51 protein-coding genes (2 of these 51 running past the window's edge) are annotated in these 56,027 nt (G+C 65.6%); 20 read left to right on the top strand and 31 right to left on the bottom strand.

The window, feature by feature from the left end:
- Both AC1DOQ_RS11095 and AC1DOQ_RS11090 read left to right on the top strand, forming a co-directional pair.
- On the top strand, positions 1–27 hold the 3' portion of the coding sequence (locus AC1DOQ_RS11095) for an HAD family hydrolase (RefSeq protein ID WP_477363322.1). 666 nt of this gene lie to the left of the window's left edge; 27 of the gene's 693 nt are visible here — the last part of the coding sequence; its start codon lies off the left edge, out of view; the stop codon is at positions 25–27.
- Positions 24–542 carry a YbaK/prolyl-tRNA synthetase associated domain-containing protein gene (locus tag AC1DOQ_RS11090; RefSeq protein WP_477363318.1) on the top strand — a complete coding sequence of 173 codons (519 nt, stop codon included), beginning with the start codon at positions 24–26 and terminating at the stop codon, positions 540–542. Before AC1DOQ_RS11095 ends, AC1DOQ_RS11090 begins: the two co-directional genes overlap by 4 nt.
- 188 nt (positions 543–730) lie before the next feature.
- Here the strand turns inward: AC1DOQ_RS11090 and AC1DOQ_RS11085 are convergent, their stop codons facing one another.
- The 7 genes from AC1DOQ_RS11085 to cyoA are packed head-to-tail and all read right to left on the bottom strand — an operon-like array spanning position 731 to position 7,534.
- Positions 731–1,300 carry a response regulator transcription factor gene (locus AC1DOQ_RS11085; protein ID WP_477363315.1) on the bottom strand — a complete coding sequence of 190 codons (570 nt, stop codon included), beginning with the start codon at positions 1,298–1,300 and terminating at the stop codon, positions 731–733.
- A gap of 19 nt (positions 1,301–1,319) precedes the next feature.
- Positions 1,320–2,627 carry an ATP-binding protein gene (locus AC1DOQ_RS11080; RefSeq protein WP_477363313.1) on the bottom strand — a complete coding sequence of 436 codons (1,308 nt, stop codon included), beginning with the start codon at positions 2,625–2,627 and terminating at the stop codon, positions 1,320–1,322.
- Positions 2,611–3,432, bottom strand: coding sequence for an SURF1 family protein (locus AC1DOQ_RS11075; RefSeq protein WP_477363309.1), 822 nt, complete (start codon positions 3,430–3,432; stop codon positions 2,611–2,613). The genes AC1DOQ_RS11080 and AC1DOQ_RS11075 overlap by 17 nt, the downstream gene beginning before the upstream one ends.
- 19 nt (positions 3,433–3,451) lie before the next feature.
- On the bottom strand, positions 3,452–3,877 hold the full coding sequence (gene cyoD, locus AC1DOQ_RS11070; RefSeq protein WP_477363306.1) for a cytochrome o ubiquinol oxidase subunit IV: 426 nt from the start codon (positions 3,875–3,877) through the stop codon (positions 3,452–3,454).
- Positions 3,874–4,509 carry a cytochrome o ubiquinol oxidase subunit III gene (gene cyoC, locus AC1DOQ_RS11065; protein ID WP_477363303.1) on the bottom strand — a complete coding sequence of 212 codons (636 nt, stop codon included), beginning with the start codon at positions 4,507–4,509 and terminating at the stop codon, positions 3,874–3,876. The genes cyoD and cyoC overlap by 4 nt, the downstream gene beginning before the upstream one ends.
- Positions 4,502–6,505, bottom strand: coding sequence for a cytochrome o ubiquinol oxidase subunit I (gene cyoB, locus AC1DOQ_RS11060; protein WP_477363300.1), 2,004 nt, complete (start codon positions 6,503–6,505; stop codon positions 4,502–4,504). The genes cyoC and cyoB overlap by 8 nt, the downstream gene beginning before the upstream one ends.
- Before the next feature lie 3 nt (positions 6,506–6,508).
- The gene (gene cyoA, locus AC1DOQ_RS11055) at positions 6,509–7,534 is read right to left on the bottom strand and encodes a ubiquinol oxidase subunit II (RefSeq protein ID WP_477363297.1); all 1,026 of its coding nucleotides are present in this window, start codon (positions 7,532–7,534) and stop codon (positions 6,509–6,511) included.
- Positions 7,535–7,697: 163 nt separating this feature from the next.
- Between cyoA and AC1DOQ_RS11050 the strand changes: the two genes are divergently transcribed.
- Positions 7,698–9,044: an MFS transporter gene (locus AC1DOQ_RS11050; RefSeq protein WP_477363295.1), complete on the top strand. Its 1,347-nt coding sequence runs from the start codon at positions 7,698–7,700 to the stop codon at positions 9,042–9,044.
- Positions 9,045–9,204: 160 nt separating this feature from the next.
- The gene (locus tag AC1DOQ_RS11045; RefSeq protein WP_477363292.1) at positions 9,205–10,800 is read left to right on the top strand and encodes an EAL domain-containing protein; all 1,596 of its coding nucleotides are present in this window, start codon (positions 9,205–9,207) and stop codon (positions 10,798–10,800) included.
- 16 nt (positions 10,801–10,816) lie between these two features.
- Here the strand turns inward: AC1DOQ_RS11045 and AC1DOQ_RS11040 are convergent, their stop codons facing one another.
- Positions 10,817–11,704 carry a ZIP family metal transporter gene (locus AC1DOQ_RS11040; RefSeq protein WP_477363289.1) on the bottom strand — a complete coding sequence of 296 codons (888 nt, stop codon included), beginning with the start codon at positions 11,702–11,704 and terminating at the stop codon, positions 10,817–10,819.
- Positions 11,705–11,735: 31 nt separating this feature from the next.
- The gene (locus AC1DOQ_RS11035) at positions 11,736–12,644 is read right to left on the bottom strand and encodes a manganese catalase family protein (protein ID WP_477363286.1); all 909 of its coding nucleotides are present in this window, start codon (positions 12,642–12,644) and stop codon (positions 11,736–11,738) included.
- 247 nt (positions 12,645–12,891) lie between these two features.
- On the opposite strand from AC1DOQ_RS11035, the gene AC1DOQ_RS11030 reads away from it, so the two are divergent.
- Complete coding sequence (locus tag AC1DOQ_RS11030) at positions 12,892–13,410, top strand: arsinothricin resistance N-acetyltransferase ArsN1 family B (protein ID WP_477363283.1); 519 nt, start codon at positions 12,892–12,894, stop codon at positions 13,408–13,410.
- 133 nt (positions 13,411–13,543) lie between these two features.
- Complete coding sequence (locus tag AC1DOQ_RS11025; RefSeq protein ID WP_477363280.1) at positions 13,544–14,122, top strand: hemerythrin domain-containing protein; 579 nt, start codon at positions 13,544–13,546, stop codon at positions 14,120–14,122.
- A 114-nt stretch (positions 14,123–14,236) separates the two neighbouring features.
- Here AC1DOQ_RS11025 and AC1DOQ_RS11020 read toward each other — a convergent pair whose 3' ends face one another.
- The 7 genes from AC1DOQ_RS11020 to AC1DOQ_RS10990 all read right to left on the bottom strand — a co-directional run bounded on the left by AC1DOQ_RS11020 (position 14,237) and on the right by AC1DOQ_RS10990 (position 22,830).
- Positions 14,237–16,624 (bottom strand): sensor domain-containing protein, encoded by a 2,388-nt coding sequence (locus AC1DOQ_RS11020; RefSeq protein WP_477363277.1) that lies wholly within the window; start codon positions 16,622–16,624, stop codon positions 14,237–14,239.
- A gap of 81 nt (positions 16,625–16,705) precedes the next feature.
- The gene (locus AC1DOQ_RS11015) at positions 16,706–17,446 is read right to left on the bottom strand and encodes an LrgB family protein (protein ID WP_477363274.1); all 741 of its coding nucleotides are present in this window, start codon (positions 17,444–17,446) and stop codon (positions 16,706–16,708) included.
- On the bottom strand, positions 17,439–17,795 hold the full coding sequence (locus tag AC1DOQ_RS11010) for a CidA/LrgA family protein (RefSeq protein ID WP_477363271.1): 357 nt from the start codon (positions 17,793–17,795) through the stop codon (positions 17,439–17,441). Before AC1DOQ_RS11010 ends, AC1DOQ_RS11015 begins: the two co-directional genes overlap by 8 nt.
- A 40-nt stretch (positions 17,796–17,835) precedes the next feature.
- Entirely contained in the window at positions 17,836–19,788 is a 1,953-nt protein-coding gene (locus AC1DOQ_RS11005) for a methyl-accepting chemotaxis protein (protein WP_477363268.1), read from the bottom strand.
- 9 nt (positions 19,789–19,797) lie between these two features.
- A complete protein-coding gene (locus tag AC1DOQ_RS11000; protein ID WP_477363265.1) occupies positions 19,798–20,670 on the bottom strand; it encodes a TorF family putative porin in 873 nt (290 codons plus the stop codon).
- 136 nt (positions 20,671–20,806) lie between these two features.
- Positions 20,807–21,886 (bottom strand): 4-hydroxyphenylpyruvate dioxygenase, encoded by a 1,080-nt coding sequence (gene hppD / locus AC1DOQ_RS10995; protein ID WP_477363262.1) that lies wholly within the window; start codon positions 21,884–21,886, stop codon positions 20,807–20,809.
- A 38-nt stretch (positions 21,887–21,924) separates the two neighbouring features.
- The gene (locus AC1DOQ_RS10990; protein WP_477363259.1) at positions 21,925–22,830 is read right to left on the bottom strand and encodes a LysR family transcriptional regulator; all 906 of its coding nucleotides are present in this window, start codon (positions 22,828–22,830) and stop codon (positions 21,925–21,927) included.
- A gap of 100 nt (positions 22,831–22,930) precedes the next feature.
- Between AC1DOQ_RS10990 and hmgA the strand changes: the two genes are divergently transcribed.
- A complete protein-coding gene (gene hmgA / locus AC1DOQ_RS10985) occupies positions 22,931–24,253 on the top strand; it encodes a homogentisate 1,2-dioxygenase (protein WP_477363257.1) in 1,323 nt (440 codons plus the stop codon).
- Between the two features lie 27 nt (positions 24,254–24,280).
- Here hmgA and AC1DOQ_RS10980 read toward each other — a convergent pair whose 3' ends face one another.
- The gene (locus AC1DOQ_RS10980; protein ID WP_477363254.1) at positions 24,281–24,814 is read right to left on the bottom strand and encodes a hypothetical protein; all 534 of its coding nucleotides are present in this window, start codon (positions 24,812–24,814) and stop codon (positions 24,281–24,283) included.
- A 171-nt stretch (positions 24,815–24,985) separates the two neighbouring features.
- Between AC1DOQ_RS10980 and AC1DOQ_RS10975 the strand changes: the two genes are divergently transcribed.
- From AC1DOQ_RS10975 to AC1DOQ_RS10950, 6 genes are all read left to right on the top strand, one after another.
- On the top strand, positions 24,986–26,284 hold the full coding sequence (locus AC1DOQ_RS10975) for a hemolysin family protein (protein WP_477363251.1): 1,299 nt from the start codon (positions 24,986–24,988) through the stop codon (positions 26,282–26,284).
- Between the two features lie 56 nt (positions 26,285–26,340).
- Positions 26,341–27,126, top strand: a complete 786-nt coding sequence (locus AC1DOQ_RS10970) for an OBAP family protein (RefSeq protein ID WP_477363248.1) — start codon at positions 26,341–26,343, stop codon at positions 27,124–27,126.
- Between the two features lie 69 nt (positions 27,127–27,195).
- Positions 27,196–27,627, top strand: a complete 432-nt coding sequence (locus AC1DOQ_RS10965; RefSeq protein WP_477363245.1) for a YeeE/YedE family protein — start codon at positions 27,196–27,198, stop codon at positions 27,625–27,627.
- Positions 27,628–27,629: 2 nt separating this feature from the next.
- Positions 27,630–28,091, top strand: coding sequence for a DUF6691 family protein (locus tag AC1DOQ_RS10960; RefSeq protein WP_477363242.1), 462 nt, complete (start codon positions 27,630–27,632; stop codon positions 28,089–28,091).
- Complete coding sequence (locus AC1DOQ_RS10955; protein WP_477363239.1) at positions 28,088–29,617, top strand: FAD-dependent monooxygenase; 1,530 nt, start codon at positions 28,088–28,090, stop codon at positions 29,615–29,617. The genes AC1DOQ_RS10960 and AC1DOQ_RS10955 overlap by 4 nt, the downstream gene beginning before the upstream one ends.
- Positions 29,618–29,699: 82 nt before the next feature.
- Positions 29,700–30,395, top strand: a complete 696-nt coding sequence (locus tag AC1DOQ_RS10950; RefSeq protein WP_477363236.1) for an MBL fold metallo-hydrolase — start codon at positions 29,700–29,702, stop codon at positions 30,393–30,395.
- 1 nt (position 30,396) lies between these two features.
- Here the strand turns inward: AC1DOQ_RS10950 and AC1DOQ_RS10945 are convergent, their stop codons facing one another.
- Positions 30,397–32,763, bottom strand: a complete 2,367-nt coding sequence (locus tag AC1DOQ_RS10945) for a TonB-dependent receptor domain-containing protein (protein ID WP_477363233.1) — start codon at positions 32,761–32,763, stop codon at positions 30,397–30,399.
- Between the two features lie 228 nt (positions 32,764–32,991).
- Here AC1DOQ_RS10945 and AC1DOQ_RS10940 point away from each other — a divergent pair, with 228 nt between their 5' ends.
- Together AC1DOQ_RS10940 and AC1DOQ_RS10935 are read left to right on the top strand one after the other, a co-directional pair.
- Positions 32,992–34,353 carry an amino acid permease gene (locus tag AC1DOQ_RS10940; RefSeq protein WP_477363230.1) on the top strand — a complete coding sequence of 454 codons (1,362 nt, stop codon included), beginning with the start codon at positions 32,992–32,994 and terminating at the stop codon, positions 34,351–34,353.
- A gap of 164 nt (positions 34,354–34,517) precedes the next feature.
- On the top strand, positions 34,518–35,459 hold the full coding sequence (locus AC1DOQ_RS10935) for a hypothetical protein (RefSeq protein WP_477363227.1): 942 nt from the start codon (positions 34,518–34,520) through the stop codon (positions 35,457–35,459).
- A 182-nt stretch (positions 35,460–35,641) separates the two neighbouring features.
- Here the strand turns inward: AC1DOQ_RS10935 and AC1DOQ_RS10930 are convergent, their stop codons facing one another.
- The 5 genes from AC1DOQ_RS10930 to AC1DOQ_RS10910 all read right to left on the bottom strand — a co-directional run bounded on the left by AC1DOQ_RS10930 (position 35,642) and on the right by AC1DOQ_RS10910 (position 41,630).
- Positions 35,642–36,709 carry a porin gene (locus tag AC1DOQ_RS10930; protein WP_477363224.1) on the bottom strand — a complete coding sequence of 356 codons (1,068 nt, stop codon included), beginning with the start codon at positions 36,707–36,709 and terminating at the stop codon, positions 35,642–35,644.
- Between the two features lie 25 nt (positions 36,710–36,734).
- Positions 36,735–38,045: an MFS transporter gene (locus AC1DOQ_RS10925; RefSeq protein WP_477363221.1), complete on the bottom strand. Its 1,311-nt coding sequence runs from the start codon at positions 38,043–38,045 to the stop codon at positions 36,735–36,737.
- Between the two features lie 154 nt (positions 38,046–38,199).
- Positions 38,200–39,063, bottom strand: coding sequence for a class II aldolase/adducin family protein (locus AC1DOQ_RS10920; protein WP_477363218.1), 864 nt, complete (start codon positions 39,061–39,063; stop codon positions 38,200–38,202).
- A gap of 18 nt (positions 39,064–39,081) precedes the next feature.
- Positions 39,082–40,077, bottom strand: coding sequence for a PDR/VanB family oxidoreductase (locus tag AC1DOQ_RS10915; RefSeq protein WP_477363215.1), 996 nt, complete (start codon positions 40,075–40,077; stop codon positions 39,082–39,084).
- Positions 40,078–40,094: 17 nt separating this feature from the next.
- The gene (locus AC1DOQ_RS10910) at positions 40,095–41,630 is read right to left on the bottom strand and encodes a Rieske 2Fe-2S domain-containing protein (protein ID WP_477363212.1); all 1,536 of its coding nucleotides are present in this window, start codon (positions 41,628–41,630) and stop codon (positions 40,095–40,097) included.
- A 285-nt stretch (positions 41,631–41,915) separates the two neighbouring features.
- Between AC1DOQ_RS10910 and AC1DOQ_RS10905 the strand changes: the two genes are divergently transcribed.
- Entirely contained in the window at positions 41,916–42,590 is a 675-nt protein-coding gene (locus AC1DOQ_RS10905; RefSeq protein WP_477363209.1) for a GntR family transcriptional regulator, read from the top strand.
- Positions 42,587–43,624, top strand: coding sequence for a lysozyme inhibitor LprI family protein (locus AC1DOQ_RS10900; protein ID WP_477363206.1), 1,038 nt, complete (start codon positions 42,587–42,589; stop codon positions 43,622–43,624). Before AC1DOQ_RS10905 ends, AC1DOQ_RS10900 begins: the two co-directional genes overlap by 4 nt.
- On the opposite strand, the gene AC1DOQ_RS10895 is transcribed toward AC1DOQ_RS10900, so the two are convergent.
- The 6 genes from AC1DOQ_RS10895 to AC1DOQ_RS10870 form a co-directional block, all read right to left on the bottom strand.
- A complete protein-coding gene (locus AC1DOQ_RS10895) occupies positions 43,621–43,752 on the bottom strand; it encodes a hypothetical protein (protein WP_477363202.1) in 132 nt (43 codons plus the stop codon). The two genes, AC1DOQ_RS10900 and AC1DOQ_RS10895, sit on opposite strands and share 4 nt — an antisense overlap.
- A complete protein-coding gene (locus AC1DOQ_RS10890) occupies positions 43,742–44,395 on the bottom strand; it encodes a TonB family protein (RefSeq protein WP_477363199.1) in 654 nt (217 codons plus the stop codon). The genes AC1DOQ_RS10895 and AC1DOQ_RS10890 overlap by 11 nt, the downstream gene beginning before the upstream one ends.
- Before the next feature lie 101 nt (positions 44,396–44,496).
- Entirely contained in the window at positions 44,497–45,069 is a 573-nt protein-coding gene (locus tag AC1DOQ_RS10885; RefSeq protein WP_477363196.1) for a flavin reductase family protein, read from the bottom strand.
- A gap of 34 nt (positions 45,070–45,103) precedes the next feature.
- A complete protein-coding gene (locus AC1DOQ_RS10880; RefSeq protein WP_477363193.1) occupies positions 45,104–47,062 on the bottom strand; it encodes a CocE/NonD family hydrolase in 1,959 nt (652 codons plus the stop codon).
- Positions 47,063–47,134: 72 nt separating this feature from the next.
- A complete protein-coding gene (locus AC1DOQ_RS10875; RefSeq protein ID WP_477363190.1) occupies positions 47,135–48,031 on the bottom strand; it encodes a PLP-dependent cysteine synthase family protein in 897 nt (298 codons plus the stop codon).
- A gap of 105 nt (positions 48,032–48,136) precedes the next feature.
- Positions 48,137–50,479, bottom strand: a complete 2,343-nt coding sequence (locus tag AC1DOQ_RS10870) for a hybrid sensor histidine kinase/response regulator (RefSeq protein WP_477363187.1) — start codon at positions 50,477–50,479, stop codon at positions 48,137–48,139.
- Between the two features lie 144 nt (positions 50,480–50,623).
- Here AC1DOQ_RS10870 and AC1DOQ_RS10865 point away from each other — a divergent pair, with 144 nt between their 5' ends.
- Positions 50,624–51,013 carry a cupin domain-containing protein gene (locus AC1DOQ_RS10865; RefSeq protein ID WP_477251277.1) on the top strand — a complete coding sequence of 130 codons (390 nt, stop codon included), beginning with the start codon at positions 50,624–50,626 and terminating at the stop codon, positions 51,011–51,013.
- Between the two features lie 25 nt (positions 51,014–51,038).
- Here AC1DOQ_RS10865 and AC1DOQ_RS10860 read toward each other — a convergent pair whose 3' ends face one another.
- Both AC1DOQ_RS10860 and AC1DOQ_RS10855 read right to left on the bottom strand, forming a co-directional pair.
- On the bottom strand, positions 51,039–51,749 hold the full coding sequence (locus tag AC1DOQ_RS10860; RefSeq protein ID WP_477363184.1) for a hypothetical protein: 711 nt from the start codon (positions 51,747–51,749) through the stop codon (positions 51,039–51,041).
- A 394-nt stretch (positions 51,750–52,143) separates the two neighbouring features.
- On the bottom strand, positions 52,144–54,558 hold the full coding sequence (locus AC1DOQ_RS10855; protein WP_477363180.1) for a glycoside hydrolase family 31 protein: 2,415 nt from the start codon (positions 54,556–54,558) through the stop codon (positions 52,144–52,146).
- 231 nt (positions 54,559–54,789) lie between these two features.
- Between AC1DOQ_RS10855 and AC1DOQ_RS10850 the strand changes: the two genes are divergently transcribed.
- Complete coding sequence (locus tag AC1DOQ_RS10850; RefSeq protein WP_477363177.1) at positions 54,790–55,431, top strand: HAD family hydrolase; 642 nt, start codon at positions 54,790–54,792, stop codon at positions 55,429–55,431.
- A gap of 42 nt (positions 55,432–55,473) precedes the next feature.
- A protein-coding gene (gene xth, locus AC1DOQ_RS10845) for an exodeoxyribonuclease III (RefSeq protein WP_477363590.1) crosses the window boundary here: on the top strand, positions 55,474–56,027 show its 5' portion. Its footprint extends 223 nt past the window's final position; the window shows 554 of its 777 coding nt (coding positions 1–554); the start codon lies at positions 55,474–55,476; the stop codon falls past the right edge of the window.

The following is a 56,027-nucleotide window of genomic DNA, read 5'->3' as shown; positions in this document are numbered from 1 at the left end:
CCACTCCTGCGAGGAACCTCCGCATGACTGAATTATCGACTCCGCCCGGCGTCGGCCCCACGCCCGTCTTTCTCAGACTGGTCGAGCTGCTCGACGCCGGCTCGGCCAGCTACCGGGTCATCGAACACCCTGCCGCCGGCAAGTCCGAAGAAGTCGCCCGCATCCGCGGCACCGAGGTAGGCCAGGGCGCCAAGGCGATGGCCTGCAAGCTGCAGAGTCCGGGTGCGCCCGCCAGGCAGGTGCTGGCGGTGCTGGCCGCCGACCGCCAGCTGGACCTGGCCGCCCTTGCCGCCCGCTTCGGCGCCAGGCGCGCCAGCCTGATGAGCCCCAGGGAGATCGCCGCGCTGACCGGCTGCGTGCTGGGCGCGATTCCGCCCTTCTCCTTCCACCCCGAGCTGCAGCTGGTGGCGGATCCCGAGCTGTTCGAACGCTATCGCGAGATCGCCTTCAACGCCGGCCGCCTGGATGCCTCGATGGTCCTCGACGCCGGCGACTACCTGCGCATCGCGCGGCCGGAGCTGGCGCGGATCCGCCAGGCCTGATACCGACGACAGGTGGTGTTGAACGTCTGATGCTGCCGTCAGCGCCTAGTTGCCGTCGTTAGCGCACGCACCCCGTCATTCCCGCACGCACCCCGTCATTCCCGCGAAGGCGGGAATCCAAGTTTGCCCGCGTATCGGCGGCTCGAGCAGAACTTGGGTCCCCGCCTTCGCGGGGACGACGATGAAGATTACTTGACCCGCTGCTTCTCCAGCTTGCGCGCCAATGTCCGCCGGTGCATCCCCAGCCGCCGCGCCGCCTCGGAGATATTGAAATCGGTCTCCGCCAGCACCGCGTGAATGTGCTCCCATTCCAGGGTCTTGATCGAGGTCGAGCGCTTGGTCAGCTCCAGCTCCGTATTCCCGGCCACGTGGCCGAAGGCGGCTTCGATGTCGTCGGTGTTGGACGGCTTGGCCAGGTACTGCGAGGCGCCCAGCTTGATCGCCTCGACCGCGGTGCCGATGCTGGCGAAGCCGGTCAGGACCACGATCAGCATCTCCTCGTCGTGGGCATGCAGCATCTGCACGCAGGCCAGGCCGGAGCTGTTGCCCTTCAGTTTCAGGTCGACCACGGCGTAGCCGGGGCTGTGCTCCTTCAGCAGCGCCTCGGCCTCCTCCAGGCCCGGCGCGTGCAGTACCCGGTAGCCGCGCCGCTCGAAGGAGCGGCCGAGGGTGCGCGCGAAGGCGTCATCGTCCTCGATGATCAGCAGCAGGCGGTCTTCGATCTCGTCGATCTCTTCAAGTTCTTCGATACTGGACATGTTCGGGTTCTTGTCGTCTTCACTCGTTGGCGAGGGCGATCGCCTTCAATGGCAGGGTCAGCGTGACTCTCGCCCCGCCCTCGGGCCGGTTCGCCACATCCACCGTGCCGCCCAGGGTGCGCGCCACGTTCACCACCAGGAACAGCCCCAGGCCGCCGCCCGGCCGGCCCTTGGTGGAATGATAGGGCTTGCCGTAGTTGACCAGCATGGCCGGCGTGAAGCCCGGTCCCCGGTCCAGCACCGACAGCACCAGGATGCCGTTCTCGACCTCGGCTTCCAGCTGCACCCAGTCGGGCGAGGCTTCCAGCGCGTTGTCGAGCACATTGTCGATCATCTGCTTGAGCGCCTCGTCGAAGGCCACCGGCAGGTCCTGTTCGATGCGGTTCACGTAGTCGAAGGCGCGCACGGGGCGGCTGTCCTGCCAGTCCTCGACCAGGTCGTCGAGGAAGTCGCGGATCGTGGTGCGGATCGCCGATTCGCCGCGCGCCTCGCCCGCCGACAATAATATCCCGCTGACGATGGATTTGCAGCGCTTGAGCTGGGTTTGCATCTCGTCGATCTCGGCCAGCAGGTCCGGATTCGACTTGAATTCGCGCATGCGCTTCCAGTCGCCGAGGATCACCGACAGGGTCGCCAGCGGCGTGCCGAGTTCGTGGGCCGCGCCCGAGGCCAGCAGGCCCATGCGCACGATGTGCTCTTCCTCGGCGGCGCGCTGGTTCAGCGCCGCCAGCTGGGCCGCCTTGCCGCGCAGGGTGTTGCTGATGCGCGAGATGAAGACCACCAGCAGGGCGGCGTTCAGCACGAAGCAGATCAGCATGCCCTGCACGTACAGGCTGGAGATGCCGCGCGCGTGGTCGAAGGGCAGCGCCAGCGGCTTGGCGAAGATCGACAGTCCGGCCAGGCACAGCAGCGTAATGCCGACGATGGTCCAGGTCGACCAGGCTTCCAGCAGCACCGCCGACAGAATCACTTGTAACAGGTACAGGAAGGCGAAGGGGTTGGTGGTGCCGCCCGACAGGTAGAGCTGCATGGTCAGGCTGGCGACGTCGACCAGCAGCGCCAGGAACAGCTCGCTGTTGGTGACGGGGCGGTGTTCGTGCCAGCGCAGGTGGCTGGCGACGTTGAAGGCGATCAGGCAGGCCAGCACCTCGAGCATCTGCACCAGCGGCAGCTTGACGTCGAAGATCAGGATCGCGCCCGCGATCGTGGTGATCTGGCCGATGACGGCGATCCAGCGCAGCTCGATCAGCTGCAGCATGTTCTTGTGGCCGGCGACGTATTCGACGTCGGCGGCGGTGTTCTTCAGTACCTCAGTGGTCGTCGTCATCATTCCCGGTCTTGGCCATTCGCGATCCGGCGCCGCGCGTGGTGTACCACCATGCGCCCGCCACCATCAAGGCCAGAGCATACCAAGTGAGGGCATAGACCAGGTGGCTGTTGTGGAAACTGACGACCGTGAGACCACCCTGCGGCCGGTCGGGCGAGCCGGGCGGGTTCTGGCCGGCGGCGGCGTCGATGAAGAACGGCGCCGTAAGCGAACTGGGAAGGCCGCGCGCGGCCGCGATCTGGGCCACGTCGCGCGAGTACCAGCGGTTGTCGGCGGCATCGTTGGTGCGGGTGAAGGCGCCGCCCTTTTCGCTGATGCGCAGCAGGCCGACCAGCTGGACCGCGCCGCCGGAATTGGTGGCGCAGGGATAGCCTTCGGACTTGCGCGGCGCATAGCGGGTGCGCGCACCGGGTTCGCTGGGAATGAAGCCGCGGTTGACGAGGATGACGTGGCCGTCCGCGGTGCACAGGGGCGTCAGCAGCCAGTAGCCGCTGCCCTGCTCGGTGAGCGCCTGGACGGGGGTCGTGTATTCGTAGAGATAGGTGCCGGCGACCTGCACCCGGCGGTATTCGTCGGAGTCGGCGGTGATGCCTTCCCAGCGCGCGCTTGGCGGCGGCGCGACCGGGGCGGCGTGCACGCGTGCGTTCACGCGGGCGATCAGGTCCAGTTTCCATTGCAGGCGGTAGACCTGCCAGGTGCCCAGACCTGCGAACAGCACGATCAGCAGCAGCGCCAGTATTCCCAGGATGATGCGCGGGGCCTTCCGGGCGGTACCGGCCGCCGCTGCTTGATCGTCTACTTCCATCTACTGCTTGCTGCCTCGGTTACTGCATATCGTGCATGCCATGCACGGCCGAGCCATCGTTGCCCATGTTCGGCATCATGTTGGCGTTCATGTGGTACATGACCCAGATCGAGCCGGTCAGCACGATGAACAGCAGGATGACGGTGAGGAGCATCGCCATCATGTTCCAGCCGCCCTCGGACTTCGAGTTCATGTGCAGGAAGTAGATCATGTGCACGACCAGCTGGACGCCGGCGAAGGCCAGGATCACGGCCTTGGTGGTGCCTGGCGCCAGCTGGTGGGTCATCACCAGCCAGAACGGGATCGCGGTCAGGATCACCGACAGGATGAAACCGATCGAGTAATCCTTCAGGCTGCCGTGGGCTTCCATGTGGTCGTGGTGGTCGACGCCGTGGCCGTGCGCGTGGTCGTCATGGCCGTGAGCGTGGGTGTGGTGATCGCTCATGGCAGAACTCCCATCAGGTAGACAAAGGTGAACACGCCGATCCAGACGACGTCCAGGAAGTGCCAGAACATCGACAGGCAGGCGAGACGGCGGTAGTTGGCACCGGTGATGCCGTGCTTACCGAGCTGGAACATCAGCGTGACCAGCCACACGATACCGAAGGTCACGTGCAGGCCGTGGGTACCGACCAGCGAGAAGAACGCGGTCAGGAAGCCCGAGCGCCACGGACCGAAGCCTTCGTGGATCAGGTGCGAGAACTCGTACAGTTCCAGGCCCAGGAAGCAGGCGCCCAGCACGCCGGTGATGGCGAGCCAGAGCTGGGTCTTGCCCAGGTTCTTCTTCTGCGCGGCCAGCATCGCGAAGCCGTAGGTGATCGACGAGAACAGCAGGAAGGCCGTGTTGACGGCCACCAGCGGCAGCTCGAAGATCTCGGCGCCCGACGGGCCGCCCGCGTAGTTGCGGCCCAGCACGGCATAGGTCGCGAACAGGCAGGCGAAGATGAGGCAGTCGCTCATCAGGTAGATCCAGAAACCGAGCAGGGTGCCGTTTTCCGGGTGATGCTCGCGCACGTAGTAGCGCGAGCTGATGTCGGCGCCGGTGGCGCTGACGGTGTTGGTATGAATGTCAGACATGGGCTTCCAGCAGTCGGGTATGGGCTTCTTCCGTACGTGCCACTTCTTCCGCGGGGATGTAGTAGTCACGCTTGTAGTTGAACGTGTGGTAGATGGTCACGGCGATCGTCATGACGAACGACAGTGCCACCAGCAGCCACATGTGCCAGATGATGCCGAAACCGAGCACGAAGGTGATCATCGGGATCACCGGACCTGCCCAGGTATTGGCCGGCATGTGGATCGGCACGAAGCCGTTCAGCGGGCGCTTGTAGCCGGCTTTCTTCATGTCGGCCCAGGTGTCGTTGTCATGCACGACCGGGGTGAACGCGAAGTTGTAGGCCGGCGGCGGCGACGAGGTGGCCCATTCCAGGGTACGGCCATCCCACGGGTCGCCGGTCACGTCGCGCAGCTTCTTGCGGTCGCGGACCGACACGAAGACTTGCATCAGCAGGCAGGCGATGCCCAGCGCGATCATCAGGGTACCGGCCAGCGAGATCTGGAACAGCCAGTGGATCGACGGATCGTCGAAGTGGCTCACGCGGCGGGTGATGCCCATGAAGCCCAGGATGTACGGCGGGGTGAAGGCGACCCAGAAGCCGATCGACCACAGCCAGAAGGAGCGCACGCCCCAGGTACGGTCCAGCTTGTAGCCGAACATCTTCGGCCACCAGTAGTTCACGCCGGCGAACAGGCCGAACAGCACACCGCCGATGATGACGTTGTGGAAGTGGGCGATCAGGAACAGCGAGTTGTGCAGCACGAAGTCGGCCGGCGGGACCGCCAGCATCACGCCGGTCATGCCGCCGATGGTGAAGGTGATCATGAAGGACACGGTCCACATCATCGGCAGTTCATAGCGGATGCGGCCCTTGTACATGGTGAACAGCCAGTTGAACAGCTTGGCGCCGGTCGGGATCGAGATGATCATCGTGGTGATGCCGAAGAACGAGTTCACGCTCGCGCCCGAGCCCATCGTGAAGAAGTGGTGCAGCCACACGAGGTAGGACAGGACCATGATCACGCAGGTCGCGTACACCATCGAGGTGTAGCCGAACAGGCGCTTGTTGCAGAAGGTCGCGACGACTTCCGAGAAGATGCCGAAGGCCGGCAGGATCAGGATGTACACCTCCGGGTGGCCCCAGATCCAGATCAGGTTCACGTACATCATGGCGTTGCCGCCCAGTTCGTTCGTGAAGAAGTGGGTGTCGAACAGACGGTCCAGGCCCAGCATCGCCAGGGTGGCGGTCAGGATCGGGAAGGCCATCACGATCAGGATGTTGGTGCACAGTGCGGTCCAGGTGAACACCGGCATCTTCATCAGTTCCATGCCCGGGGCGCGCATCTTGACGATGGTGACCACCAGGTTGATACCGGACAGCAGCGTACCCACACCCGCGATCTGCAAGGACCAGATGTAGTAGTCCACCCCGACGTCCGGGCTGGCCAGGATGCCGGACAGCGGCGGATAGGCCAGCCAGCCGGTGCGCGCGAATTCGCCGACGAACAGCGAGGCCATCACCAGCACGGCGCCCATGGTGGTCATCCAGAACGAGAAGTTGTTCAGGAACGGGAAGGCCACGTCGCGTGCGCCGATCTGCAGCGGCACCACGTAGTTCATCAGGCCCGTCACCAGCGGCATCGCCACGAAGAAGATCATGATCACGCCGTGGGCGGTGAAGACCTGGTCGTAGTGGTGCGGCGGCAGGAAGCCGTGCGAATCGCCGAACGAGAACGCCTGCTGGGCGCGCATCATCAGCGCGTCGGCAAAGCCGCGCAGGAACATGATCAGACCGAGGATCATGTACATGATGCCGATCTTCTTGTGGTCGATACTGGTGAACCACTCTTTCCAGAGATAGCCCCACAGCTTGAATTTGGTGATCGCGCCCAGGACGACGGCGCCGCCCAGGAGTACCGCGATAAAGGTACCGATCAGGATCGGCTCGTGGTAGGGAATCGCTTCCCAGCTGAGCCGACCGAAGATCAACTTCGCTAAGTCAAATTGCTCGTGCATGATTTACTTCTTCTTCACAGATTCATCGGGCGTGGTGCAGACTTCGCCGTTGTTGGCCTGGGCCAGGCGGGTCGCTGCCGCGTGTTGGGGCATCCGGTTCATCGCCATCTCGCGCGCCTTGCGGGCGTCGTCCATCATCATCTTGTCCATGCAGACGGCGCCGTCGGCGACGCAGCGGTTCAGGATGCGATAGTAGAGGTCGTCGTCGACGCCGGCGTAGTGGCGCACCGGATCCTTGATGCTCGGCTTTTCCAGCACCAGGTAGTTGGCGCGGTCGAGCTTGCCGGTACCGGTGCCCTTGACCTGCTGCACCCAGGCGTCGAAGTCGGCCTGCGGCACGCCGCGGTAGCCGAACTTCATGTCCGAGTAGCCGGCGCCGCTGTAGTTCGACGAGATGCCGATCGACTGCACCGGCTTGTTCTGCACCGCGTTCAGGGCGGTCTCCATGCCCGGCATCGCGTAGATCATGCCGGCCAGTTCGGGAACGTAGAACGCATTCATGACCGACGTCGCGCTGATCTTGAAGCGCACCGGCACGTCGACCGGAACCACCAGTTCGTTCACGGTGGCGATGCCCTGCTCCGGATAGATGAACAGCCATTTCCAGTCCATGGCGACGGCCTGCACCACGAGCGGCTTGGCGGTGGCGGGGACCGGACGGCCTTCGGCGATGCGGTCGAGCGGACGGTAGGGATCGAGCTTGTGGGTGTAGATCCAGGTCACCAGGCCCAGCACGATGATGATCAGGAGCGGTGCGCCCCAGATGACCAGTTCGAGCTTGGTGGAGTGGTCCCAGTCCGGCAGGTACTCGGCTTCGGTATTGCTGGCCCGGTATTTACGGGCGAACCAGACAACCAGGATCAGCACCGGTACGATAATCAACAACATCAGGACCACCGAGACGATGATCAGATGCGCCTGCTGCTTTGCTATGTCACCGGACGGGTTCATCACCACCGTGTTGCAGCCGGCAAGGGCCGCCAGCAGTGGGGTGAGAAGCAATCCGCGACTTACGGTCTTAGGAATCATGCTTGTGTTTTACGTTACATGGGAAAGATAACATGCTAATGTAACGCCAACGGTGCACGTTTGGCGATTGGACGTTTTGTCCCACCCTTCGCGCTTTTGTTGTCGACGTTTCATCCCGAAGGGGCCCAGGCCCACGTGTCATCGAGACCAAAGGAGACGAAATATGCAGCAGAACACCACGACTTACGGCGATGCAGCCGCCGCTCCGATCACCGCACCACACAGCGGTGCCCGTAACATCAACTCCCGCGATACGGCCATTGCCCCGGGTGACATCGCCGTCGGCGTGGTCATCGGGCGAGCCTCGGAATACTTCGACTTCTTCGTCTACGCAATCGCTTCCGCGCTCGTATTCCCGGCGGTGTTCTTCCCGTTTGCCGACCGCCTCGAGGGAACGCTGTACTCCTTCGCCATCTTCGCCCTTGCATACATCGCAAGGCCGGTCGGCACCGTCATCTTCATGGCCATCCAGCGCCACTTCAGCCGCGAAATCAAACTGACCATCGCCCTGTTCATGCTCGGTACGGCCACCGTCGCCGTCTCCGCCCTGCCGACCTACTCGCGCTGGGGCGAGTGGGCCATCATCTCGCTCGCCATCCTGCGCCTGGGCCAGGGTTTCGCGCTCGGCGGGACCTGGGACGGCCTGCCTTCGCTGCTGGCGCTGAACGCTCCTGAACACAAGCGGGGATGGTACGCGATGTTGGGACAACTTGGCGCACCGGTAGGATTCATCATCGCAGCCGGCATATTTTCCTACCTGATGGCCGAGCTGTCGCAGGACGATTTCCTGGTCTGGGGCTGGCGCTTCCCCTTCTATGTCGCCTTCGCCATCAACGTGGTCGCGCTGTTCGCCCGCCTGCGCCTGGTCTCGACCCCGGACTACACCCACCTGCTGGACGAACACCAGCTGGACCCGGTGCCGGTGCACGAAGTGGTCGGCAAGCAGGGCAGCACCATCGTGCTGGGCGCCCTCGCCGCCCTGGCCAGCTATGCGCTGTTCCATGTGGTGACGGTGTTCCCGCTGTCCTGGCTGCAACTCTACGACACCCGCTCGATGGCGGAATTCCTGCAGATCCAGATGTGGGGCGGCGGACTGGCCATCGTCGGCGTGCTGGCCTCGGGCCTGATCGCCGACAAGTTCGGGCGCCGCAACACCCTGGGCACCCTGGCCGCGCTGATCGCCCTGTTCGCCGGCTTCGTGCCGACCCTGATGGACGGCGGCGTGGCCGGCCAGAACACCTTCATCCTGATCGGCTTCCTGCTGCTGGGCATGTCCTACGGCCAGGCCGCCGGCGCCGTCACCTCCAACTTCCTGGCCGAGTACCGCTACACCGGCGCCGCCCTGACCTCCGACCTCGCCTGGCTGGTGGGCGCCGCCTTCGCGCCGCTCGTCGCCCTGGGCCTGGCCGCCAACTACGGCCTCGGCTTCGTCAGCCTCTACCTGCTGTCGGGCGCGGTGGCATCGCTGGCGGCGCTGAGCGTGAACCGCGCGCTGGAGATCCGGAACTGAAGCTAGAGTAAACACCAGCAGAGCTTCCGCCCCGGCGACCGCCGGGGCTTTTTTTTGCGCGCTGCCGGTTTCTTCCCCTCGCTATAATCGGCGATACCGGCCCACTACAGCCCGGCAGCACCGGTGCCTGAGCAAGCGCCGCATCCCGAGGGGGAGCATCATGCGCAGACAGTTCACATTCGGCCTCACGCTCCTGCTTGCGCTGGCGGTGCTGTTCCTGCCGCCCTGGCTCGCTCTACAGGAAGCGCAGCGCCAGGCCTTCGACGCCGAATCCTCCCTCACCCTCGCCTACGCCCACGACGTGCTGCACCGCACCGACGAGACCGCGCGCCAGGCGCTGGCCGGCATCCGGATGCTGGTCAATTCGGGCCTCGACCCCTGCTCCGACGGCGCACGCGCCCTGATGCGCGAGATCGACCTGACCTCCACCTACCTGCAGGCGATCGGCTACGTGCAGAACGGCCAGCTGGTCTGCTCGTCCATGACCGGGGATCCGGTCCCGCTTGGCCCCGTGGCCTTCCAGACCTCGACCGGGGTCGACCTCTATCTCGACATCCCGGTCCGCACCACCTACGGCCACCCGCTGATGGCGATTTCGCGCAACCATTACGCCGCCCTCATCCACCGCGACCTGCCGCTGGACATCTGGACCAATACGCCGGGCGTGTCGCTGGCCTCGGTCCACCTCGAACACCGCCGCACCAGCCTGGAGCACGGCTACATCGATCTCGCCTGGCTGGACCATCTCGGCAACCAGGGCAGCGTGACCTTCAGCGACGGCCACCACCTGGTGACCATCGCCCGCTCGCGCAGCTTCCTCACCGCCGCCATCGTCGCTACGCCGATCGCCAACATGCAGGCCCGCTACGCCGAGATCGCCGGGCGCCTGGTGCCGGCCGGCGTCTTCGTCGGCCTGGCCGGCGCCGCCGCCGTGGTGCTGCTGGCGCGCCAGCAGATGTCGCTGATCGCCGCCCTGCGCACCGGGCTGCGGCGCGGCCAGTTCTACATGGAGTACCAGCCGCTGATCGAATTGCGCAGCGGCGCCTGCGTGGGCGTCGAGGCGCTGCTACGGTGGCGCGACGGCGCCGGCGAGCTGGTGCCGCCCGAGGTCTTCATCCCGGTGGCCGAATCGGCGGGTGTGATCGGCAAGCTCACCGAACGGGTGCTGGAACTGGTCTGCCACGACGCCGGGCAGTTCCTGGCCGCCCATCCGGGCTTTCACGTGGCGATCAACCTGTCGCCGGCGGACCTGCAGTCGACCGTCATCGTCGGCCTGCTGGACAAGCTGATGTCGCGCTGCGGCGCCGGTCCGAGCAACCTGATCGTCGAGATCACCGAACGCGGCTTCGTGCACCGCGATTCGGCGCGCGAAGTGATCGCCGCCCTGCACGCGCGCGGCATCGAGGTGGCGATCGACGATTTCGGCACCGGCTATTCGAGCCTGTCCTACCTGGAGTCGCTCGACCTCGACTTCCTGAAGATCGACCGCTCCTTCATCGAATCGATCGGCACCGCGGCGCCGACCAGCCAGGTGGTCAGCCACATCATCGAGATGGCGCACAACCTGGAGCTGAGGATGATCGCCGAAGGCGTCGAGAACCACGAGCAGGCGTCCTTCCTGCGCGTGCGCGGCGTGAACTATGCACAGGGCTGGCTGTTCGGCCGGCCCGGCAGCTTCGAACATGCGGCCGACCTGCACCGCGCGGCGCTGGCGGCGCGCCAGTTGCGAAGCTTGCCGCAGCCGGATGACGCCTGAGCCGGACACCAGGGCCTCAGCCCAGCGCCGTATCCAGCACCGTCATCAGGATGAAGCCGAAGATCAGCGCCACGCTGGCCCAGGTGCCGTGGCCGTTCTGGTGCGATTCCGGCACCACGTCGTTGGCGATGACGAACAGCATCGCGCCGGCCGCCGCCGCCAGGGCGAAGGGCAGCAAGCCGGCCGACACGCCGATCAGGGCCACGCCGGCCACCGCCGCCACCGGCTCGATCAGGCCGGAGGCCACGCCCAGCGCGGTCGACAGTCCGCGGCCGTAGCCGACGGTGCGCAGGGCCAGCGCCACCACCAGGCCTTCCGGCACGTCCTGGATCGAGATGCCGGTGGCCAGGGAATTCGCCTTGCCGATGTCGACGCCGCCATAGGCGACCCCGATCGCCAGCCCTTCCGGCATATTGTGCAGGGCCACCGCCCAGACGAACAGCCAGGCGCGCTTGAGCGAGTGGGCGCTGCGATTGTCGGCCGGCTGGAGGATGCCGTCGGTGGTGAGCACGCGGTCCAGCACCAGCAGCAGGCCGGCGCCCATCAGCAGGCCGGCGCCGACGCTCAGGCTGGCGCCCCAGTTGCCGGCGCCGCCGGCCCTGGCCGCCGCCAGCGCCGGAATGACGAGGGAGAACGAGGTGGCGCCCAGCATCACGCCGGCGCCGAAACCGAGGAAGCAGTCGTAGGTCCGCTTCGAAAAATTCTGCGACAGCAGCACCGGCAAGGTGCCGAGCGCGGTCGCGGCAGCCGCGGTCCCGCCGCCGATCAGCGCCGCGCGCAGGTTCGGGGTCGACGCGAGCATCTGCCGGAACAGGTTCGAGAACAGCAGCACGCAACCCAGGCCGCAGATCAGGAAGCCGAGCGCCTTTCGCGGCTTCAGGGCGCGCACGACATGCGTATTCATGGAGGTCCTTGATACCGGGAGGCGCAGCGGCTTACTTGGCCTTCACCGTCTTGCCGTCGGCCATGGTCTGCTTGCCCATGCCCAGTTCGGCGCCGGTCGGCGGATCGATGGTCGGATCCGACCTGGTGCGCTCGATCATCGCCTTGAGGATGTCGATGTCCCTGGCCGACAGCTTGACCTCGGCCTCGCCGCTACCGCCGTCCACCGCCGCCTGCTTCTCGCGGTCGGTGACGAAGTCCCACTTGTCGCCCTGGTTCCAGGCGCCGCGCATCTCGCCCGGGCCCTGCGACATATTGAAATAGGTGTCGGCGAAGCGCGGGTCGCCCGGCAGTTTCCCGGGAGGGAAGTTCGGGCTCATCGAGTACAAGGCCTTCTCGAAGGATTTCTGGTGGGCGATCTCGCGCGTCATCAGGAAGCCCAGCGCCTCCTTCACGCCGGCGTCGTCGGTACAGGCGATCAGGCGCTCGTAGACGATCTTGGCGCGCGCCTCGGCCGCGATGTTGGAGCGCAGATCGGCACTCGGCTCGCCGATGGTGTCGATGTAGGCCGCGCTCCAGGGCACGCCGGCGGAGTTGGTCAGCGGCGTGCCGGCGCCGTACAGGATCTGGGTCACGTGGCTGTCGTTACCGGCGCCGTTGATCTTGCGGTACATGTCGGCGGCACTGTCCGCAGCTTCGGCCAGCTGGCCCTTGGCGCCCTTGTTCAGCATGGCGACGATGTGGCCGATGATCTCGAGGTGGCTGAGTTCCTCGGTGGCGATGTCGAACAGCATGTCCTTGCGGCCAGGATCGTCCTCGCTGACGGCCTGGGTGAAATAACGCATGGCCGCGGCGAGTTCGCCTTGCGGACCGCCGAATTGTTCGAGCATGAGGTTTGCGAGCCCGGGATTCGGTTCGCTTACGCGCACCGTGTACTGCAGACGTTTGTTGTGTGCAAACATTCCGTTTCCTCCGATTCGGTTGGTGACGGCCCATGATCGCAGGCCTGGAGTAAGCGGTAATCAGAGTGTTTGCCGTGCTTGTGTAGGACTCGGGGCGACAATCTGTTGATGTAAACCAATAGCAATGTAATAATGCAATTTATCCAAGCAATAGTGAAAGACTATCGTCGTGATAGCTTTCTTTGCGGGGATTCCATGGCACCTCATGGAAAAACTCAATCCACCTCATAGGCTCCGGCTATCTACAATGCATACGACAAGCACCCTGCGCGACGCCCTGCCGGCCGATGCCGCCGCCATCGCGGCCATCTATAACCACTATGTCGCCACGACGATTATTTCGATGGAGAACGATCCGGTCGACGCGGCCGAGATGGCGCGCCGCATCGCCGACATCCAGGACGCCGCCCTGCCCTGGATCGTGCTGGTCGAGGACGGCCGCGTGTGCGCCTACGCCTACGCGAGCAAGTGGCGGGCCCGGCCCGGCTACCGGCACGCGGTGGAGTCCAGCGTGTACGTCGATCCCGCCCTGCGCGGACGCGGCCACGGCCAGGCCCTCTACCATGCCCTGCTGGCGCGCCTGCAGGGACGCTTCCACACCGTCATCGGCGGCATCGCCCTGCCGAACGCGGCCAGCATCGCCCTGCACGAGCGAATGGGCTTCCGCCAGGTCGCCTGCTTCCACGAAGTCGGCCACAAGTTCGGGGCCTGGGTCGACGTCGGCTACTGGCAGTTGAGCCTGCAGGAATATTCCACTGCCGAGTGACGGCCTGGACGGGCCGGCCCTTGCGCCCTGCGCTGACATGCGACCGCGCCGCGCTCCTACGCGGCAGCCATGGCCTGCGCTCTAAGATTCATCCATGCGCCGATAGATCAAACATTCAATCGAGGAGAAGATGATGTTTTCTCTGAACAAACTCAGCCCGTCCATCACCGACATGATCCGTTTCGATCACTCGCACGTGATGGTGACCTTCCACCAGTACACCAGGGACAAGCGCCCGAGCGTCAAGAAGGCGCTGGCCGAAACCATCTGCGACGCCCTGGAAATCCACGCCACCCTGGAAGAAGAAATCTTCTACCCGGTGATGCGCCCGCGCGCCGCCGACCAGAAAGTGATGGAAAAGAGCGAGCCGGAACACATGGAAATGCGCCGCATCATCGATGAACTGCGCGCTACGGATCCGCGCGACAGCCGCCACGACGAACTGATGTTCGAGCTGATGCGCGACGTCCAGCACCACGTGGCCGACGAGGAAACCGTACTGCTGCCGGAAGCCGAACAGACCCTCAGCAAGGAGCGCCTGTCGGAGCTGGGCAGCGAGATGACCAAGCGCCGCCTGCAGCTGGTGACGCCGAAGGCCGGCAAGATCGCCAGGAACACCGCCGTCGGCTTCTCCGGCAGCACCGCCGCCATCGTCATGGGCGTGGCCGGGGCGCTGTTCGCGGCCCGCGCCTTCACCCGCAAGCCGGCCTGACTCTCCGTTTCCCGCAGCGGCCACGCCGTTGCGCTCCCCCGGCAGCGGCCTGACCGCCGTTGCCAAGCCCGCCGCCCGTCAACGCGGCGGGCACCCGCTCCCATGGAATGCTCATCAGGCGTGCAAGCGAACGCCGCGGCTCAGCATGTCCGCCAGCGCCGCCTGCGACAGCGCCGGGCTGAAATAATAGCCCTGCATCTGGTCGCAATCGTGGTCGCGCAGGAAGGCCAGCTGTTCGCGGGTCTCGACGCCTTCGGCGATCACCTTCAGCTGCAGGCTGTGGCCCAGCGCGATGATCGCGCGCGTGATCACGCCATGGCCGTCGTCGATGCCGCCGCCGAGGAAGGAGCGGTCGATCTTGATGTGGTCGACCGGGAAGGACTGCAGCTGGCTCAAGCTCGAATAGCCGGTGCCGAAATCGTCGATCGACAGGCGCACGCCGAGCGCCTTCAGCCGCGCCAGCACCTCCTTCGCCTCGTCCGGCCGGTCCATCAGCAGGCTTTCCGTCACCTCCAGCTCCAGGCAGGACGGCGACACCTGGTGCCGCTCGAGGCTTTCCATCACGCGCTCGACGAACTGCCGGTGGCGCAACTGGCGCAGCGACAGGTTGACGGAAATGACGAAGTCATGCGCGCCCAGGTCGTAAAAGGCCCGCAGCGCGCCGCAGGCCTCCTCGATCACCCACTCGCCCAGCGGCACGATCAATCCGGTCTGCTCGGCCACGGGGATGAAGTTGTCCGGCCCGATCAGCCCGCGTTCCGGATGGTTCCAGCGCACCAGCGCCTCGGCGCCCACCATGCGGCCGCTGCGCAGATCGACCTTGGGCTGGTAGCCCAGCACCATCTCGTGGTTGCCGATCGCGCGGCCCAGGCTGGCCTCCAGCAGCAGGTGCTGGTGCACCAGGCGGTTCAGCTCGGCCGAATAGAACTGGCAGTTGTTCTTGCCCAGGCTCTTGGCGTGGTACATGGCGGCGTCGGCGGCGCGCATCACCTTGTCGACCGTGCTGCCGTCGCGCGGAAACAGGGCCACGCCGATGCTGGTGCCGGGCACGATCTCCTTGCCGCCCACCAGCACCGGGCTGCCGACGCTGCGGCGGATCCGCTCCACCAGGTCGGCCACCTGCTCCGGCCCGCCCTGGTCGTTGATCACGAGGACGAATTCGTCGCCGCCGACCCGCGCCACCGTGTCCTCTTCGCGCATGTTCGCGCGCAGGCGGCCGGCGGTCTCGATCAGGACCGCGTCGCCGACGTCGTGGCCGAGGTTGTCGTTGATGTACTTGAAGTTGTCGAGGTCGAGAAAGGCCAGCGCGCCGACCATGCGGTTACGCGCGGCAAACTGGATCGCCTGCTTCAGCCGCTCCTGCAGCAGGGTGCGGTTGGCCAGGCCGGTCAGCGGGTCGTGGTGGGCCAGGTGATGCAGGCGGCGCTCGTAGTGGCGGGCCTCGGTGATGTCGTTGATGACGGCGACGAAGTGGGTGACCTCGCCGTCGGCATTGCGCACCGGGTCGATGCGCAGCTCGTTCCAGAACAGCTGGCCGTTCTTCCTGGCGTTGCGCAGCACCGCGTGCACGCTTTCGCGGCGCTGCAGGGCTTCGTGGATGCGCTTGTGTTCCTCGACGTCGCAGCCCTCGATGCGCATGAAACGCGGATCGTGGCCCTTGATTTCGGCCAGCGAATAGCCGGTGATGCGCTCGAAGGCCGGGTTGACGTACTCGATGCGGTTCTCGCTGCCTTCGCAGCAGGTGATGCAGATGGCGTTCACGCTGGCGTAGATGGCGCGCTCGCGCACCTTCAGCACGTGCTCGGCGCGCTTGCGCGCGGTGATATCGAGGCCGGTGCCGAACACGCAGGGCAGGCTGCCCAGGCTGGTACGGCAGCACTGGAACAGGAAGCTGGTGCGCTTGCCGTGCTTGCCGATCAGTTCCGCCTCATGCCAGGAACTCCCGGCGTCGAAGGCGTCCAGGATCTTCTGCACGATCTCGGCGCGGCAGGCCGGCTCGAAAAAATACTTGACCTCGACCGTCGGCAGCTCTTCGCTCTCCATTTCGAGCGCCTGCTCGAGCTGGTGGTTCCACAGCAGCAGGCGGCCGCTCTGGTCGATCACGTAGAACACACAGGGCAGGCCTTCGATGATGTCGTTGACCGGCAGGTCCTGGATCAGGGAGTAGCGCGACGGCGCGGTGGCACCGCGCGGCACCACGATGATGCTGTAGCTGCCCGGCTGTTCGGCATCGAGGGATTGCGGCGCCACCGTCACCCGCACCGGCAGGCGGCGGCCGTCCGCGCAGACCAGATTGCCGACGCTGTCGATATCGACGCGGGCCTGGACCGACAGCGGCTTGTCGCCGGCGTTCTCGAATTCGATCAGCTGGTCGAGGGTACGGCCATGCATCTCGGCAGCCGAATAACCGGCCAGCTTTTCGCAAGCCCGGTTCCAGCTCATGATCGTGCCCCGCACATCGGCGACGAAGACGGCGAGCGGCAAAGGAGAGAGGTTCAACATGTCCTCCTGGAACAGGCGGGCTGAAACCATCATACGCCCCCGCCGTGCCGGCGGCGCGCGATACACGTTCAGAATCCAGTATCAGTGCCCCATCCAGCCCAGCAGCGCCGGCACCAGCCAGGGTGCCAGCAGCGCGGTCAGCACGCCGTTCAGTCCCATGCCCAGGCCCGCATAGGCGCCCATCTCGGGGCTGACCTGGAAGGCGCGCGCGGTGCCGATGCCGTGCGCCGCGACGCCCAGCGCCAGGCCGCGCGCCGCATGCGATTCGACCCGCAGGGCGTTCATCAGGAAGCGCCCGCTGATGGCGCCGAAGATCCCGGTGCCGATCACCAGCACCGCGGTCAGCGCGGGAATGCCGCCCAGGTGTTCCGAGACCGCCATCGCGATCGGCGTGGTGGCGGACTTGGGCGCGATGGTGCGCGCCAGCTCGGGCGAAGCGCCCAGCAGCAGCGCCACCAGCACGGCGCTGACGATTGCCGTCACACAGCCGCACAGCAGCGCGCACACCAGCGGCAACAGGCTGCGGCGCAGGCGCGGCACCTGGCGCGCGAGCGGCACCGCCAGCGCGACCGTGGCCGGGCCGAGCAGGAAGTGCACGAACTGGGCGCCGGCAAAGTAACGCTGGTAGGACATGCCGCTGGCCACCAGCAGCAGGCTGATGATGGCGATCGAGATCGCCACCGGATTCGCCAGCGGCGAGAAGCCGCAGCGCGCGAACACCCATTGCGCGAACACGTAGGCGCACAGCGTCAGGGTGAGGCCCAGCAGCGGCGAGGCGGACAGGTAGACCCAGAAGTGGGTCAGTTCCTCGAAGTTAAACATCGCCGCCCTCCTTCGGGCGCGGCATCAGGGCCTTCAGCACCAGCGCCGTCACCGCCAGCGTGGCCAGGGTGCTGACCACCACCGAGGCGCCGATCGCCAGCCACTGCCCGCTCCCGCTCGACGCCGCGACCACGATGCCGACCCCGGCCGGCACGAACAGCAGCGACAGGTGGCGCAGCAGCTCGTTGGCGCCCGCCTCCACCACTTCCTGCAGCCGCGGAAAGGCGACCAGGGCGGCCAGCAGCAGCAACATGCCCGTCACCGGCCCGGGAACGGGCCAGCCGCACAGGAACACCAGGCCTTCGCCCAGGCATTGGAACACCAGCAGAACGGCAAATGCGGACAGCAAGACTTCCTCCCGGATCTCATCGATTCGGCGAGGATAGCAGTTATTGCCGATCGGGCCCGGCTTCGATCCGGAACTTGCCGACCAGTCCGACCAGCAGCGCCGCCTGGTCCTGCAGGCTGGCGGCCGCGGCGGCGGCCTGTTCGACCAGGGCGGCGTTCTGCTGGGTCGAGCCGTCCATCTGGACGATCGCCGCATTGACCTGGGCAATGCCGTTGCTCTGTTCCGCGCTGGCGGCGCTGATCTCGGCGACGATCGCGCTGACCCGGCGCACGCTGTCGACCACCCGTTCCATGGTCGTGCCGGCTTCGCCCACAAGGGTGGCACCGGTGCCGACCTTGGCCGCCGAATCCGCGATCAGGGCCTTGATCTCCTTCGCCGCCGCGGCCGAGCGCTGGGCCAGGGTCCGCACTTCGGATGCCACCACGGCAAAGCCGCGGCCCTGCTCGCCGGCGCGCGCCGCTTCGACGGCGGCGTTGAGCGCCAGGATATTGGTCTGGAAGGCGATGCCGTCGATGACGGAGATGATCTCGACGATGCGTCCGGACGCCGTGCTGATCGCATCCATGGTCTCGACCACGCGCGCGACCGCCGCGCCGCCGCTGGCGGCGGTGTCGGCGGCGAGCTGGGCCAACTGGCGCGCTTCCCTAGCGTTGTCGGCGTTCTGCTTCACGGTCGAGGTCAGCTCCTCCATCGAGGCCGCGGTTTCCTCCAGCGCACCGGCCTGCTGTTCGGTGCGGTCCGACAGGTCGGCATTGCCCTGCCTGATCTCATGGCTGGCCGAGGCCACATTGTCCGAGCTGTGGCGCACCTGGGCCAGCACGTCCTGGATCCTGGCCACGAAGCCGTTGAAACCGGCGGCGATGGCTGCCAGCTCGTCCCTGCCCTTCACCTCGAGGCGCACCGTGAGGTCGGCGTTGCCGCTCGCGAGGCCGCTCATGGTGCTTCCCAGCACGCGCAGCGGCCGGGTCAGGCGGTTCAGGACCGCGATCATCACCGCGGCGGCCAGCGCGGCGGACAGCAGCGCGGCGACCAGGGTCTCCTGCAGCAGCCTGCGGGCGTCGGCCGTGGCCACGCTCTGCGGGAACACCAGCTGCACCGACCAGGGCGCGATGTCGGCGTGCAGGCGCAGCGGCTGCAGCAAGTGCACCATGCCGGCGGCGTCGACGAATTCATAGGTCTTGCCGTCGCGGACCGCCGCCAGGCCGGCCGCAGGAATATCGGCTGCTTTCTTGCCGTTGCGCACAGCGTCCGGATGGCTGGCGTAGAGGCCGCCGTTCGACACCAGCGACAGGCTGCCGCCGCTGATGGCTTTCATGCCGCCGAGGATGTCGCCCAGGCGGGTCAGCATGAAATCCGCGCTGACGGTGCCCTTGAACTGGCCGTCGATCAGGATCGGCGCCACCAGCGACGCCATCTGCACCTGCTTGCCGCCGACCGGATAGGCATAGGGCTCCGTGAAGAACAGGCGCCGCGACCGCTTAGGCACGTCGTACCAGTCATTGGCGCCGGGGGCGTCCGAGAACACGATCGGCTCGACGTGCACGCTGCCGCCGCTGCGGGTGTAGTAAGGCATGTAGCGGCCGCTGGCATCATACTCGGGCTGCTTGCCGGCGTACTCTTCATCCTTGCCGTCCAGCGCGCCGGGCTCCCAGGTGACGGCGGCGCCGATCAGGTCCTCGGAACCGAGCAGGGTGGCTTTCGTCATTTCGCCGATCTGCGGCCGCGCCAGCGTCATGCCGGCGCCGCGGGTCGCACGCATCGCGGCGGCCAGGTTGGCGACCGCGCTGAGATTGGCGCCGATGCGCGCCTGCACCGCTTCGGCGGCTTCGCGCGCCGCGGTACGGGCCAGCTGCATGCTGGCGGCTTCCGCGCTGCGGCTGCCGCGCACGCCGATCACGGTGGCGGTGACGGCCAGGCTGAGGATCACCAGCACGGTTGCGGTGAGGCAAATCCGTGCGTTCAGCGACAGGGAGGACAGGACTTTGTTGGACATGCGGCTGGCTCAGAAAGTACGGGTGAGGGAGAGGACCAGGGCGCGGCGGGCCACGTTCGCAAACGCGGGGCGGCCGTCGGCGCGCGGGACGCCGGTGGTATAGCGGTCGTAGACGCCGGCGCCGCCGAAGGCACGGGTGTAGTTCAGCGCGGCGACCCAGCCGCCCTCGAACTTCTTGCTGAGGCCGGCACGCAGGTCGCGCCAGTCCCAGATCCCGTTGCCGGGTCCCGCCACCCGGCCATCGCCGGCATGCAGTTGCAGCGCCAGCGCATGGCCGAGCTCATGATTGGCGCCGACGTCCAGGTAGCCGGTGCCGCGCGCATCCTGGATGCCGAAGAAATCGCGGCTGAAGGTGTAGTTGTACCTGGCGTACAGGAATTTCCAGCTCAGGCCGGCCTGCACTTCGCCGTAGTCGTAGCTGGTACCGGTGGCCGAGACGCGCGCGCCCGGGTACCTGTACCAGGTGAGCGTGGCGTTGTAGCCGAGCGGACCGATGGTGCCCGCATAGCCGGCGTAGAGGTCGACTTCCATCGATCCGTTTTCGACGAAGCGCTCGTCGATGCTCGAGGCCCAGACGCCGGCGTTCCAGCCGCGCGAACCCGCATAGTCGAACCCGGCCTGGACGGCGGGACGGCCCCAGGACTGGCGGATGCCGCGCGAGACATACTGGGAGACCGCGCCCACGTTGGCGCTGAACGGCGATGCTTCTTCGGCGGCGGCGGAATAGTCGCCGGCGCTGCAGTGGCCCGCAACGAGGAAGCCGGCGAGCAGCGGAAGGGTGGAAAGTGGAAGAATCGCATGACGGCTGGGAGAATTGATGCCATGCGGAAATTCTAGGTGCTGCAGGTGAGAATGTGCGTATTTCCCCAAGGAAAAAATCACATTTTGCTTCCGAGTGCGTCGTCAAGACAACACTTCTCTTGTTTTTGATAACAGCGCGAATAATCATTCTGTCATCCAGCGGCCCTCACGTCGTCCCGCGAAGACGGGACGACGGGCCGAACGCTGACGCCAGATTTTACGCCGCGGTCTTCAGCGCCCCACGCTTCAGCTGATCCCGCTCCATCGACTCGAACAGCGCCTTGAAGTTACCCTCGCCAAAGCCCTCGTCGCCCTTGCGCTGGATGAACTCGAAAAACACCGGACCCAGCTGGTTTTCCGAGAAGATCTGCAGCAGCAGGCGCTTCGAATCGCCCTCGACCTTGCCGTCGACCAGCAGGCCGCGCGCCTTCAGGGCGCCGACGTCTTCGCCGTGGCCCGGCAGGCGGGCTTCCAGCATGTCGTAATAGGTTTCCGGCGGCGCGGTCATCAGCGGGATGCCGGCGGCGCGCAGGCCGTCGACGGTCTCGAAGATGTTCTCGGTCAGCAGCGCGATGTGCTGGATGCCTTCGCCGTTGAACTTGAGCAGGTACTCCTCGATCTGGCCGCCGCCGGCCTGGCTCTCTTCATTGAGCGGAATCCGGATCATGCCGTCCGGCGCCGTCATCGCCTTCGAGGTCAGGCCGGTGTATTCACCCTGGATGTCGAAGTAGCGGATCTCGCGGAAGTTGAACAGCTTCTCGTAGAAGCCGGCCCAGTAGGTCATGCGGCCGCGGTAGACGTTGTGGGTCAGGTGGTCGATGATCTTCATGCCATGACCCTTCGGATGGCGGTCGACGCCGTCGATCCATTCGAAGTCGATGTCATAGATCGACTTGCCGTCCTCGAAGCGGTCGATCAGGTACAGCGGGGCGCCGCCGATGCCCTTGATGGCCGGCAGGCGCAGCTCCATCGGACCGGTCGGGATCTCCATCGGGATCGCGCCCAGTTCCAGCGCGCGCGCATAGGCCTTGTGGGAATCCTTGACGCGGAAGGCCATGCCGCAGGCCGACGGGCCGTGCTCGGCGGCAAAGTAGGCTGCCGCGCTCTTCGGCTCGTTGTTGACGATGAAGTTGATATCGCCCTGGCGGTACAGCACCACATCCTTCGAGCGGTGCACGGCCACCTTGGTGAAGCCCAGCTTCTCGAAGATCGGCTCGAGCAGGCCCGGGGTCGGGGATGCGAATTCGACGAATTCAAAGCCCATCAGGCCCATCGGATTCTCAAACAGGTCAGCCATTGTCATGTCCTCTATTCATTAAGCGATTTTTATCGGTACTACTCTGCGAACACGTCCGCAATCAGCCCCCGCAGCCACTGGATGCCGGGGTCGTGGTTGAAGCGCCGGTGCCAGAAGACGTTGGTCTGCAAGGTCGGCAAGGCGAGCGGCGGTTCGATCCACTTCAATCCGAATGGCGCCGCGGCGCTTTCGGCAAGCTTCTGCGGCACCGTCACCACCAGGTCGGAAGTGGCGACGATATACGGCACCGCGGTGAAATGCGGCACCCGGAAGCGTGCCTGCGTCCCCACCCCGGCCTTTTCCAGCAGGACGTTGATCCGGTCGTAGGGGCTCTGGGCCGCATCCACGATCAGGTGCGTCGCCTGTACGAAGCGCGCCAGGTCCACGCTGCCGGTCGCCAGCGGATGTCCCTTGCGGAACATGCTGACGAAAGGCTGCTTGAACAGCTGGCGCTGGTAGAGCGCTTCCGACACCTCCTCGAAGGCGCCGATCGCCAGGTCCACCCTGCCCGTCTCCATGTCGTCCTTCAGCGCGATCGGGTTGGCGCGCTTCGAGGCGATCTCCACGTTCGGCGCCAGCGCGCGGCAGCGTTCGATCAGCACCGGCATGAAGTACACCTCGCCGACGTCGGTCATGGCCAGCGTGAAGCGGCGCGTACTGGTGCCCGGCTCGAAGCGGCTGCGCTGGCTCAGCGCCAGCGCCACCTGGGCCATCGCGGCGCCGATCGGTTCGGCCATCTGCTGCGCCAGCGGGGTCGGCTGCATGCCGTGCGCGGTACGCACGAACAATTCGTCGCCGAAGGTGCGGCGCAGGCGCGCCAGCGCATTGCTGACGGCGGACTGGGTCAGGCCGAGGCGGCGCGCCGCGCCCGAAATCTGGCGCTCGCGGTAAACCTCCTGGAACACGGACAACAGGTTCAGGTCGATGCTAGACGGTTCGATCATGCGCTCGATAGTGTTATTGACAAGGTAAATAGTCTACATTTTTATATTCACCTCGTAAAATTCGCAAGTCTCCTCTAGAGTGACGAAAAAGCCACGTCATATGCAACGGATCTTCCAGGAGAAAATCTTGACCCACGGATACATGAGCGGATTCGGCAACGAATTCGCCACCGAAGCCCTGCCAGGCGCCCTGCCCGCACACCGCAATTCCCCGCAGCGCGTGGCTTATGGCCTGTACGCCGAACAACTCTCCGGCACCGCCTTCACCGCCCCGCGCGGCCACAACCGCCGCAGCTGGCTGTACCGGATCCGCCCGGCCGCCATGCACGGCGCCTTCGTGCCGGTCGAGCAGACCCGCATCGCGGCCGGCTTCGACGGCCTGGCGCCCTCGCCCAACCAGATGCGCTGGAGCCCGCTGCCGATCCCCGATGCCCCGACCGACTTCATCGACGGCTGGGTGACGATGGCCGGCAACGGTTCGCCGGGCGCGATGGCCGGCTGCGCGATCCACCTGTACGCTGCCAACCAGCCGATGACGGGACGCTATTTCTACAGCGCCGATGGGGAGTTGCTGATCGTGCCCCAGCAGGGCCGCTTGTCGATCGCGACCGAACTGGGTTTGCTGGACGTCGAGCCGCAGCAGATCGCCGTGATTCCGCGCGGCGTGCGCTTCACGGTCGCGCTGCCGGACGGCGCGGCGCGCGGCTATGTCTGCGAGAATTTCGGCGCCCTGCTGCGCCTGCCGGACATGGGGCCGATCGGCTCGAACGGGCTGGCGAATCCGCGCGACTTCCTGTCGCCGGTGGCGCGCTACGAGGATGTGGAGGGGGATTTCGAACTGGTGGCCAAATTCGGCGGCAAGCTATGGGCGGCGCCGATCGGGCATTCGCCGCTGGACGTGGTGGCCTGGCACGGCAATTACACCCCCTACAAGTACGACCTGCGCCACTTCAACACCATCGGCTCGATCAGCTACGACCACCCGGATCCGTCGATCTTCCTGGTGCTGCATTCGCCAACCAGCGCGCCCGGCGTCGACGACCTCGATTTCGTGATCTTCCCGCCGCGCTGGCTGGTCGGCGAAGACACCTTCCGCCCACCCTGGTTCCACCGCAATGTGGCGAGCGAGTTCATGGGCCTGATCCATGGCGCCTACGACGCCAAGGCCGAAGGCTTCGTGCCGGGCGGCGCCAGCCTGCACAACTGCATGAGCGGCCACGGCCCGGACGCCGCGACCTTCGACAAGGCCAGCAGCGCGGATACGTCCAGGCCGCACAAGGTGAGCGACACGATGGCCTTCATGTTCGAAACCCGCACGCCGATCGTGGCGACGCCCCTGGCCCTGGAGTCGCCGCAGCTGCAGGCGAATTACCAGGATTGCTGGGCAGGTATCGCCAGGCATTTCGATCCGACCCGCCCTTGATGCGATTGCCTGCCGGAAGACGCTGTCCTAGTCGGACTTCGCTTCCGGCCCATGCCTGGCGTCACAGGCGCCCAGGTCATTTGCTGTTTCCTTCAGCGAGCGCACCACGCCCTTCTCGACGACCAGTTCCTGGCTCACGGCATAAATCGACTGGCTGCCTGCATGGCATCGGTAGTCCAATACCGTCTTAAAAGTGCCGCTCAGCCATTCCGCGAGCGCCGGGCTTGTCATGTCGGGATAGATCTCCTGCAGAGGGATGTCGCCGCCGCATTTCATGAGTCCGGTCAGCCACAGCTTCCCGTCTTCCAGCCTGAACCGCCCGACGGGGCCGCCGATGGCGGAACATCCGAATTCCTTGCGCCGGATTTTCCATATACGCTCGTTATCGGGCAGCTCGACCCAGCAGCAGCTCGACGGAAAAATACGGCCGATACGTGCGCCATCGGCATACTGGTCGATCAGGGGCTCGGTTGCCGAGACGGACCCGGCCGCCATCAAGGCCAGGACCAGGAAGACGATGCTTCGTAGCTGTTTGCAGAAATGAGGAAATGTCATCTTCATGGGGAGGACCTCCGTTCAGGGCCGGGCGGGGCGGACGTCCAGTGTACGGGCATGATTGCTCTTATTGCAAGAAGGACGGTTCCCCATCCATTCCTGCCCTCAGCGAATCGTGCGCCCGTTGGCGCAAGTCTGCCGCCGTGCGATGATAAGCTGACAACCCACGGGATCCGCATGGCCGACATCATCATCATCCTCGTCCTCATTCTGCTCAACGGCGTCTTCGCGATGTCGGAACTGGCCGTGGTCTCGGCCAAGCGCATGCGTCTCGAGAAGATGGCCGCCGAAGGCAATGCCGGCGCCCCGGCCGCGATCAGGCTGTCGGAAGATCCCAGCCGCTTCCTCTCCACCGTCCAGGTCGGCATCACCCTGATCGGCATCTTCAACGGCGCCTTCGGCGAAGCGTCGTTGGTGGCGCGCCTGATCCCGAGTCTGACCGACATCGGCATTCCGGAAAGCTACGCGCGCCCGGCGGCGCTGACCGTGGTCGTGGTCGGGATTACTTTTGCCTCGATCGTGCTGGGCGAACTGGTGCCCAAGCGCATCGCCATCCTCTACCCGGAATTCCTGGCCAGCCGCATCGCGCGGCCGATGAAGGCGCTGTCGCGCCTGATGCATCCCTTCGTGCAATTGCTGTCGCTGACGACCGACTTCATCATGCGCCTGCTCGGCATGCGCCACCACAAGGACGAGACCCCGACCGAGGAAGAAGTCACCGGCATGATCCGCGAGAGCACCGATGCCGGCGTCTTCGAGCGCGCCGAGTACGACATTGCCGCGCGCGCCCTGCGCCTGGACGACTGGCATCTGCGGGCCCTGATGACGCCGCGCGTCGACCTCGAATACCTGGACCTCGCCGAGCCGCTCGAAGTCAACCTGAACCACATCGCCGACCGGCCCTACGCCCGCTTCCCGGTCTACCGCGGCGACCGTTCCCAGGTGCTGGGCATCGTCAACGCGCGCGACCTGTTCCGCCAGGCCATCCGCAAGAGTTCGCTGCAAGAGATCGACATCGAGGCCGAGCTCGACGCCCCGCTCTACGTGCCGGAATCCGTGAGCGCCATCGACCTGCTCGAACAGCTCAAGAAGAACCATGCGGAACTCGCCATGGTCGTCGACGAGTATGGCGAGATCCAGGGCATGATCACCCTGACCGACGTGATGGGCGCCCTGGTCGGCGAGGTGCCGGCGGTCGAGGACGAGGAAGCCCCGGATGCCGTCCAGCGCGAAGACGGCAGCTGGTTCATGGACGGCGGCATGGTGCTGGACCGCTTCCGCTACCTGACCGGCGCCCAGTTCAGCTTTCCGGACGAAGGATCGGACGCCTATCACACGCTGGCCGGCTTCATCCTCTACCAGCTCGGCTACATCCCGAAGCCCGGCGAGCGCCTGGACTGGGGCGGCTGGCTGTTCGAAGTCGTGGACATGGACGGCAACCGCATCGACCGCCTGCTGGTGATGCCCGCCGCCTGAACCGGGAACCGCCGCGCGCCGGCGCCGGTCTATCGTTGAACTCTCGAGGAGGCCACATGACCCGTATGAAGCTCATCGCAGCCGGCACGCTCGCCACCTTCGCCGCCGCGGCCGCGGCCCAGGATGCGAAACCGCTGGTCGCCCCGCCCGGCGCCGCCAAGGCCCCCAAAACCCGCGCGCTGGAAGCCGGCGCCAAGGTCTTGCAGCGCGACGCCCCGCTGGCAAAGTTCGACATCTACCTGAACGCCTTCCACTCGATGAAGGACCATCCCGAGCAGCAGGTCGAAGCTCACCATTTCTGCAAGCAGGTCAACGAAGACCTGGCCCAGTGCGTCCTGTTCGACGGCAACACGAAAACCGCCAACCTGAACGGCATCGAATACATCATCTCCGAAAAGCTGTTCGCCACCCTGCCCGAGGAAGAGCGCCGCTTCTGGCATCCGCACAATGGCGAGATCCTCAGCGGCCAGCTGGTGGCGCCCGGCATCCCGGACGCCGCCGAGCATGAGCTCATGAAGAAGAAGATGAACAGCTACGGCAAGACCTGGCACGTCTGGAACACGGGCTTCAACGGCAAGACTGGCGACGGCCTGCCGCTCGGGCCACCGATGCTGGCCTGGTCCTTCAGCCGCGACGGCGAACTGATACCGAACCTGCTCGAAGAACGCGACACCCGCATGAAGGTCGATACCGCCGGGAAGCGCAAGCAGCGTGCCGACCTGCGCCCGCTCGCCAGGCCGCAATCGGGGGTGGACGACCTGAAGGGCAAGTACGGCCGCCCGACCCAGGACATCCCCGGCGTCACGGACAGCCGCAGCGGCCCCGCCGAACGCTCGCGCTGACCACGCCGCGCAAGCCTTCCTTGACAGCGTCGGCATACCTGCCAGAATTCAGCTGAGGGGAGGAACGCCATGGTCATCGACAGCATCCACTTCACCCCGCTGGCCTCGTTCGGCGGCGGCCTGCTGATCGGGCTCGGCGCCGCCGTGCTGCTGCTGGCGAACGGCCGCGTGGCCGGCGTCAGCGGTATCGCCGGCGGCTTGCTGCGTCCGGCGCGTGGCGACATCGGCTGGCGCCTCGCATTCATTCTCGGCCTGCTGGCCGCGCCGCTCGGCTGGCTGGCGCTGCAGTCCATGCCGCCGGCCCAGATCGATCACGCGCCCGCGCTGCTGGCCGTGGCCGGCCTGCTGGTGGGCCTGGGCACGCGCTTCGGCTCGGGCTGCACCAGCGGCCACGGCGTGTGCGGCATCGCCCGCCTGTCGCCGCGCTCGCTCGTCGCCACGCTCTGCTTCGTGGCGGCCGGTTTCGTCACCGTTTACGTGATGCGTCACGTGCTGGGCTGATCATGCCGACCGTCACCGCCTTCATTGCCGGCCTGCTGTTCGGCTCCGGCCTGATCCTCTCGGGGATGAGCAACCCGGCCAAGGTGCTGGCCTTCCTCGACCTCGCCGGCCGCTGGGACCCGTCGCTGCTGTTCGTGATGCTGGGCGCGATCCTGGTGGCGGCGGTCGCCTTCCGCGCCGGCAGCGAACGCGCCCGCACCGTGCTCGGCGCCACCATCCACCTGCCCGGCGCCCGCCACGTCGACGCCAGGCTGATACTCGGCAGCGTGGTGTTCGGCGTCGGCTGGGGCCTGGTCGGCTACTGTCCCGGCCCGGCCCTGACCAGCCTGGGTGTCGGCGGCTGGCCCACCCTGCTGTTCGTGGCCGCCATGATCGCCGGCATGGCCGTGTTCGAAGTCAGCGAACGAATCTCCGCACGGCGCACCTCGGGCGGACCGCCCCAACCCGCAACGGAGACTCCATGAAGCAACGCGAAGACGTCCTCATCGCCGGCGCCGGTCCCACCGGCCTGGTGCTGGCCCTGTGGCTGGCGCGCCAGGGAGTGAAGGTGCGCATCGTCGACAAGACCGCCGGCCCAGGCACCACCTCGCGCGCGATGGTGGTCCATGCGCGGACCCTGGAGCTCTACCGCCAGCTCGGCATGGCCGGCGAGGTGATCGCGTCCGGCATGGTCAATCCAGGCATCAACCTCTGGGTGCGCGGCAAGCGGCGCGCCCACGTCACCTTCATCGATGCCGGCACCGACCTCACGCCCTACCCCTTCATCCTGGTCTTTCCCCAGGACCGGCACGAGCGCCTCCTGATCGCCCACCTGGAGCAGATGGACGTCAAGGTCGAGCGCGAGACCGAGCTGCTGGGCTTCGAGCAGCGCGAGGACCACGTGCAGGTGCGCCTGCGCGGCCCCGCCGGCGAGGAGACCTGCGAGGCGCGCTACCTGGCCGGCTGCGATGGCGCGCGCTCGCCGGTGCGGCACCAGCTCGGCGCCGACTTCGAAGGCGGCACCTACGACCAGCTGTTCTACGTCGCCGACGTGGTCGCGGGCGGCCCGCCGGTGGACGGCCAGATCCACGTCTCGCTGGACGATGCCGACTTCCTGGCCCTGTTCTCGTACACCAGGGACGGCCTGGCGCGCCTGATCGGCAGCATCCGCGAAGACCGCGTGACGCCCGGCCGCGAGCTGACGTTCGACGACGTCAGCGAGCGGGCGATCCGCGGCCTGGGTGTCGAGGTCAGGCAGGTGAACTGGTTCTCGACCTACAAGGTGCACCACCGCCTGACCGAGCACTTCCGCCACGGACGCGTGTTCCTGCTGGGCGACGCCGCCCACATCCACAGCCCGGCCGGCGGCCAGGGCATGAACACCGGCATCGGCGACGCCATCAACCTGGCCTGGAAGCTGAAGGCGGTCCTCCACGGCGACGCCGCCGACCGCCTGCTCGACAGCTACGACAGCGAACGCCTGGCCTTCGCCCACACCCTGGTCGAGACCACCGACCGCGTCTTTACCTTCGTCTCCGCCGAGGGCGGCTTCGCGAACTTCGTCCGCACCCGCATCGCCCCGCTGTTCGTCAGCGCGGCCTACAAGGTGGAAGGCGTGCGCGAATTCATGTTCCGGCTGGTGTCCCAGTGCATGCTGAACTACCACGGCAGCCCGCTCAGCAGCGGCTCGGCCGGCAAGGTCAAGGGCGGCGACCGCCTGCCCTGGGCCCACGGCGCCGCGCTCGACAACTACGCGCCGACCGGCACCGTGGACTGGCAGGTGCATGTGTATGGCCGGGCGTCCGATGCGCTGTCCAGCTGGTGCCACCACGTCGGCCTGGCGCTGCACGTGTTCGACTGGGAGCGGGCGCATGAACACGCCGGTCTGGCGCGGGATGCGGCTTATCTCTTGCGGCCGGACGGGTATGTGGCGCTGGCGGATCCGCAGGCGCGGCCGGAGGGGATTCGGCATTATTTTCGCGAGATCGGGTATCAGCGGTTCACGGGGTAGCGGCGGCTGGAGGGTCCGGAAACTTGCCGCTCCGACACCAACATGGCACACTGCGGCATTCACCTTCTTGTATAGACATGGCATGAATCCGATCCAACTGTTCGACCCCGTCTCGTCCACCTTCACCTACATCATCGCCGGCCCCGACGACAAGGAAGCGGTGATCATCGATCCGGTCGACCAGCACTGTGAGCGCGACCTGGCCCATGTCGACAGGCTCGGCCTGCGCCTGGCCTACGTGCTGGAAACCCACGTCCACGCCGACCACGTGACCTCGGCCGGCCGCCTGCACGCGCTGACCGGGGCCAAGACCGCCGTGCCGAGCGGCTGCGGCGTCCCGACGGCGGAACTGCAGCTGCGCGACGGCGACACCATCCGCTTCGGCAAGGAGGAGACGATTTCGGTGATCCACACGCCCGGCCACACGGCGGGCAGCATGTGCTATGTCTGGCGGGGGAATGTGTTCACCGGCGACACCCTGCTGATCAACGGCTGCGGACGCACCGATTTCCAGGGTGGGAGCGCGGATGCGCTGTACGACAGCGTCACCGGCAAGCTGTTCGGCCTGCCCGACGAGACCAGGGTCTGGCCGGGCCACGACTACAAGGGACAGTCGGTGTCGACCATCGGCTGGGAAAAGAGGAACAACGCGCGCCTGGCGAACCGCACGCGCGCCGATTTCGTCGAGCTGATGGGCCAGCTGAACCTGCCCAAGCCCAAGCTGATCGACGTCGCCGTGCCGGCAAACCGCAACCTCGGCCTGCCGCACAGCGTCTGATCTACATGCCCGGGCCGCCGCCGCCCGGACCACCGCCGCCGAAGCCGCCCGGGCCGCCCGGCGGCAGACCGCCACGCCGGCCTTCGCCGTCCGGACCGCGGCCCTCGCGCCGCTGACCGCCGCCCTGCACGCCGCCGAAGCGGTAGGACAGGCCGATGAAGGCCATGCGCCCGTCGTAGCGCGTGATCGAGTGCTGCTTCAGGTAGGTGGTATCGGTGATGGTTTCCATCTTCTGCGAACGGAACACGTCGCGGACGTCGAACACCAGCGACAGTTGCGGTGTCAGGCTGCGCTTGTAGGTGAAGTTCAGGGTCGCCAAGGGTTCGCGGTAGCCGGTGCCGACCAGGGTCTTGCCCTGGGCGCTGATCATGAACTGCAGCATGTCCTGCGGCGTCATCTGGTAGTTCAGGCGGCCGCGCGCGGTCAGCGAGGTCGCCGATCGCGTGTACTCGGCACCCGTGATGTCGATCTGCTGCTGCTCGGTGTAGGCCAGGTTGCCGCTGGTGTTGATCGTCAGCTGCGGCGTGAGCTTGCCGTTCAGCGAAAACTCCAGGCCACCGGCACGGTTGCGGCCGCCGTTCTCGAATGTCGTCAGCAGGACGGTGTCGTTGACCGCCACCTGGCGGCTGCGGATCATGTCGCGGTCGGCGCGGTAATAGGCGCGCAGGTTGGCGTTCAGCTGGCCGGCCTTGGTCTCGTAGCCGATCTCGAAGGAGTCGGTCTGCACCGGCTTCAGTTTCGGGTTGCCGCTCTTTTCGTTCAGCTCGTCGACATAGGTGACGAAGGGGTTCAGCTGGTCGCCGGTGGCGCGCCGGATCCGGTGCGCGTAGGCGAAACGCAGATTGGTCGTGTCGTTCAGCTTGTAGGTCGCGAAGGCGCTCGGGATCCAGTTCAGGTAGCTGTTGGTGGCGCTCAGGCCGGGCTGCTCCAGGTCCATGTGCGTGTGCTCGGTACGCAGGCCGACCAGGGCACCCCAGCGCTCGTTCACCTTCCACTGGTAGGAGCCGTACAGGGCGGCGTCGCGCTCGTCGACCTCGAAGGCGTTGGTGCGGCGGCCATTCGCGACCGCGGCGCCGGTGCGCGGATCGAAGTCGAAGTAGCGGTTGTCGAACTGGCTGTCGGTGTCGATGATCTTGTAGCCCAGCTTGACGATGGCGCCGCTCTCGAGCGGGGTCTCGTAGTCGCCGGTGTAGTCGACGATCCGCACCTTGTTGGCGATGTCCTGCAGGCTGCTGGTGTCCGTGCCCGAGAAGGGCTGGCCCGGATCGATGGGGCGCGGCGGCGCGAGCGTGTACCGGTTGGCGAAACGCGCGTCGCTCGCGTTGTCCGTGCTGGACACGCGCAGGTCCATGCGGAACAGTTCGCCGATCTTCTCGCCCTTGTGGTCCCAGCGGGCGCCCAGGTTCGTGGCGGTGTTGTCGCCGCTGGTCTTCTGGGTGCGCACGTAGTCGCTGTACGGGGCGCCGTCGTTGGCGATGACGTAATGGTTGCGGACGAAGTTGTCGGTGTCGCGCTTCGTGTGGCCGGCGCTGGCCTCCAGCGTGTCGTCCTGGCCCAGGTTGTATGAGAGCTGGCCGCTCGCGCCCGCCATGTCGTTGAGGCCCGTGCGCATGCCCGTCGTGCTCGTATGCTGGTCGGCACCGGTGCGCGGATCGATGCGGTCACGCTCGGTGCCGGTGGTCTGGTTGCGGCCGTCGTGCCGGACGAAGACGCGGCCCTGCATGCCCCAGCGTCCACTGTTGTAGCCGCCACCCACCGTCGAGTTGTAACGCCCGGCCGTCCCGTAATTGACGTTGGCCACGCCCTGCCCGCCCGGACGGCGCGAACGCTTCATCACCAGGTTCAGGATCGGACCGCCGCCGCCCTCGTTGCCGAACTCCGCGCCGGGATTGTTGATGACCTCGATCGAATCGATGTCCTCGGCCGGCATGGCCTGCAGCATCGCGCCGCGCCCTTCCCCCTGCAGCATCGCCGATGGCTTGCCGTCCACCAGGATCTGCACATTCGTATTGCCGCGCAGGGACACGGTGCCGTCCGGATCGACGCCGACCGACGGCACATTGCCGAGCGCATCGGCGGCGCTGCCGTTCGAGCTGCTGGCATCGCTCTTGACGTCGTAGACCTGGCGGTCGATGCGGTTGGTCTGGCGTTCGCCGACCACGTTCACGGACTGGACCTTGCCGCCGGTCGCGGCCTGGCCACTGGTGGCGCCGCTCGATGCCGGGGCCGCGGCCGGCGCGCTGTCCGCCGTCTGGGCGATGGCTGGATGCAGGACGGCGAGGTCGCACAAGGCCAGGCCGAGTGCCAGGTAATGGGCGCGGCGGCGCCGGGACGCACCGCCGCCAAGCTTGCGTTGGGAGTGGTTCATTTGATTGTTGTAGGCGTTGAACGAGTCTCGAAAGCGCCGACCGGACGCAATGCCGGACGAACGAAGCGTGCAGGATACCTGAACAGCAGCAAAAGTTGCCGATCCTTACAACTCTTTGCACATGTCAATACATGAATGCGTAGAGAACGGCGGGCGATAATCTCCCCCGCAGGACAGGCATCGATTATCATTCCTGTCTTTCAGGAATACACCTAAGGCGGGAACCCGATGGCGCTCCACGAAAACCACCTCAAACGCGGCCTCAAGAGCCGGCACATCCAGCTGATCGCCCTCGGCGGCGCGATCGGCACCGGCCTCTTCCTCGGCGTCGCGCAGACGGTCAGCATGGCCGGCCCCTCGATCCTGCTGGGCTATGCGGTGGCCGGCCTGATCGCCTTCCTGATCATGCGCCAGCTCAGCGAGATGATGGTCGACGAACCGGTGGCCGGTTCGTTCAGCCACTTTGCCGATAAATACTGCGGCCGCTTCGCCGGCTTCATGACCGGCTGGAACTACTGGGTGCTGTACGTGCTGGTCAGCATGGCCGAGCTGTCCGCGGTGGGCATCTACGTGCAGTACTGGTTCCCGGAGATCCCGACCTGGGTCTCGGCCCTCGGCTGCTTCGTGTTCGCCAACGCCATCAGCATGTTCAACGTGCGCGCCTTCGGCGAGACCGAATTCTGGTTCGCGGTCATCAAGGTGGTCGCCATCGTCGCCATGATCCTGTACGGCATCTTCCTGCTGTTTTCGGGCGGCGCCGGTCCGCAGGCGGGCGTGGCCAACCTGTGGCAGCACGGCGGCTTCTTCGCCCACGGCATCGAAGGCCTGGTGATGTCGATGGCGGTGCTGATGTTTTCCTTCGGCGGCCTGGAAGTCATCGGCATCACGGCGGCCGAGGCCGACAACCCGTCGAAGTCGATCCCGAAAGCCACCAACCAGGCCCTGTGGCGCATCCTGGTGTTCTACGTCGGTTCGCTGGCCGTGCTGCTCTCGCTGTATCCCTGGGACCAGATCAAGCCCGGCGCCAGCCCCTTCGTCCTGATCTTCAAGGCACTCGACGCCGGCGCGGTCGCCCACGTGCTGAACCTGGTGGTGCTGACCGCCGCCGTCTCGGTCTATAACAGCTGCGTGTATTCGAACAGCCGCATGCTGTACGGCCTCGCCACCCAGGGTCACGCCCCGCGCGCGCTGCTGAAGGTGAACGAGCGCGGCGTGCCGCTGGTGTCGCTGGGCGTGTCGGCCGTGGCGACCGTCATCTGCGTGGCCGTCAACTATGCGCTGCCGGGCAAGGCGCTGGGCATGCTGATGGGCCTGGCCGTGGCGGGGATGATGATCAACTGGGCGATGATCAGCTGGAGTCATCTACGTTTTCGCCAGGCCAAGGCTCTACGTGGAGAGAAGCCGGTGTTCGGCAGCCCGTTCTATCCGGTGACGAACTGGATTTGCCTGGCGTTTTTGGCGGGGATTTTAGTGATCATGTATATGACGCCGGAGATGCGGGTGTCGGTTTGGTTGATTCCGGTTTGGTTGGCACTGTTAGGGATGGGGTATCGGTTTCGGGAATTGCGGCGACTAGAACTAAGCCGATGAGCTCCTCACTGAATTTCGCCACGTCATGTGGAAATAGCGCCGACTCATCAAAACGAAAATTTCATGGCAAATTGAAATTTATCTTACTTGCAAGAAAATATAATTTTGTCCATAATATATGAGTTATCAAGCTCTAGCCGCGCACGTATGTGTGGTTTTAAAATATGGATAAAATATTATTGACAGCCTTTCTATCGTCCCTTGCGGGCTTCATCACCTCTGTACTTAGTATTGTCAAACTAGTCAACGAAAAAGAAAGCAAGACAACGGATTATCGACAGAATTGGACTGACTCTGCTCGAACAGAGTTGGCTAGTCTTATTGGTTTATTAAATGCGCAAGCATCGCACATTACATCGACCAACAAAGTTGCGCAGAGACTATATGACCTGCACAAGGAAGATTTCCCTAAGGGGCAAGAAGAGCTTAAGGAGAATGCCACTGAACATTTTAAGCATAGCCTAAAAGAAAACCAAGCACTTGTCCGCGAAACCCGGCAGCAAATTTATCAATCGTATGCAAGAGCAAGACTGCATTTCAAGCCCGATGACATTAGTTTTAGCCGCGTTGAACAGCACTTCAATTTAATCATAGGTCTCCTCCAGGATTTACAAAACTCTGAAAAACCTGAGGAAATGGCTTCCCTGCGGGAGAAGGTTCACGCTGCGGCAAACGAGATGACTGGCTTCTGTCGACACATTCTGAAGACCGAGTGGGAGACCGTAAAAAAAGGCGAACGTGCCTATCAATTAACAAAAAAATGGTCGATCGCCGGTTCGATAGCGATGCTTTTCATTTTGCTTTCGATTGGAATTCATGCAGGGCTTTCAATGTGGAGAGCTGATTTAACTTCGGAACGCAGCAAACTTTTCGGGCAGAGTACAAATCCCGCGAATTCGCAAAAAAAGGTTGATGAATCACAAGTATCTTTAACCGAAAGCTCGGCAACAAGACCGACTTCGAACTCAGCATCAATTAGTCAGATTTCAAGTCTTACGATCTGCCCCACGATAGCACCGCAAGCTGCAGCCAAGGCAAATATTGTCAGTAATAAGCCTCAAAAAACGTCGCCCACGACATGCAGTCAAAGTTCTCCTCTAAATTAGTTTGTATTCAAAAAAGGGGCGCCATTTACCAATTAGGTTTTTCGTGGAGATCCAGTGTCTACGCGATATCCTCCTGACTCCGCAAGAGAATTTGTAATCGCCCACTGAGACAGCGCCCTTCTGTCGGGAGCTGAGTCGGCCTCAACGCCGGTCTCAGCTCCCGAACCTGATAAGGTCCCACCTCAGAACGAGTGCCGCAACCCAATCATCGCCGACTTGTCCCCGGTCCCCGACTCGATCGCACTACCCACCGTATAGCTCGCGCCATTCCGGTTATTGATCTTCGAGATCGCCATATTGATGTCGGTCCGCTTCGACAAGGTATAGCGGTAGCCGATCGCAACCTGCGACGCATCCTGGTTGAAGGCCGTACGGTCATCCTTGTAGATGTACGAAGCCAGCAAGGCGTGGACGCCACCGATGGGCACCGTCAGGCCCACCATCGCATCGCGGCTGTCGGTCGAAGCGATCGCCGGGCGGCCGTAGGGATTCGCCGTGTTGCGCAGCACCGAGCTGTTCAGGCCGCGGTTCCAGTCGTACAGCCCGTGCAGCTTGACCACGCCGAAGTCGTACACGGCGGCGATCGTCGTGTTCTTCGCATTCTCGGTACCATGCAGGGTCGCGCTATCGTTGTTGCGGTTGTGGTAGCCGAGCCGGACCTGCAGCGGGCCGTTGGCCCAGGCCAGCGATCCGCCCAGCTGGCGGCCGGAGGCGCTGCTGCCGCTGACCTCGCCCGGCGCCGCCACCAGTTCCACGGTCACGCCGTTGGCGGTCGGCGAGATGTACTTGACCGTGTTGTCCATGCGGCTGAAGGAATTGCCGCTGGTGCCGAGCAGGTTCTTGGTATCGCCGACCCAGCCCGAACCGAAGGGATCGGCAAACACCTGCACCAGGTAGTGCGGCGTGTATTGCCGGCCGAGCAGCACGCTGCCGAAGCCGCCCTGCAAACCGACATAGATCTGGCGTCCGAACAGCAGGCCGCCCTGGCCCGATGCACCGGTGTCGGGCTGGAAGCCGCTCTCCATCAGGAACAGCGCCTTGAGGCCGTTGCCGAGGTCCTCGGTGCCCTTGAAGCCGAGCCGCGAGCCGCCGGTGGTGCCGCCGGTGATCTTGGTCATCGAGCCGGCGGTGCCGCCGCTTTCGCGTACCACCGCCGTGTCGAGCATGCCGTAAATAGTGACGTTAGTCTGGGCGCCAGCCAACTGCGATGCTGACGCCAGCAAGGCAGATACGATCAGTTTCTTCCTCATCCGTTGTCTCCGTTTTTTGTCCGCATTATCTTGGGTTGACCGCCTTTGCAGGCAATGCAAAGGTTAGCACACAGCCAACTAATAGACAGACGGCAATCGCGATAACGCCCGCATTCGTGCTGTTTGTCATGGTTTTCACCACACCCAGCATGTAGGGCGCGATCATGCCGGACACGCTGCCGACCGAATTCGCCAGCGCGATGCCGGCAGCGGCGGCCGCACCTGTCAATACGGCGGGAGGCAGCAGCCAGAATTGCGAGATCGTGGTGATGATGCCCATGGTCGCCAGGGTCAGCGCCAGCATGGCGATGGCGGTGTTGTCGGCGTAGGCCGCGCTCCAGGTCAGGCCGACGGCGCCGGCGACGCCTGCCAGCGCCAGGTGCCAGCGGCGTTCGCGCCGGATGTCCGAACTGCGGCCGACCAGGATCATGGTGATCGTCGCGGCGGCGTACGGGATGCAGGTGAGCATGCCGATGTCGAAGGGGCTGGAGACGCCGCTGGCCTTGATGATGGTCGGCAGCCAGAAGCTGATGCCGTACAGGCCCATGGTGTAGAACAGGTAGATGCCGCTCAGCAGCCAGACGCGCGGGTTCACCAGGCCGTCGCGCAGGTTGTGCAGGTGGCTGCCGTGCTTGTCCTGGGCGAGGTCGTGCTCGATCAGCGACTTCTCGCTGTCGTTCAGCCACTTGGCGTCGGCCACTTTATCGTCCAGGAAGAACCAGGCCATGCAGCCGAGGATGATGGTGGGAATGGCCTCCAGCACGAACACCCACTGCCAGGCGTGGTGGCCGCCGACATTGTCCATCGTGCCCATGATCAGGCCGGACAGCGGTCCGCCGATCACGCCGGACATCGGGATGCCGGTCATGAACAGGGCCGTGACCTTGCCGCGGCGGCTGGCCGGGAACCAGTAGGTGAGGTACAGCAGGATGGCGGGGAAGAAGCCGGCTTCGGCGACGCCCAGCAGGAAGCGCAGCGCATAGAAGCTGGCCGGCGACTTCACGAACATCATGGCCGCCGAGATCACGCCCCAGGTCACCATGATGCGGGTGATCCACTTGCGGGCGCCCACCCTGAGCATGACGATGTTACTCGGGACTTCGAACATCAGGTAGCCGGCGAAGAAGACGCCGGCGCCCATGCCGTAGACGGCCTCGGACAGGCCGAGATCGGACATCATTTGCAGCTTCGCGAAGCCGACGTTCACGCGGTCGAGATAGGCGAAGACGTAGCATAGAAACAGAAAAGGCAGCAGGCGCCAGGCGACCTTCGAGTACGCCCTGGACGCTTCGTCGATCGTGGATGCGCCAACTGCCACCTTGGTTGAGCTCAGCATTGTTTTGTCTCCAGATATGGTTATGGAACGTGCCCGGTCGGGCGGCATCTCGTGGATGCCGCTTCCGTGGTCTATCGTCCGCGGTGTCACCGCCCGTGGTCGGCGGCTTGAAACAATGGAGCAGCGGGATAGCTAACTGAACATCAGTCAAACCTCAGTTAAACATATCGGGCTGCGTTTTTGCCAACTGGTCAAAAATCGGCTGGAAGTGCAGCCAGCCGATGTATTCGCTGCCGACGTGCTCGCGGCTGTAGCGCGAGCGGTCCGGCGGCACCATCACCGGCTTGATGCCGGTCGCTTCGATCATCAGCTGCTGCCGGCAGCAGCGCTCCAGCGCGATGAACCAGAAGGCGGCCGACTCGATGCTGTGCCGGCTGGCGGTCAGCAGGCCGTGGTTCTGGTGGATCGCCGCCTTCACGCCCTTGAACCAGTCGCACACCGACAGCCCCGCCTTTTCCTCCACCGCCACCTGGCCCGCCTCTTCGCGGATCACGACGTGGTCCTCGAAGAAGGCGGCGGCGTCCTGGCTGATCGGATCGAGTTCGCGGCCTAGCGATGCAAAAGCGGTGCCGTAGACGGTATGCGCATGGCACATCGCGACGATGTCCGGGTGCGCTTCATGCACCGCGGCGTGCAGCACGAAGCCGGCGCGGTTGATCGCATACTCTCCCTCGACCACGCGGCCCTGGTGGTCGGCCAGGATCAGGTTCGACACCTTTACCTGCGAGAAGTGGACGCACATCGGGTTGGTCCAGTACAGCTCCGGATGCTCGGGGTCGCGCACCGTCAGGTGGCCGGCGAAGCCGTAGTCGAAGCCGTGCTGGGCGAAGGCGCGGCAGGCCGCGACCAGGCGCTCCTTGCGGTGGCGGCGTTCCTCGGCCGGATCGTCGAAGGCCGGGATTTCGGGGTAGATGACGTCGGCCTGGCGCGGATGGTAGATCGATCGCAGCGCGTCTTTCTGCGATTGCGCGATGCGTTCCGCCTCGACGGGGGCGAACTGTTTTACTTTGTCCAGCATGTTGTCTCCTTCAGTGATTTATAGATCGAGTACCAGCACCGGGCTGGTGGCGCGCGACACGCAGGCGGTCAGGAACTGGCCGTGCTCGTCGTCGCCGAGGATGTAGTCGCGGTGGTCGACTTCGCCCTCGAGATAGCGGATCTTGCAGGTAGCGCACAGGCCGGCCTGGCAGGAAGTTTCGATGCGGACGCCGTTCTGCTCCAGCACGTCGGCGATGCTGCGGTCGGCCGGCACTTCGAGCATGGCGCCGCTGCTGGCGATCTTCACGATGAAGGCGCCGGGTGCCGGCGTCGCTGCGCCGGCCGGCGGCTCGGGTGCCTTGAAGTGCTCGCAGTGGACCGTGCCGGCCGGCCAGTGGCCGGACGCTTCCGCACAGGCCTTCATGAAACCGGCCGGGCCGCAGTAGAACAGGTGGACGCCCTCTTCCGGTTCGCGCAGCAGGGCTTCGATATCGAGGCCGTCGGCCGGATTGCCGTGGTCGAAGTGATGCACTAGCTTGCCGTGCTGCCAGGCGATGCCGAGTTCTTCCCTGAACGCGGCGCAGCCGGGATTGCGGGCGCAGTAGTGCAGCTCGAAGGGGATGCCGGCCTGGTCGAGCGCATGCGCCATCGACTTCAGCGGCGTCACGCCGATGCCGCCGGCCAGCAGGAGCACCTTCTTCGCCTGCGGCGCCAGCTCGAAGTTGTTGCGCGGCGCGCTGACCGTGGCCAGGTCCTGCACCCGCAGTGCCTCATGCAGGGCCTTCGAACCGCCGCGCCCCTTCTCGTCGCGCAGCACGGCGATCACGTAGCGGTGGCGCTCGGCCGGCGAATTGCACAGCGAGTACTGGCGCGTCATCCCGTTCGGAAGATGGATATCGATGTGGGCGCCGGCGCTGAAAGCCGGCAGCTCCTCGCCCTGCGGATGCACCAGTTCGTAGGAATTGATGCCGCTCGCCTCGAAGCGGATCTGGCGCACCAGCAGCGAGAGCGTGCTCCTGTCGCGGCCGATGATGTGGGTCTGGGTCATTTCCATGGCTGCCTCCTGCGGAATTACTGCCTGGTCGACTGTTCCAGCTCGTCGAACTTCCGGCGCACGAAGGCCGCGCGCTCGTCGCCCTTCAGGCTTTCGCTTTGCGTGAGGATTGCGACGATCTGGCGCGTCACATGGCGGCGGCGCGCCACTTCTTCCTCGACGGTCCCTCCTTCCGGCACCTCCAGCACATTGCCCGAGCAATAGCTGTTCGGCGCGGCCGCGTTATCGCGCAGCCACTGCGCGAATTCCCGCGGGCCGGCGGCCGGATTGCTGCCGCGGACCGCGTCGCGCAGCATCTTCCGGAACAGGAAGACGCCGGCGTCGAACTTGGTCGGGTTTTCCAGCGCGTGCACCGCGATCGGGCGCTGGCTGATGATGGCTTCGTAGTCGCCCGGCGCGTATTGGCACTCCTTGTAATTGTGGCGCGCGCGGTGGTCCGACGGAATCGGCGGCATGTCTTCGAGCTTGTACTTGCCGAAGCGTTCGGGACGCCGCATCGCCACCTGGCCTTCGAGGAAATCGATGGTCTCGTAGCCGACCATCTGCTTGTTGCCGATGCCGCGGGTGTCGATGCCGGGGCCCATCACGCGCCAGCCGATCATCTTCGAATTCACGTCGTCGACCGGCACGGTCCAGCGAATGATGTGGAAGCGCGAGAACAGCTTCTTGTTCGAGCCGTCTTCCGAGGTGTAGGCGTGCAGGCTGAGGTTCGGCAGCACCTGGTGCTGGACGCGCACGAAGAGCTTGTCCTTGTTGACGCGGCGGGCGCCGGCGCATGCCAGGCCGCGGCCGCCGTGCACGGGGATGAACTGCATGTCCGGCGCGACTTCCATCGAGGCGGCGCCGACTTCGTCGAAGGTCGTGCCCTGGTACTGCTTGTTGACGACGTTCTTGGCCGAGTGCAGCGCGGTCGGGTGAAAGTTGTCGGCGGCGTTGTCCTGCACCTGCAGCCAGTTACAGTGCTGGAAGTTACTGTAGGGGACCAGTTCGTCGCCCTCGGCCACCGTGAAGTTACCCTCCCACTCGGGGAAAGGCGGTTCGTCTTCCGGCGGGCCCATATAGGCGAACACCAGGCCGTGGCGCTCGAAGGCCTTGTACGCGCCTTGCTTGATGGAGCAGGCGTACTTCTCGGCCTCCTTCTCCTCGCCCTTCGGGAACGGCACGTGGAGGCAGGTCCCGTCGACGTCGAACACCATGCCGTGGTAGCAGCACATGATGCCCTTTTCCTGGATCGCGCCATATTCCAGCGAGGCGCCGCGGTGCACGCAGTGGGCGTGCAGCAGGCCGACGCGGCCGGAACCGTCGCGGAAGGCGACCAGCTCTTCGCCGAGGATCTTCAGGAAGTGCGGGGTATCGGTCAGCTCCATCGACATGCAGACCGGATGCCAGAAGCGGCGCATGTACTCGCCCATCGGCGTGCCGGGACCGACTTCGGTCAGTTCCGGATCGTGGCCCGGCACTTTATTGGTGTGGTAGCCGCCGTAAGGGATCAGTTTCTTCGCAACCGGCTGGGTCTGGGCGGCGGCTTCGGCGGTCTTGTCGCGGGTGTTCATGTGGGTCTCCTCTGGCTCGATGGTGGCTGCGCCCTGGGGCTGCATCCGTGTTCCGTATTCTGTATACAAAGCATACAGGCAAAATTTTTTGTCGTTCGCACAGCTTGCGGTCCGGATTCTTCGTAGGGTGCCGGCCGCTCTGTGTTCTGTATACAGAGTACATTCTTAGCTCACCCGGCGCGCTTGTCAACCGATTTTTTGTATCGCGCGCTCCCGTTCCGGTGTCACGGCTTAATAAATTGACTTCGGTTCCAGTAGACGTATACTGAATACAAAGGTGAACCCATGCTCAAACAATTATCGAAAATCCAGGTACGTCCCGACCTCGTCGACCAGGTCTATCAATCGCTGCTGGACGCCATCAGCGACGGCTCGCTGCCGCCCGGCGCCCGCATCACCCAGGAGGAAATCGCCGAGCAGATGGACGTCTCGCGCTCGCCCGTGCTGCAGGCCCTGCGCCTGCTGAAGAAGGACGGATTGGTAAAGGATGCGCCGGGACGCGGCGTGCTGGTGGCGGAGCTCGATCCGCAATGGATCGGCAACCTCTACCAGGTGCGCGGCGCCCTCGACACCTTGGCGGCGCGCCTGGCCGCCGAACGCAAGGCCGCGATCGACCCGCACATCATCGCCAACGGCCGCAAGGCTTCGCGCGGCAAGGACGTGAAGGCGATGATCGATGCCGACATCGCCTTCCATACCGCGATCTACCAGGCCTCGGGCAATCCGCTGATCTTCGAGACGACCCAGTTCCACTGGGTGCATTTGCGGCGCGTGATGGGCGCGGTGCTGCAATCGGCGATGCAGCGCGAATCGATCTGGGACGAGCACGAGGCGATGGCGCAGGCGATCGCCGACGGCGACGTCGCGCGGGCGGTCGAGATGTCCGACCATCATGCCACCGAGGCGCGGCAGAATCTGGTGGCGCGGCTGAATGAAGTCCTGAGCCATCGGGTAGCATGAGGCGCCTTGCCTTGGCCTGGGCGGCGATGGCGCTGGCCGCGTCGGCTGCGGTGCTGGCTGCCGGCCCCTATCCGAACACCGCCAACTTCGGCGTGCCGTTTTCAAAGGATGAGGACTGGTACAAGCAGTGCATGCGGGTCGAACGGGTGCAGCCGGCGCCTGCCCCTGCACAAGTCAGGGCGGCGCCGGACTGCGACGCCGTCGACCTCTATGACCGCAAGCGCAGCCAGGCCAGCACCTCGCAGGCCGAATGGGATCAGGTCCGCGCCTGCGCGCTGGCAAAGAACGACAACGGCGTGCTGATGATGCTGTATGCGAACGGCTATGGCGTGGCGCGCGATATGGACCGGGCGATTCATCACGCCTGCATCGTCGACTACATCGCAAAGGCCGAGATGACGTCGCGCGTCGCCCATCTCGCCGGCGCGCAGGCACAGGACAAACCCATCGATGTCTGCGACGACATCACCAGCGGCTATATGGGCGCCGTCTGCGCGCAGCGGCGGGAAACGCAGAACGGCCGGACGCGCAATGCCCGCCTGGAGCGAATGGAACGCGCGCTTCCTGCCGCAAGCCGCGCAGCATTCTCGACGCTGCGCCAGGCGGCGGAGCGCTACGCCAGCGAAGCCGGCAGCGGCGAGAACGACGCCCGCGGCACGGCTGCAGCGGACTTCGCCTTCCAGCGCCAGGCCAAGCTGCGTGAACAAGCCATGCAAGCCATGCTCGACACCGTCGCCGGCAAGCTGCCCGCCGCATCCGCCGAGGACTTCGCGCAATGGGACCGCCAGCTGAACGAGGCCTATGGCAAGGTCATGGCGATTCCGTCGACCCAGGACGGCCATCCCGACCGCATCGGCGACTCGACCATCGAACACGCCGACGTGCGCAAGGACCAGCGCCTCTGGCTGGCCTACCGCGACGCCTTCCTCGCCTTCCGCGCCAGCCTGCCTTCGGGTCCAGGCGCGGACGCGATCAGGACCTTGCTGACCTCCCAGCGGACGGCCGAGTTGCGCGCACTCGAGAGCTATCGCTAGCGCGGGTCGACGTCGACGCTCAGGGTCGACAGGCAGGAGTCCACCAGCCTCGCCGGCACCTGGACGCCGGGGTCGCGCGGAACGTGGCCGCCCGCCACGTCATGGGTCCTGAAACCCTCAGTGTGCATCGCCCAGCACGCGCAAGTGGTCGATCGCGACGACGTTGCCCTGCGCGGCGGCCTTGGCGTACAGGCGGTGCGCTTCGGCGATATCCCTGGGAACCTGCTTTCCGGACTCGTACTTGGAAGCCAGCGCGATCTGCGCCATGGGCTGCCCGGCTTCGGCCGCGCTGATCACCAGCTTCAGGCCGGCCGCCTGCTCCGCCTCGGTCCTGCTTGGCGCGCTCAGCAGCGCGCCAAGCGCATAGCGCGCTTCCAGGTTGCCGTCGAGGGCGGCTTGCTGGAGCCCCTTCCACAGCTTGCCGCTCGACGGCTCCATCGTCCACACATACTGGACCTGCCCCCACATCGTCACCGGCCGGTCGTTGAGCGTGCCTGGCGTATGGGGACATTTCCTGAAAGCGGTCTGCGCGGCCTGGTCGAGGTCGGCCGAACCGCTGGACAACAGGATTGTAGAGTCGAGCACGGCGCCGCTTTCATCCACCTGGACGCCGACGATGACCAGGCCTTCCTCGCCCCTTCGCAAGGCCGGCTTTGGGTAGCCGGGAAACTTGCAGCGCGCCGCGTCGATCGAGGGCAGCTTGAACCGGGTTTCCTCGGCAAGCGCGGATCCTCCCGTGTGCGACAGCGCCGCGGCGAGAACGAGGGTCAAGGTGATCCGCTTCATGGGCGCGCCCGATACGAAAGTGATTGGAATGACAATCTTAGGGTATTGTCATCACGGCCACAAGCCTTGATGGCGCCGGCGCGCAATCAGCCCATGTCGTCGCCGGCAAAGAACGGCGCCCCGATCTCGAAGAAGTGGCCGCCCGCCACGTAATGAATGCTGCGCATGCCGCCCTCTTCCATCTTCCAGTACGCGCCGTCGAACACGGCGGGATCGGCCCAGGCGGCCACGACTTCGCCGAGGAAGAGATCATAGGCCTGCTGGATGTGCGGCTCCGGAATCAGCCGGCACTCCAGCCAGCCCAGGCAGCCTTCGACCAGCGGCGCGGCCACTTTCGACCCCGCGGCGGTGGCAATGCCGTGCGCGGCGAACTTGTCGACCTCGGCGCCGGTCTGGTTGCCGACGTCGACGGTCAGGCGCGCCTGCGCCCGCGACGGGATGTTCAGCACGAACTCGCCCGAGGCCTCGACCAGGCCGCGGGTGAAGGTCGACTTGTCGATCACCACCGCCACCTTGGGCGGGTCGAAGTCGAGCGGCATCGACCACGCCGCCGACATGATGTTGGACCGCCCGCCGTGGCGGCTGGTGACGATCACGGTCGGGCCGTGGTTCATCAGGCGGTAGGCTTTGCTTAACTCGACTGCGACGCGGTCGCTCATCCTGCTGCTCCTTTCGAACGGCCGCGTGCGCGCATCAATGCGCCGGCATCACCATCAGCTGCAGCCCCGAAGGCGTCTGCGCCGCATGGTAGACACGCTGGGTCGCGGCCTTGAAATCTTCCGGCCTGGCCTTCGGAATCGAGGTGAAGGTTTGCGGGTTCAGGTCGATCAGCGGGAACCAGGAACTCTGCACCTGCACCATGATGCGGTGGCCGCGCCGGAAGGTGTGGTTGACGTCGCCCAGATGGTAGCTGATTGCCTCGATCTTGCCCGGCACGAAAGGCTCCGGTTTCTCGAAGCTGTTGCGGAACTTGCCGCGCAGCGGGTTGCCGCGCACCAGTTGCTGGAAGCCGGCCAGGCTGGTCTCGGGGGCGCCGACGTCCCTGCCTCGAGGGCCGCGCTCACTCGATGGGTACTCGTTCGGATACACGTCGATCAGCTTGACGACCCAGTCGGCGTCCGTGCCGGTGGTCGAGACGAACAGCTTGGGCGTGACCGGGCCGGCGATGGTGACGTCCTCTTCCAGCACGTCCGACTGGTAGGTCAGCACGTCCGGGCGGGTGGCGGCGAAGCGCTGGTCGGACACCATGTATTCCTGCGGCACCCCGGTCGACGCATAGCCGATATAGGGCACCGGTTTCTTCGGATCCGAGACGTACTCGTCATAGTCGGCGCCGGCGGCCGGCTGGGTCCAGCTCAGCTTCCCGCCGGGCGCCAGGTAGAGCATGCGCGCCTTGGCCGGCGCCGGCGGCCAGGCCGTGTACTGGCGCCAGATGTTGGAGCCGGTCTCGAACACGGTTACCTCGGCGATCGGCCGGGCCGGCTTCACGCCCTTCAGGTGCTGTTCGAAGAAGGGGAACTGGATCTGGGTGCGGAAGTATTCGCCGGTCTTGCTGTCGAAGCGCACGTGGCCCAGTTGCTGGCCGTCGTAGCGCGCCCAGCCGCCGTGCACCCAGGGACCGATCACCAGGCCGCTGAAGGTGGCCGGGTTGAACTTCTTGACCGCCTGGTAGGTCGTGAACGGGCCCTGCGGGTCTTCGGCGTCGAACCAGCCGCCCACGCTCAGCACCGCGGCCTTCACGCCCTTCAGGTGGCGCGCAATGTCGCGGGACTGCCAGAACTGGTCATAGGTGTCGTGCTCGATGGTCGGCGCCAGGTAGGCGCGCTGGCCGTCGGTCAAGGTCGCCAGGATGTTCGGCATGGTCAGGTGGCGCAGGAAAAAGTCGTAGGCGTCGGAGGCGCCGTAGTCGAAGCGCTCGCGGCTCTTCGGGCCGGTGGTCGGGTTCTTCTGCTCGACGAAGTTGGCGTAGAAGCCGAAGTTCCCGGCCAACATGAAGGCGCCGCCGTGGTAGGAGTCGTCGCCCATGTAGAGGTCCGTCACCGGCGCCTGCGGCGAGGCCGCCTTGATCGAGGGGTGGGAATCGATGATGCTGGCGGAGGTATAGAAGCCCGGGTAGCTGATGCCGTAGATGCCGGCCTTGCCGTTGTTGTTGGGGATGTGCTTGAGCAGCCATTCCATGGTGTCGTACATGTCCTGGCTTTCCTGGCCCTCGCCGGCGGCGCGCTGCGCCTTCAGGTGCGGGGTCATCTCCTGCCACTTGCCCTCGGACATATAGCGGCCGCGCACGTCCTGCTTGACGAAGATGTAGCCGGCGTCCTCGAATTCCTTCGATGGACCGATCGAGGCCGGGTACCAGTCCTCGCCGTAGCGCAGCTCGCCGTCGGCGTACACGCCGGCGCTGTACGGGGTACGGTTGATCAGGAAGGGATAGCTCTTCGAGCCGTCCTTCGGCACGTAGACCACGGTGAACAGCTTCGTGCCGTCCCGCATCGGGATCCGGTACTCGTACTTGGTGTAGCTGGCGCGCAGGTCGCGCTGGACGGCGGGCGCATCGGCGGCCACGGCATTGGCGGCAAAAGCCGAGGCGGAGGCTGCGCCCGCGAATGCGAAGGCTAGCGACAGTGCGAGGATGGAAACAGGACGGCGGCTCATGATTTCCTTATCGGAAAGATAAAGCCGCCAGTATATGTTCAGTAAGTAAGATTTGTCATGCCTGGCAACCGGCTAAAAGTACTTCGACAGGTAGAAGGCGCCCGAGTCCGGGAAGACGGTGGCAATGCGCAAGCCCTGCACATGCGGCAGCAAACCGGCGATGCCGGCGGCCACGCAGCCGCTCGATCCGCCCGCCAGGATGCCCTCCTCGCTGGCCAGGCGCCGGCACCAGGCCAGCGCGTCCTCGTCCGCCACCTGCACCACGTCGTCGACCACGGCCGGATCGAAGCTGCGCGAAGGCTGGCGCTTGCCGACGCCTTCTATCTTCGTATCGAACTCGCCGTGCGGCCGCTCGTCGGTCACCAGCTTGCGGTAGGACGAGTGCAGCGGCTCGACGCCGATCACGCGCACCCGCGCATCGCTCTCCTTCAGGTAGCGGCCAATGCCGGAGATGGTGCCGCCCGAGCCGACGCCGCAGACGAAGACGTCGATCTCGCCGGCCAGCTGCCGCCACAGTTCGGGGCCGGTGTCGCGGTAATGGGCCTCGCGGTTGAGGTGCGTGCAATACTGGTCCAGGTAGTGGGCTTCGTGCTCGCGGGCCAGGCCTTCGGCACAGGCGTGGTACTCGTCCGGCGCGCAGGCGTGGACGGTGGCGCCGTAGGCGGCGATGCGCCTGAGCTTTTCGGTGCTGGTGGTGTCCGGCACCGTGACGTCGCAGCGCAGTCCCATCACGGCGCTGGCCATGGCGAGGGCGGCGCCGGTATTGCCCGAGGAGCTCTCGACCACGTGGCGGGTGCCGGCCGGCATATGGCGCAGCATGTAGCGCACCATGCGGTCCTTGATGCTGCCGCCCGGGTTCATGTACTCGAGCTTGGCCACCACGTTCGCCTCCGGGAACACCCGGCCAAGCCTGACGACCGGGGTCTCGCCGATCGCGTCCATCACGGAATTCCTCACTTGGGATTGCACGCCTTCTCCTCCTTATAGTTGCTATGGAGAAAGGCTAGCACGAAGAGTTTTTGCGTGGCGCAAGATTGCAAACAATCGTGCGCGCCACGTGTCACAGTCTACCGGTCACAGCCGCCGTGCCGCGACGGCGGCGATCACCGCCTGCTTGAGCTGCAGGTCGGTGAAGGGCTTGGTCAGCACGCGCGCCGTCAGGTCGGAGGCGCCCGCCACCAGGCTGCCGTAGCCGGACGCGAACACCAGCGCCACGCCGGGATGGTCGGCGACGATCCGGCGCGCCAGGGTCAGGCCGTCCTGGTCCGGCAGGCTGTAGTCGACCACCGCGACGTCGAAGCGCTCGCGGCCCAGGAGTTCGATCGCGGCGGCGGCGGTCGGCGCTTCGGCGACGCGGTAGCCGGCACTGCCCAGGATGTCGCGGTACAGTTCCCTGGCCTGGGCATCGTCTTCGATCAGCAGCACGCGCAGGCCGTCCGGGTGGATGACGCGGTCCGGCTGCGCCAGGGGTTCCGGCGCCGCGGCGGCCTGCTGGCCCTGCCCGCCCAGCATCTGGCGGACCTTGGCGGCCAGCTTCTCGCGGCGATACGGCTTGCTCAGGAGTTCGACGCCGGGGTCGAGGCGGCCGCCATGGATGATGGCGTTCTGGGTATAGCCCGAGGTGTACAGCACCTTCAGGTTGGGCAGCAGGGCCTTGGCCTGGCGCGCCATCTCGGTGCTCTTGATCTTGCCCGGCATGACGACGTCGGTGAACAGCAGGTCGCAGCGCACGCCGGCGCGCAGCACGGCCAGCGCCATCTCGGCGTTGTCGGCGCGCAGCACCTGGTAGCCGAGTTCGGACAGGATGCCGACCACGGTGGCCTGCACGCTCGGGTCGTCCTCGACCACCAGGATGGTCTCCGAACCGCCGCGCACCTCGCCGCCGAGCTGTTCCGGCAGCGCCTGCTCGGCTTCCAGTGAACGCGGGAAATAGGCCTTGATCGTGGTGCCGTGGCCGACTTCGCTGTAGATGCGGAAGTGGCCGCCGCTCTGCTTGACGAAGCCGAAGGCCATCGACAGGCCCAGGCCGGTGCCCTGCCCCTCACCCTTGGTGGTAAAGAAAGGTTCGACGGCGCGCGCCAGCACCTCGGGCGTCATGCCGCTACCGGTGTCGCTGATCGCCAGCAGCACGTACTGTCCCGACGGCACCTCGTGGGCCGCGCTCACATAGGTATCGTCGAGCATGGTATTGGACAGCTCGATGGTGAGCTTGCCGCCGTTCGGCATCGCATCGCGCGCGTTGATCGCCAGGTTCAGCACCACGTTCTCGAGCTGGTGCGGGTCGACCAGGGTATTCCACAGCGAGGCCGAGACCGCCATCTCCACCTCGACGCTCTCGCCGACGGCGCGCTGCACCAGGTCCTCCATGCCGCGCACCACGCGGCCGGCGTTCAGCACCACCGGCTGCAGCGGCTGGCGCCGCGCGAAGGCCAGCAACTGGGCCGCCAGCTTGCCGCCGCGGTCCACCGCCGACAAGGCCATGTTCAGGTGGCGCTGCGCGGCCGGGATCCCGGCCACGGTGCCGCTCATCAGCTGCAGGCTGCCGCCGATGACTTGCAGGATGTTGTTGAAGTCGTGGGCCACGCCGCCGGTCAGCTTGCCGACCGCCTCCAGGCGCTGCGAATGCTGCAAGGCCTGGCGCGCATCCTCGAGCTGGGTGCGCTGGGTGATGTCGCGGGTGATCTTGGCAAAGCCGACCAGCTTGCCTTCGGGATCGCGGATGGCGTCGATCACCACGCTGGCGCGGAAGGCGGTGCCGTCCTTGCGCACCCGCAGGCCTTCGGCTTCGAAGCGGCCGTCCGCACGTACCTGGGCCAGCACCTGTTCGGGCTTGCCGTTGCGGCGATCTTCCTCGGTGTAGAAGCGGCTGAAGTGGCTGCCGACGATTTCATCGGCCGCATAGCCCTTGATCTTGCGGGCGCCGGCATTCCAGGTCGTCACCACGCCTTCGGGGCTGAGCATGTAGATGGCGTAGTCGACCACGCTCTCGACCAGCAGCTTGAACTGCTCCTCGGTGTGGCGCAGCGCATCGCGGGCCAGCTTCCTGTCGGTGATGTCGCGCGTGATCTTGGCAAAGCCGAACAGTTCGCCGTTGTCGTCGTGGATCGCGTCGATCACGACCGAGGCCCAGAAGCGGCTGCCGTCCTTGCGCACGCGCCAGCCTTCGGCCTCGAAGCGTCCCGCTTCCAGCGCCGTCTTCAGGGCCCGCTCGGGCACGCCGGCCGCGCGGTCGGCTTCCGTGTAGAAGCGCGAAAAGTGCTGGCCGAGGATTTCCTGTTCCTCGTAACCCTTGAAGCGGCGGGCACCGGCGTTCCAGCTCGCCACCGTACCGTCCGGATTGAGCATGTAGATCGCGTAGTCCGCCACCCGCTCGATGAGAAGCTGGGCACGGCGCTGGGCATTGAGGTCGCTCGACATGAAATTATGGAAACTTTAAATTCCCGAGTATAACAGTGGGGTGGCCGCCTGCGCGGAATCCTGCGGTCTTATACAATCGATATTGGGCAGCAGCTGTCGAACGCAAGAGGCAGCTGCCGAAACTGAATCAACAGGAGAACAAGCATGTCGGGTTACAGCATCAATATCGAAGAAAAAACCCTCGCAGGTAACAACTTTCGCGAGGTCCTGTACACGACCCCGCGCAGCCAGCTGGTCATCATGACCCTGCAGGCCGGCGAAGAGATCGGCATGGAACACCACACCGGCCACGACCAGTTCATCCGCGTCGAAGCCGGCACCGGCGTCGCCATCCTGGACGGCGAAGAGCACAAGCTGGAAGACGGCGTGGCCGTGGTGGTGCCGGCCGGTACCGAGCACAACGTGATCAACACCTCGAAGACCGAGCCGATGCGCCTCTACACCCTGTACACGCCGCCGGAACACCCGGACGGCATCGTGCACGCGACCAAGGCCGAGGCCGACGAGTACGAGAAGCACCACCACGAAGAGTGATGCCGGCCCGCCGCGGTTTCAGCCCTCAGCCCTTGCAGGCGAAGCCGTAGCGGGTCATTTCGCAACCGCGCCGCAGGCACTGGCGTTCGTCATAGCCGTGGGCGCGGCATTGCATCAGCGTTTCCTCGCGGCGCTGGCGGGCCGAGGGTTCGGCCTTGGCCGCCCTGGCGCTGGCCTCGGCCTTGAGGCGCTTGCGGACATGGCTGCGCTGGTGCCTGGGCGGGGCGATGTCGGCGGGCTGGTCTTCGGCTTGCCCGGCCTGTCCGGCCTGGGCCGCGCTGCTCGCCGGCGGTGTCGTGGAGACCAATGCGGGTGATTCCGGCGCGGGCTGGCCTGCGCCGGCGTCCGTCTGTGCGACTGCCGATCCGCCCACCGCAGTGCTTCCCGCCGCAATACTTCCCTCCGCACTGACAGGCGCAGCCGGCGCGGGTACCGGCGTGACCGGCGCGGCTACGTTCGCCGGCAAGGACGGTGATGCCTGCGCCGTGTCGACGCGCGGCGCGGCGGATGCGGGGGCGGCCTTCGGCGGATCGGCGGGATTGGTGTTCGCCACCACCACCAGCGCGCCTTCGACCCGGCTCTGGTCGTACAGGTAGAGGCCGCCGCCGGCCAGCAAGGCCAGCAGCACGCTGGCCGCGCCCCAGGACACGAGGCGCCGCGCCCAGAGGCGGCTGCGTTCCGTGCGCTGCTGCTGCTCGGCGTCGAGGGCCAGGCGTTCGGCGAGCCAGGCCGGCACCTCGTCCTCCGTGCTGTCGGCCGGTGTCCACGGTTCGGTCGCCTGCGGCGTCGCCCGCCTCGGCTGCGGCGGCGTCGGGGTTGGCGTCGGCGGCGGGATGGGCTCGGCAAAAGCCGGGGGCTGCGGCGCAAACCCCTTGGCCGGGACGGTCGCGTCGGGCTCCGCCGCTTGCGGACGCGGCTTGACGCCCGGGCGTGGCCGCGTGACTTGCCCGGCGGCGCCCGGGTCCGGCGGCTTGGACTGTGCCGAACCGCTTTCGTTGAGATCCTGCAGGAGTTGAGGCTTCATGGTGCGGTAGATCGCTTCTGCTTCACCGCAGTTTAACGAATCGCCGACCATGCCGGAGCGCGCCTGAACGCCGGCGCGCCTCCGGCTCAACCGTACAAGGCCCTGCTCAGAGGGCGATCGCGACCGCCATCGGCGCCTGGCGCAGGGCCGGCAGGTTCACCTCCAGCAGGCGGCGGCGGGCGTCCCAGCGGAAGACCTGGGCCTTGCCGTTGACCTGCACGGCGCGTGGCCGTCGCGTCACGTTGTGGACCTTCAGCGCGAAGGCATGCGAGGTCGGGCCATAGCTGGCGCCGGTTTCCGGCTGCAGGGCGATCTCGAGTTTGCCGTCATCGAGACGGCTGCTGAAGCGCACCAGCTCGTACTTGCCGGCGTCGAAGGCGTTCGGGGTCTTGCCGTCATCGTCGTACAGCTGGCCGGACGAACTCTTCACGCCGGCGTCGTGCCAGTAGTGCAGGTCGAGCGTACGGGTCGAATAGTCGCGGGTGCTCTGCACCACCTTCGCCAGCGGCACGAAGGCGCCGGCGCGCACATAGGTCGGGATATGGTCGGCAACGGGCTTCACCACTTCGGTGATGCCGCCGCGGTGCGCTTCGTCCGTATGGAAATCGAACCACGTCGATCCCTTGTCGGGGAAGTGCACTTCCTTGCGCGTCGCGCCCGGCTCGACCACCGGCGCCACCAGGAAGCTCGGGCCCCACAGATAGGTCGAGGAGATCGCCGCCGCCGCTTCCTCGTCCTGTTCCTCGAACAGCATCGGACGCATCATCGGCATGCCGCTGCGGCTGTTCTCGAAGGCGATCGTGTAGTTATACGGCAGCATGGCGTAACGCAGGCGCACCGCCTCGCGCGCCAGCGCTTTCGTCCGCGGTTCGCGGAACACCGGCTCGGCCGCCACCTCTTCCTGGGCATGCGGACGGAACAGCGGCTGGAACACCCCGTACTGCAGCCAGCGCACATAGAGTTCGTCGTCCAGCATCGGGCCGGCAAAGCCGCCGAGGTCGGAATGCATCCAGGCCTGGCCCTGCATCCCCATCTGCAGCGAGATCTCCATCTGCGACTGCAACCCGCCCCAGCCGCGGCTGACGTCGCCGGACCAGGGGATCATGCCGAAGCGCTGCGAGCCCGAATAGCCGGAGCGCATCAGGATGAAGGGGCGCTCGTCCGGATAGTCGCGCGCATAGCCGTCGTGGATCAGGCGCGCCCATTCGTGGCCGTAGATATTGTGGACCTGGTCGGCGCTGCCGGCCGCATGCCGGGCCTCGGCCGGATGGACCTCAGGCTCGCCCAGGTCGCCCCACCAGCCGGCCACACCGCCCGATTTCAGGTTCTTGTAGATGTTCCAGAACCAGGTCCGGGCTTCCGGCTTGAAGACGTCGACCAGGCCGGTGTTCCCGAAGTAGAAATCGTAGCGCAGGGGCTGGCCGTCGCTGCCGGTGGCGAGCACGCCCTGCTGCGAAGCTTCGTTCCAGCGCTTCGAGGTCGTCAGGATGAAGGGCTCGGTGATCAGCACCGTCTTGACGCCCTTCTGCAGGAAGTCCGCCATCATCTTTTCGGGCTGCGGGAAATTGTCGCGATCCCAGGCCAGGTTGCCCATCGTGCCCTTGACGGTCTTGCCGAACCAGTAGAGGTCGAGCACCACCGCGTCCAGCGGAATGCCGTCGGCGATGAACTTGTCGACCACGGCGCGCGTCTCGGCCTCGGTGTGATAGCCGAAGCGGCTGGCGAAATTGCCGAAGGCCCAGCGCGGCGGCAGCGGCTGGCGGCCGGTCAGGCGGGTATAGCCGTCCATGATCTGGGCCCAGTCGTCGCCCGCCACCACCTGGTAGGTCTTGGGGCCGCCGATGGCTTCGAAGCGCAGGGTGCCGTCCTTGCGGCTGTCGAGGTCGAGGTAGCCGGCCTGGGGATTGTCGAAGTGGATCGCGTAGCGCTTCGAGGACAGCGCCATCGGAATCCCGTAACCCATCTGCTCGGCGTGGCTGCCGAAGCCGTAGGAAGCCTTGTTATACAGCGGGAAGCGGTAGCCGCGGCGGTTCATGCCGACCGCGCGCGAACCGGCGCCGTACAGGGCCTCGCCGCCGTCGACCGCGAATTCGATCGCCTCCAGCTTGTCGCCGCGGCCGTAGCCGCGCTTCTCGGCCACCAGCGGCTTGCCCTTGTAGCTGTAGCCGATGCGGAAGGGCGACTTCTCGACCGTGACCGTGATGCCTTCGGTGGCGAGCACGATGCGCGCGGCGTCTTCCTGTACCTGGACCGGCACCTGGGCGGCTTGCAGCACGACGGCGTGCGAGGCGGCCTGCGGCATGCCCTCTTCGGCGCTCGGCACGAAGCTGGTCTCGACGATGTTGGGGGCGTAGGGCTTGATCAGGTAGCGGCCGTCGCTGGTGGCGATCTCGTAGCCCTTGCCGCCGACGCTCTTGAAGCCGAGGAAGTGGCGGTCGGCGTTCTGGGCCTGGGCGAACGGGCTGGCAGTCAGGGCGGCGAAGGCGGAGGCGAACGCCACCGCAAAGGTGGTGAATTTCATGGTCTCGTGGTCGTTGTCGTGATCTTGGCGGCCTGGGCGGCCGCAGGCAAGAGCATGCCAGAATTTACATGGTTGAGGTAGTTAATTTACATCCACAACGCAACCGACCTGTGCCACATTCAGTATTTCATGGCTGCATTTCACGTAGTTTGACTACGCCGGACCGCCTCTTACCGGTGCGGCAGGCCGCTCTCCGCTTGAGGTAAGATCCAGGGTCCAGCCAGGAGAACCATGAGTACGACTACCCAAGCCGAAACGCCGCCGCGCGTTCATACCATCGTCTTTGATCTCGGCAATGTCCTGATTCGATGGGATCCGCGCATCCTGTTCAGGAAGATGTTTGCCGAAGACGAAGCGGCGATGGAGCATTTCCTGTCCGAGGTCTGCAACAGCGAATGGAACGAGCAGCAGGACCGCGGCCGATCCTGGAAACACGGCATCGAGCTGGCGATTCAGGAACACCCGTCCCATGAACGCCATATCAGGGCTTTCCATGAGCGCTGGGAAGAGATGATCCCGGGCGCCATCGATGAGACCGTCGAGATCCTTGCCGAACTCCGCGCGCTCGATGTCCGGCTGCTGGCCCTTACCAACTGGTCGGACGAAACCTTTCCCATCGCTCTCAGGCGCTTTCCCTTCCTTGCCTGGTTCGAAGGGATCGTGGTGTCCGGCCGCGAACAGCTCGTGAAGCCGGATCCGGCGATCTACAGGCTCCTGATCGATCGCTACGAACTGGTCCCGCAATCCACCGTTTTCATCGATGACAGCATCCGCAATGTCGAGGCCTCGATCAGGGAAGGCCTGCACGGCATCCATTTTCAAGGCGCCGCCGACTTGCGGGCCAGGCTGAGTGCATTGGGACTTCCCCTGTAGACGATCAACTACAAACACATGGATACCGACATGAAGCGAAGAATAAGAATAGCGACCTTCAACGTCAACGGCATCAACAGCCGCCTGCCCGCCCTGCTGCAATGGCTGGAAGAGACCCGGCCCGACGTCGCCTGCCTGCAGGAGCTGAAGGCGCCCCAGGAGAAGTTCCCGGAAATGGAGATCCGCGCCGCCGGCTACCATCCGATCTGGCATGGCCAGAAAAGCTGGAACGGCGTCGCCATCCTCGCCCGCGATGCGGAACCGCAGGAAGTCGGGCGCGGCCTGCCGGGCGACCCGGAGGACGAGCAAAGCCGCTACATCGAGGCGGCGGTGAACGGCATCCTGGTCGCCTGCCTGTATCTCCCGAACGGCAATCCGGCGCCGGGCCCGAAGTTCGACTACAAGCTGCGCTGGTTCGAACGCCTGCACGTGCGCGCCCAGGAGCTGATCGACACCGGTGCGCCGGTGATCCTGTGCGGCGACTACAACGTGATGCCGACCGAACTCGATGTCTACAAGCCCGAACGCTGGCTCGACGACGCCCTGTTCCGCCCCGAGACCCGCGCCGCCTACCGCAAGCTGCTCGACCAGGGCTG

The organism is Massilia sp. 01N417 (assembly GCF_056399645.1).
This window is presented reverse-complemented; position numbering and strand designations above follow the sequence as displayed.

Coding starts and splice junctions, on each gene's coding strand:
- AC1DOQ_RS10935 (WP_477363227.1), top strand. CDS start 34,518: ATGGATAAAATATTATTGACAGCCTTTCTATCGTCCCTTGCGGGCTTC.
- AC1DOQ_RS11020 (WP_477363277.1), bottom strand. CDS start 16,624: ATGTTGAACCTCTCTCCTTTGCCGCTCGCCGTCTTCGTCGCCGATGTG.
- AC1DOQ_RS10910 (WP_477363212.1), bottom strand. CDS start 41,630: ATGAACACCCGCGACAAGACCGCCGAAGCCGCCGCCCAGACCCAGCCG.
- AC1DOQ_RS10885 (WP_477363196.1), bottom strand. CDS start 45,069: ATGAGCGACCGCGTCGCAGTCGAGTTAAGCAAAGCCTACCGCCTGATG.
- cyoA (WP_477363297.1), bottom strand. CDS start 7,534: ATGATTCCTAAGACCGTAAGTCGCGGATTGCTTCTCACCCCACTGCTG.
- AC1DOQ_RS10980 (WP_477363254.1), bottom strand. CDS start 24,814: ATGAAGATGACATTTCCTCATTTCTGCAAACAGCTACGAAGCATCGTC.
- AC1DOQ_RS11025 (WP_477363280.1), top strand. CDS start 13,544: ATGTTTTCTCTGAACAAACTCAGCCCGTCCATCACCGACATGATCCGT.
- AC1DOQ_RS10975 (WP_477363251.1), top strand. CDS start 24,986: ATGGCCGACATCATCATCATCCTCGTCCTCATTCTGCTCAACGGCGTC.
- AC1DOQ_RS10905 (WP_477363209.1), top strand. CDS start 41,916: ATGCTCAAACAATTATCGAAAATCCAGGTACGTCCCGACCTCGTCGAC.
- AC1DOQ_RS10870 (WP_477363187.1), bottom strand. CDS start 50,479: ATGTCGAGCGACCTCAATGCCCAGCGCCGTGCCCAGCTTCTCATCGAG.
- AC1DOQ_RS10965 (WP_477363245.1), top strand. CDS start 27,196: ATGGTCATCGACAGCATCCACTTCACCCCGCTGGCCTCGTTCGGCGGC.
- AC1DOQ_RS10940 (WP_477363230.1), top strand. CDS start 32,992: ATGGCGCTCCACGAAAACCACCTCAAACGCGGCCTCAAGAGCCGGCAC.
- AC1DOQ_RS10950 (WP_477363236.1), top strand. CDS start 29,700: ATGAATCCGATCCAACTGTTCGACCCCGTCTCGTCCACCTTCACCTAC.
- AC1DOQ_RS11045 (WP_477363292.1), top strand. CDS start 9,205: ATGCGCAGACAGTTCACATTCGGCCTCACGCTCCTGCTTGCGCTGGCG.
- cyoC (WP_477363303.1), bottom strand. CDS start 4,509: ATGTCTGACATTCATACCAACACCGTCAGCGCCACCGGCGCCGACATC.
- AC1DOQ_RS10865 (WP_477251277.1), top strand. CDS start 50,624: ATGTCGGGTTACAGCATCAATATCGAAGAAAAAACCCTCGCAGGTAAC.
- AC1DOQ_RS11035 (WP_477363286.1), bottom strand. CDS start 12,644: ATGTTTGCACACAACAAACGTCTGCAGTACACGGTGCGCGTAAGCGAA.
- AC1DOQ_RS10930 (WP_477363224.1), bottom strand. CDS start 36,709: ATGAGGAAGAAACTGATCGTATCTGCCTTGCTGGCGTCAGCATCGCAG.
- cyoD (WP_477363306.1), bottom strand. CDS start 3,877: ATGAGCGATCACCACACCCACGCTCACGGCCATGACGACCACGCGCAC.
- AC1DOQ_RS10960 (WP_477363242.1), top strand. CDS start 27,630: ATGCCGACCGTCACCGCCTTCATTGCCGGCCTGCTGTTCGGCTCCGGC.
- AC1DOQ_RS10955 (WP_477363239.1), top strand. CDS start 28,088: ATGAAGCAACGCGAAGACGTCCTCATCGCCGGCGCCGGTCCCACCGGC.
- AC1DOQ_RS10990 (WP_477363259.1), bottom strand. CDS start 22,830: ATGATCGAACCGTCTAGCATCGACCTGAACCTGTTGTCCGTGTTCCAG.
- AC1DOQ_RS11005 (WP_477363268.1), bottom strand. CDS start 19,788: ATGTCCAACAAAGTCCTGTCCTCCCTGTCGCTGAACGCACGGATTTGC.
- AC1DOQ_RS11015 (WP_477363274.1), bottom strand. CDS start 17,446: ATGTTTAACTTCGAGGAACTGACCCACTTCTGGGTCTACCTGTCCGCC.
- AC1DOQ_RS10945 (WP_477363233.1), bottom strand. CDS start 32,763: ATGAACCACTCCCAACGCAAGCTTGGCGGCGGTGCGTCCCGGCGCCGC.
- AC1DOQ_RS11050 (WP_477363295.1), top strand. CDS start 7,698: ATGCAGCAGAACACCACGACTTACGGCGATGCAGCCGCCGCTCCGATC.
- AC1DOQ_RS10895 (WP_477363202.1), bottom strand. CDS start 43,752: ATGCACACTGAGGGTTTCAGGACCCATGACGTGGCGGGCGGCCACGTT.
- hmgA (WP_477363257.1), top strand. CDS start 22,931: ATGCAACGGATCTTCCAGGAGAAAATCTTGACCCACGGATACATGAGC.
- AC1DOQ_RS11080 (WP_477363313.1), bottom strand. CDS start 2,627: ATGACGACGACCACTGAGGTACTGAAGAACACCGCCGCCGACGTCGAA.
- cyoB (WP_477363300.1), bottom strand. CDS start 6,505: ATGCACGAGCAATTTGACTTAGCGAAGTTGATCTTCGGTCGGCTCAGC.
- AC1DOQ_RS11075 (WP_477363309.1), bottom strand. CDS start 3,432: ATGGAAGTAGACGATCAAGCAGCGGCGGCCGGTACCGCCCGGAAGGCC.
- AC1DOQ_RS11085 (WP_477363315.1), bottom strand. CDS start 1,300: ATGTCCAGTATCGAAGAACTTGAAGAGATCGACGAGATCGAAGACCGC.
- AC1DOQ_RS10925 (WP_477363221.1), bottom strand. CDS start 38,045: ATGCTGAGCTCAACCAAGGTGGCAGTTGGCGCATCCACGATCGACGAA.
- AC1DOQ_RS10850 (WP_477363177.1), top strand. CDS start 54,790: ATGAGTACGACTACCCAAGCCGAAACGCCGCCGCGCGTTCATACCATC.
- AC1DOQ_RS10920 (WP_477363218.1), bottom strand. CDS start 39,063: ATGCTGGACAAAGTAAAACAGTTCGCCCCCGTCGAGGCGGAACGCATC.
- AC1DOQ_RS10880 (WP_477363193.1), bottom strand. CDS start 47,062: ATGAGCCGCCGTCCTGTTTCCATCCTCGCACTGTCGCTAGCCTTCGCA.
- AC1DOQ_RS10900 (WP_477363206.1), top strand. CDS start 42,587: ATGAGGCGCCTTGCCTTGGCCTGGGCGGCGATGGCGCTGGCCGCGTCG.
- AC1DOQ_RS11030 (WP_477363283.1), top strand. CDS start 12,892: ATGCATACGACAAGCACCCTGCGCGACGCCCTGCCGGCCGATGCCGCC.
- AC1DOQ_RS11040 (WP_477363289.1), bottom strand. CDS start 11,704: ATGAATACGCATGTCGTGCGCGCCCTGAAGCCGCGAAAGGCGCTCGGC.
- hppD (WP_477363262.1), bottom strand. CDS start 21,886: ATGGCTGACCTGTTTGAGAATCCGATGGGCCTGATGGGCTTTGAATTC.
- AC1DOQ_RS10855 (WP_477363180.1), bottom strand. CDS start 54,558: ATGAAATTCACCACCTTTGCGGTGGCGTTCGCCTCCGCCTTCGCCGCC.
- AC1DOQ_RS10915 (WP_477363215.1), bottom strand. CDS start 40,077: ATGGAAATGACCCAGACCCACATCATCGGCCGCGACAGGAGCACGCTC.
- AC1DOQ_RS10970 (WP_477363248.1), top strand. CDS start 26,341: ATGACCCGTATGAAGCTCATCGCAGCCGGCACGCTCGCCACCTTCGCC.
- AC1DOQ_RS11090 (WP_477363318.1), top strand. CDS start 24: ATGACTGAATTATCGACTCCGCCCGGCGTCGGCCCCACGCCCGTCTTT.